Source organism: Treponema sp. OMZ 805, from assembly GCF_050937395.1.
In the GTDB taxonomy this organism is placed as follows: Bacteria; Spirochaetota; Spirochaetia; order Treponematales; family Treponemataceae; genus Treponema.
The window spans coordinates 114,142-171,812 of record NZ_JACCLP010000003.1 but is presented as its reverse complement, the minus strand read 5'-3'; the positions used below and the strand labels follow the sequence as shown (position 1 = coordinate 171,812).

Here is a 57,671-nt window from a genome sequence, read left to right as displayed (position 1 = left end):
TGCAGTATCGCTGCCTGCAAGCATGGTGAGCGCTTTCCACAGCGCGGGTTCCGCATCGGTTCCGCCATTAAATGACATACGCAAAAAACGTACCAGTTTTTGCAGGTAGTTGCCTCCGTCTGCATTTGTCAATTCCATATCCTCATTCGGTTTTACTTCCAGTGTTTCAATATCCGTGGAAAACGAGATGATATAGCAAAGCCGTTCCTGTTCTACGGCAATCTTTGCCAGTGCAAATGCTATTGTTTTTGCAATATTCTCCGGAGTGCCGTGCATAGAGCCGCTTGTGTCAACGCAGATGATAATCGGCCCCTTGGGTTCTTGCTTTTCCATCGTTACCTCTTCTTGCTCGATACTTTCTTTTAATTCCTCTTGCTCATTTTGATACTCAAATGACAGGAGTTGTTTTTGCGCAAATTTCAGCTGAAAGAGTTTTTTTGCCGCAGGATTTTTCAACATAGCAAGTTCACAGGGAAGAACCGCTGCAATATCGTTTGAATACTTGAGTCCGTTTATCTCTCCGCGGTATGCAGGTTGCGGATGCCACTCTGTTGTTATGACGATTTTATCCCGCAGCTCTTTTTCAAACACCGCTTGTGTGCGGCTTTGCCTGCCGAGAAGGTCAGCGAGTTCTTGCAGCGATTCATCTTGTTCCAGAAGTTTGGCAAAGGTATCAAGAATTTCAAACCCGCTTGTTTCAAAGGGATGCTTCGATAAATCCCAGAGCCTTCCAAAATTTTTAGTGAACGGCGTAAGTAGTTTTTCAAGCCGCATAAAGTTTTGTATTTTTTTATACAGCTCTTCCAAAAACTGCTTACGCATAGCATCGATCCGTTCCTGCTCCCACTTTGTTTTGCGTTCTATGAGATTTTTTTCCATATCGGCAATAAAGTTTCTGCGCAGCGCTTCAAGTTTTTCCGGCGATTCCCATTGAAGCGTATTTTTTTCATTATTTTTCGTTTTCTGTATTACGGTTTCTGCATGGGTAGTATTTACTTGCTCATTTTTTCCGGGAGTGTTTTCTGCTTGCATATCGTCTACCCGTATACTTGCTCCTGAAGACGTTTGTGCTTCCTCTGTCGGAACTGTTTTCGCGGTATCGTCTGCTGCACTATCGGTGATGTGTTTTTGCTCGGCAAATGCTTTGCGGTAAAAATCAAAGTCCAGCGTACTTTCCTGAATAGTTTCACGTTTTGAATCGCTAACTGACGGAAGACGTTTATAGTGATACTGTATTTTTGACTTTTCCGCAGAAAGATCGGCTGCAATTTCTTCTGCAGCCTGCTTTTTCTGCTGTGTAACAAAGATTGCTTCATCGAAAAACGGATTTTCTTTTTCCAATGTGCCGTGTGCTTTTTGCAGCCATTCCAAAAGGTCGGTCTGAATATTTTCGGAAAGCCCTTCATGACTTTGCATATACTCTTGTACGTCTTGCGTATTTAGAATTTCGGAAAGTGTATGCTGTGCAAGCTGTGCAAACGTATTCTGCGGAAAAGCAATGGGGATGTCCTCCGGCTCAACAGGCTGTATGGCATCTTCGATCGCATCAACCAACTGCTTCCGTTCCAGAGTTGAACCAAATGCAGATTCAGGGGCAGCATTTTTTTCAAACTTTCGCTTTTTCTTCGATTGCTGCTTATAGCGTTGAATGTTTGCGTTTAAATTTTGTTTTATGTTACCGATGTTGGAAAATAGTGTACTACACAGGTTGGAAAATGCATTATCGCTTAAATCTTCCGTTTGGTGTGCGGTTCTATTCCGTGTTAGACGGAGCGGTTCCCACCAATAAGGTTTTGAAGAAAACCATACTTTTGTTAAACATTCCCGTAGCTGCTGCATTTTTATTTGCAGCCATGCACGCGCTTCTTCATTGATTGCTGTAACATCGGAAATACCGGAAGGGTATTTTTCACTCATTTCTTCAATAGGGCGCAATGCTTTCCTGCTATATTTCCTTGAGTTTCTATCTTTTCTCGTCATCAGTGCATCCTGTTTCTATTAAAGTTCTAATCTCTTCCATATTGTCAAATACAAATGAAACTATCTTTTGCAATTCCTTATCGGGAATATCTTCCGTTGCATGCGCAAGCCGGTTGCGGATTTTATGCAATTCCATAACCGGCTGCGGCGGCTGAAGCCCTTCTGCAAGCGTCTGTATTTTCAGCTCAAGCCATGCTTTCTGTTCATCGGAAAGCCGGTAGATATCGGGCATGCCGCCGGAATACTTTTGCTGCAATGCGGTAAGGGCTTCACGGGATGTATTCATATCACCCACTATATTTTGCTCCATTCACGGATAGTGCGGACTGCGTATACATGATCTTTGGTTGTATGGTCTTGCAAACCGTTCTCATCAAAAAGTTGATAGAAGGCTGCCGCTTCTCCGTTTTCGGATGCCGACCAGTATTCTTGCGGAGTAAGCATCGCCTCCTCAATACCAAGGGCTTCGAAGGACGTATTTAGTTTATCTCTATTTTCCCATATCGCATACAGTTGAGCTTTATCGGGAACTATCCAATTTGTTGTATAGTCTTTCGGTAAGGCATCGCCGTAATGAAGGGCATATTCTTTGAGTGCATTCCATGTCAATTTCTTTTCACTTATACCAAGGGCAAAGGTTTTATCGTTAGCAATGCACACAACTGCAATCACATTCTTTTTCTGTTCCTCTGTCATACTTTCAATTTCTTCCGAAGAAAAAGCGGTTCCGTCTTTGAGAATGACATCTCCTTCTGAAAAATCCGTATTGAGTGTTGCGTTGAAATACCTGTTATGCTGTTTAGCAAGTGTGATTTCCGCATCTTCAAATTGCCGGATTGCCTCATCCAGTTTTGCAGTAAGACTTTTATTATAGGATTGATTTGCAAATAAATTTGCCTTGAACGGTATCGCATCCGCTTCTTTTTTGTCTTTCAGTGCCTTAATTTCAGTATGGATTTCATCTACAATCGGCTTGTAATATGCTTTATCAAAATTCTTTTGTAACGTTTCCTGCGCTATATCGGAATATTCTTTTTGCTGTAGATATGTTTTGGCAGGAGTCATTTCGATTTGCATTGAATGAGTTTTGTCTGAATGTCCATTGTAATTTCTCCACCAATCAGTCCAAGTTACCGTATCATTAACAATACTACATTCACTAAAAGAAAAGTTATAATTGGGCCCCAGTTTCTCGCCCTTCGAATCAAACAACATTCCTTTTCGATCGTTGTAATTTTGCCATTTAAAATCGTCAATAGAAATGTAATAAGGTTTAACTGTCTGATCAGCAAAATATACCGCTGTCGGTTTTAATAGTTTATAAGCATTCGTATCATCTTTCATTTTGTAAGAAACAGGTTTTGCCGCAGTTTTTACCATGTCAAACCAATCTTTCTCAACTTTTGCTGTAAACGCTTCAATCTCGTCGTTAATGTCATCTATCGCAGTATCGCAATCCAGTCCGTTTTGTTGAATACACGTCTCTACAATTTGGCGTACTTTTTTCTGCTGTTTTTCGGTACCCCAGATGCAGTATTCAATCAGCTGACAGTCCATTAAATCTACTTCTGTACGGTCGTTCAAAAATGCGGATGTCTTTAAGATGCGCACTATTTTTTTCCAGCGGCGGTCGCCGATTGCAAATGATTCACCGGCAGCTTTTTCTTCTTCGCTCAATGTCTCATTCTGCGCCGTCAGTTCTTTACGGATTGCGGAAATAACCGCACGCGCTTCTTCTGAAAGCTGCACTGCGTCGATCTGTGTTTTCCAGCTCTCTAAGTCCTCGTTGGAAATCTGTAATTTTTTAATCTCATCGGAAAGCTCAAAGTCCGAAGATGTACCTTCTACCATATCAAAAAAGGAATCTTCGTTTTGAATAAAGCCGATAGGTAAACGAATAATGAACCGGTCGTACAAGGCTTCAAGACCGCGGTCTTTTGCCGGCAATTCGTTTGATGCGGCTAGTAATGCTTTTAGAGGCACGTCTTGTACTGTACTGCCGTTATGAAATTTCCGCTCGTTTATGATGGTAAGGAGTGTGTTGAGAATGGCAGGGCTTGCCTTCCAAATTTCATCGAGAAAGGCAATATCCGCTTCCGGCAGCATGTTTTCCGTAAGGCGGCGATATTCCTCTTTGCCGCTTTCACTTTCGCCGTTCAAGCCTTTCAGAGAAATATTACCGAACACATCTTCCGGCGTAGAAAATTGATTTAAGAGTGTTTCAAAATATTGAACGCTTCCATCGCCGTCTGTTTTAAATGCCTTGGCAATACGCCGTGCAAGCATACTCTTGGCACACCCGGGAGCACCCAAAAAGAAAATACTTTCCCCTGCAATTGCTGCTAAAAGTGCAAGGCGCAGCGCTTCATCTTTTTCGTATAGACCTTCGCTGAGCGTATTTTTAAGCGCTGATATCCTATCGTGATGTTTTATTGTTTCTGCCATCTGTGATTCCTCCTGTTTGGCATTTAATTGTGTGTGTTCGGTATCCGGAACCAACTGTACATACGTGGTGCCATGTTCGGTTTTCTCCATTTTTATCTGCGGTATCTGAGATAAAATTTCACTGAATTTACTGACATTGAATAAACCGCACATATCATTGACGGTGTCTTTAGTCCAGCCTAATTTTTGCATAATTACAGACGGATTCCTTTTACCATCAAAGTCTTTGAGTACGGCAATAATTTTTGCTATTACTTCGTCTTTTGTATAACTCATTGTGTTTCCAGCCTCCTATGGTTACTATAGTCATTTATTCTGCCGGTTGACAGACTTTTTGCAGTTTTTTAATAAAACTGCTTATCGTTCTACTTGCATCGGTTTTATCTTTGCCGAACTGTGCGGCAATATCTTCTTGCGTGGGGAAGCTTTTCGCTTCAAAAAACAGCCGGATGAGCGTGCGGCCGTGTTCCGTATCTGAAAAGTGTGCATTGCGCAAGACTACAGCTATTACGGTACTGTCTACTTTTGCCGCATCTAGTTCGCATAACACCCGATGGGTCAGCAATGCGGAAAGATACGGCTTTGTGCGGTCTTGCGATGCGGCAAATGCTGCATTAATGAGCCGGAGGCAGTGCTTAATATGGTCTTGTTCTATTAAAAAGGTATCTGCTGTTTTGTAACCGTTTTGGATGCATAGTGCCGCAGAATCAAACAGAGAATATCCATTGCCGTTTTCAAAATCGATATGTTCTGATTGTACAGCGGTCTGTAACTGCCATTGTATCAGCTCGGCTATTTCATTCGCCGGATAACCGGTTTGTTTTGCAAGCCATGCTTGTGTTTCAGCTCGTTCTATATCTTTCCCATAGTGTGCAGCAGCGGCGCACAGCCGATTCCATTTTCGCCGTTTGTTCTCCGGCAGCGGAATGATTTCAGAGTGAAAAGTATGCAATTTTATATTTGCGCGGTTTATTTCTTGTTTTAAAGAGTGTGCAAGATAGTTAATATAGTGTTCAGCAGTTCCTTCATAGCTGAGCACACTGCGGTTTACACATTCCATTATTTCAATCGCGGCATTTTCAATTTTTTCCGGATTGAATGTCTGTAAAGCCCAACGCCATACGGCATCTGCCAGCTTAGCCCGCAAGGTGCGAAACTCCGCGCAGGCGATATTCTTCTGTTGAACAAACGGAAACAGTTCCGTTGCAATCCTGATAATCTTTGCTTTCTGCTGCTTTTTGTCCATCATTCTCTCCGCTCATTTTATTTACAGTGCAAAAAAGGCATCCAAGGCTTTTAATGCTTCCGTTCCGTTTGGAGCTTCCATTGCCCCCATGAGATTATTTAAATAATAGAGCGGCGTAACATCATACAGTTCAGGATTTTCAGGATAGGCTATTCCGTCGGCATGTTTGATAAACTCAACTTTGCCGTATATGATTTTTTTTACATCCGCATCAAAAAACTTTTCCGCAAAATGAAAGGCACTCATTAAAACCATGGGTATTGTTTTTTGTCCGAATGTAATATCTGCATAGAGTTCAGCACCTTCTTCCATAAGCGGCAGCATTTTACGGAGCCTAGCTTCATGGTTTGCTTTTGATTCAACAAAATCCGTCGCAAGCTGCTCATATTCAATATGCGCACCGATAGCAGCATTAATCGAATTCAGTTCCTGCTGAAAAAGTTCGGCATTTTCTGTTGAATGATCTTTGCCTGTAATGGTTGTGAGGAGTACCGCTTTTACCTGATCTCCTTTCTGCAATTTTTCCGCAAGCACGGCATTGATAGGAAACACCACCTTACCGGTATAGCGGCAATCGGCATTTCCTGTTCCTGCATAACATTGGGTATCTGTAGTGTCATTCATTTTTTTCATAGGAATATCTACAAATATAATCTTTTTCATTGAAAACCTCACTTTGGGCACCTACAAAAAATTTAAGAATATTGATAGAAGATGCTCCATCATAACTATTAGCGTCAGAATGAGAAAGAGTTGACATATTATAACACGATTGTAGCATATTTTTGATTTGTGCGGAGTAATGGGTATGTAAAACCACCGCCTCTTTACATCCTATGATGTTCCTCATCTTCCCCACCGTCGCACTCTCTCTTTTCGTAGTTTTTACCTGCTTAAAAAAACAACTGGGTTCCTCTTATTTGGCAAACGAATAGCCGATTTTGACGCGGTTAAATTGCAGAAAGTATTGAACCCTGCTATACTATCATTATGAACATTACACGCAAACTGCCGATCGGCGTACAGAGTTTTAAGGTATTACGGACTGATCATTATCTCTATGTAGATAAAACTGACTATCTTTTCCGATTAGTACAAGGCGGTCGTGTTTATTTTCTCAGCCGTCCGCGCCGGTTTGGTAAGAGCCTTTTCCTTTCAACATTAGCAGCATATTTCCTTGGACAGAAAGAGCTGTTCAAGGGTTTATATCTTGAAAAAGCCGAAGAGGAGCAAGCGGTACAAGAAAACCGAGCTGCGTGGCTGGAATATCCGGTACTCTATCTGGATTTTAATACAAAAAATTATATAAATGAGCAGGCACTTGTAGATATTCTCAATCTCCATCTGAACGAATGGGAAGCCCTGTACGCTATACCAAAAACAGCAGAAGCACCGGAAGATCGGTTTAGATTGCTTATCGCAGCTCTTTTTAAGCAAACCGGCAAGCAGGTAGTAATCCTTGTAGACGAATACGATAAGCCCCTGTTGCAAACGATGGGGGGTAATGAAGCGCTGAATGAACAATACCGTAATGCGCTTAAAGCTTTTTACTCTGTCATAAAAACCTGCGATGAATATATCCGCTTTGCTTTTCTCACCGGCGTTACAAAGTTCAGCAAGATCAGTATTTTCAGTGATTTGAATAATTTGAAAGATATTAGCATACATGAAACGTATGCAGGTATTTGCGGCATTAGTCAAAAAGAGCTGGAAGCAAATTTTCAACACGAAATACAAGCGCTTGCAGAAAAGCAAAATCTTAACTATCCGCAGACGCTTGCTGCCTTAAAGCAATGGTATGACGGCTATCTCTTCCATCCGGCAGGGGAAGGAATGTATAATCCTTATAGTATTCTCAATGCCTTTGATGATAAAGAAATCAAAAGCTACTGGTTCAGTACGGGAACGCCGACGTTTTTGGTCAACTTCTTAAAAGAGGCGCACTACTTTATTCCCGACCTCGATGGAAATGTTGAGCTGGATGAAGATGGGCTACAAACGTATCGGGCTATTGCTCAAGATACGTTACCGATTTTATTTCAGGCAGGCTACCTCACTATCAAGGAATATATAAAAGATCTGAGGCTCTACCGGCTGGGCTTTCCGAATGATGAGGTTCGGTATGGCTTTTTGCATAACCTTTTACCTGCATATTCTGATGTACCGTTCGGCCAAACAGGGGTATGGGTTGGACGGTTTGTACAAGACATCCGCAAGGGTGATGTGAATAGTTTTATGGAGCGGATGCAGTCGATTATCGCCGGTATTCCGTATGATGATTTTAGAGAAGAAAACCTCACAATCAGAACCGCCATGGATGGCGGTGGTTCCATGCAGAAACAAGTTTGCCATGCAAACTTGCAGCTCACAAATGTACAAGGACGTACATTTGTGAGCAAGCTGCGGGAACAAAACTATCAAACAGCGGTGTACCTCATCTTTGCTCTGATGGGGCAGTTTGTACAGACAGAGGTGCATTGCGCAACAGGGCGCGCTGATTGCGTACTCAAAACAGCTGATACTGTTTACCTCTTCGAGTTTAAACTCTCCGGTAACGGCACGGCGGAAGATGCAATCGCGCAAATAAAAGAGAAAGACTATGCCGCAAAGTACATGGCGAGTGGGAAGAAAATAGTGCTCATTGGAAGTTCCTTTGATGAAAAGACGAGAACGATAAAAGACTGGAAAGTGGCTAATGAATAATTTGTAATAAGTGCCGCTCTTAGATTTAGATTATATTGAGCCGTAATACCAACGTTTATTTTCATCCGCTAAAATAGCGCGGCTGAAAAACACGTCAAGTTTGCTTTGTGCAAACTTGCGGATTATATGTGCGCTACCGCGCACAAATGCAACAGTCTCCAAAATTGATATTTTGTCCGACTGTTGCATTTTAAGGAACCTTTAGACAGCTCTTAATAATTATGATATAATTCAAAATATGAAAATCGCAGCGACTTATGATATTTTAACGAATTCAATTTTTCAGCATTTTGGAAAAACAGAGCATTTTAAGGTTTATACAATTGAAGCCGGAAAAGTAACGAAAACTGAAGTAATCGATAACGGCGGTTTCGGTCATCACGATTTGGCAACCTATCTTAAAAGCCTTGGAGTTGAAACGCTCATCTTAGGAAACCGCGGACAGGGTGCGATTGATGCGCTGAACAACGCCGGAATTCATCAGCTTGCCGGCCTTACCGGCTCTCCGGATGAAGCTGTTGCAGCATTTTTAGCAGGCACATTACAGGATAATCCGAACGCTCAATGCAATCATCATGGGGAACATCACCACTAATAGGATAGGACAGTACCTCTTTTTATAAAGTTGAGGCGTTCCGCATACTATGCTATAATCCCCGCTATGAATACCGAAAAAACGGCGGAACGGCTTCTTTCCGCACTGGAAAAAGCGATTAAAGGGAAGAGGGATGTTCTCCGTCTTTTTATTACCGCATATCTAACCGGCGGGCATGTTCTTTTAGAGGATGTGCCGGGCGTCGGAAAAACCACACTGGTAAAAACATTTGCAGCACTCATCGAAAAAGACGGGCAGTCGGCGCGGTTCAGGCGTATCCAATGCACCCCCGACCTTTTGCCCTACGACATCACCGGTGTGGAAGTCTTTAATGCAGGGCTGAATACCTTTGAATTTATGGAAGGCCCGGTATTCGCAGACATCCTGCTTGCTGATGAGCTGAACCGCACCCCGCCGAAGGTACAGTCCGCCTTGCTGGAAGCGATGGCTGAGCGGCAGGTAACCGCCGGTACGGTAACCCGTCCGTTAAGCCCTTACTTTTTTACGGCGGCTACGCAAAATCCTGTGGAAAGCTTAGGTACCTATCCGCTCCCCGCTGCTCAGCTTGACCGGTTCAGTATATGCCTGTCGATTGGCTACCCCGATGAAGAAGCGGAAACCGAATTGCTGCATGAACAAACGCACCTTCCCGCTGCAGAACCGGAGCCGGTTACGCCGGTTGTTTCCATACAGGATATCGCGGCCTCGCGGGAAGAACAGCGGCAGGTATTTGTGCATCCCGTACTCGAAAAGATAATCGCTCGAATCGGAAAAGAGACCCGTGCCCATCCTGCGTTTAAGCTCGGCACATCTCCCCGCGCCGGTTTGCATTTGCTGCACCTCGCCCGCACCTTTGCGCTTGTCAACGGACGCAATTGGGTTGAGGACGGAGATATCCGCACGCTTAGCTCCCTCGTCCTTGCGCACCGGTGTTTGATAAAAACCGGCGACGGCTCGGCTTCGGAACTCATTAGCGGTATTACCGAAGCGGTTATCCGCACTGCCGACAAACAAACGGATTGGACAAAACCGGCTGAGGCACAATAAGGCATGATGCGGATACGGATGACGAGGCACGGCGCAGTATACACCGCAATGGGCACGCTACTTTTAATAAGCGGCTTACTCCGCGGAGAGCTTTTGAGCGCAGTATGCGGCGGGTTACTCACGCTCTATACCGGTTTCGCTGCCGCTGCTGTAGCGGTTACCGCCCTGTGTTGGAAATCGGAAGAACCTGACCTTGCCCCTGAGAGCAGCGGCTTTACGGTTACTCCCGCGCGTTCAAAAACGGCACAGTCCGAATCTGCAAAGGCTTTTCCGCACTGTGTTCCCGGAACCGCAGCCTTTTATACCATTGAGTTTTCACTATCGCCTGAACCTACCGCAGAAACGGCCGCACATCTTTCCATCCCCTTGCAGGGAATACAAACAAAATATCATCCTGAAAACCTAACCCGCGGACGGTACTTTTATAAACGTCAGTATCTCAATATTCGGGACTTTGCCGGTTTTTTTGCCGCGGCATATACGCAGCCGCCTTGCCTGTCCGTGCCCTACATTGTAGTACAGTCGGTGATTCCGCCGCAAAAAGCGGTATTTCCCGACCTCCGTTCCCGCGCCGTAAACGATTTGCCCTCACAAGAGCGCACGCATGAACTCTATGAATCCCGTCCGTATTTTCCCGGCGACGATCCGCGGAAAATTCACTGGAAGCTCTATGCACACACCAATACGCTTTCCATAAAACTTGGTGCTTTTGAACCGCCGCCGGTTAAACGCTTAACGATATATATAGAAGAGCCGGTGTGCGTGAAAAAACAGGAACGGGCTTGGGTTGCCTCCATTTTTGACGCCTTTATCGGCCATCTTTCCGGCGTGATTATAGAGCTGCTCAATGTCGGTATCCAATGTTCTCTTCTATTATATGATTATTCCCGGCAATCCTTACAGCGGTACGAGATAACCGAGGAAGGAGCCGTCGCTGCTGCACAGATACAAAATCTGCTTGCCATACCGGCGCTCCGTGCTTCACCGGAAGCGCTTCCCGATGCAGCTGCGGTCTTTAAGGCAGCACCGGACGGCGGGGGACTATTATACTGCTATATGCCAACCGGAGGCGTCCCTCGAAATGCAACCGGTGTGTCGTTTCGCCCGTCGCGTACAGAAGGTATAACCGGCGGCGGAGAATACATCGCTGCTTCCCAAAATACTGCCGCTTACCGGAAAATCACCGCTTACAACCGGAGCGGCGTCGAAACGTTTTTTTGCCTTGCCGCGCCGCCGGTATCGGAAGACTTTATGCAGGCCGATGGGCTACGGCATCGTACTTTAAGCAAGACGTACATACACCGCCTGCTGTATTCCTCCGCCGCTTCCGCACGGCAGGATGCTTTTTATCGAAAGGTGCAGGAAGCTGCCGAACGGGAACTCCGTATCTTTACCGCAGGAAATTGCCATGCAGAACTACTCTAAACCTGCCGCCGTGCTCCGTATCTGTTCACTCCTGCTGCTTCTTTCGGTACCGTACCGCTATCTTGCCGGTATTCTGCCCGCAGCGGCGCTGCCGGTATGGGGGCTTTGCTGCACGGCGGTAATTCACTTTCTGCATAGAAAGAGAATTCGTGCGGAAGCGGCGGGGATTATCGGCTTTTCCGCCGCGCTGCTTATCCCTGCATGTGTCCTCGGCTTGCTCGCGTTGATACCGCAGCTTATTGCGGATACTCTCTTTTTGCGCATCAAGCTGATATTCGGCTTACTTGCGCTCACCGCCTTCATCAGCGTTACCTCAACAGCGCTGTTCATTTCTACCGAACGGTGGCGGCGCTATGAACCGCTTGTTGCTATTCTCGTGTTCTCCCTGCTGTTTTTTCCGCAGCAGCATTATCGTCTGACAGCCTTTTCCCATCCGATCTTTGCGGCGGGATTTGTCGGTGTTTTCATGCTGCTTCAAACAGCCTTGCTCTGTATTCCGTTTTTAAAACGCAGACGGTTCGCAGCGTTTGCATTCATCTTTATCGGCTTAACGGCGGTTTTGCTCGCGCTCCTCATCAAGACATTTAATAAAGGCTCTGTCGGTAATAACGGCGGACTGCTCGAACAAAAGCTTTTCGAGTTCGATTTTTCTCAGTTTTTGCAATTGCAGGATGAGGTAAAAATGAACACCAATCTGGTGATGGTGGTGCATGTTGATCAGGAATATGATTCACACTTGTTCCGCCGTATGTACCTGTCCGGCTGGAGTCCGCAAAAAGGTTTTTACGAAAAGTCGGCGCCCGGCGAACCGGAGCAGCCGCTGCGGATCACTGGGCAACCGGCGGAACTTCCGCATCAGTCTTTCCTGTGCCGCGAGCGGGTCAGTCAAGAAATATTTACCGTCAACCTCGATCCCGACTCCCTTGTCGCGCTCGATTATCCGCTGTCGGTAACGCCGTATACGGTTTGGGACACGGTGAGTTTTAAAGGCGCTTACAAGGCGAAAAGCGAGGTGCTGCACGGTGTGCCGCTCGACCTTATTACGGCGGAGCCTCCGTCGGGAAATCCGGCAGAGGGGCTGTCGGCGGAAGCCTTGCGTTTTTATACGTCCGTAGATTCCGGCACAAAGGCGCTGCTCTTTCCTATCGCGGAATCGGTTACCGCTCCCTTTGCGCTCTACTATGATAAGGTCTACGCCTTGCTCGACTATTTCCGCGAGGGCGAGTATCGATATTCGCTTCGTCCCGGGCAGGCTCCCGATGGCGATCAGCTCCGGTATTTTGTAACCGAATCGAAAAAAGGCTATTGCTCGTACTTCGCCTTTGCGTACTGCCTCATGCTCCGCAGCCTCGGCATTCCTGCGCGGCTTGCCGCCGGTTTTTTTCTACAGCCTGAATCGGGCATCCTCAATTATTATCCGGTGCGGGCGAATATGGCTCATGCGTGGGTAGAAGTCTTTTTCCCCTATCTCGGCTGGGTGGATATAGACCCGACCACTGAACAGCTTGCGGATGGTGAATCGCTCGATTTTTCTTTTCAGGCAGGTGGCGATCAATTTACGCAGCTCCTTGACGAAATCCTATTAAACCGCTCGGCGCTCCGTATCAGGCACGGCGGAACGCTTTCGGCCGCAGAAGCCCAAACCGTTGCTCAACGTGTTTCGCAGTTTTTCAAAATGCACCGCGGAATACTGCTCTGTATTGCTGTGCTCGTTGTGATTCTCTTGTACGGCGCCTTCCGCGCCTATCCGTATCTAATTATCAGGTGTTCACGAAATAACCGGAAAATCATTCTCACGCTGAAACGGCTGCATAAGCATCCGAGCGAGGCTTTTTATGCACTCACTCAAAAAGCAAAGTTTGCCCCCTCCTGTACCGACGAAGATGTTGCGATTGCAAAGCAACTCTACCGCTCGGAGAAAAAGCAGAGAAAAAACAGAGAAGCCAATCACAAGCAGAGGGACGGCAAATGAAAGCACAATACCGAAAATACCGCCCCACCGATAAACATCATAACGACCATGCATCACGGAACGGGCTGCTCCTCGTGCTGGTTTTGTTTCTATTACCATTGTACCTCTTCCCTGCATCAAGCACATCGAACGCTGATGAGCTGCTGCAAAAAGCGGACGCGGCGGTGCAAGCTGAAAACTGGGATACTGCTGCTGCGCTGCTCGAAGAAGGTATCGCGCGATACCCGACAAATGAACTCTTCCAACTCAAGCTCGGCGATATGTATTTTAGCAACGGACTGTACGAACCGGCATACCGCCGCTTTACCGAAGGCCTGCGTATCAATCGGTATAACATCAAACTCCTGTACGGCGCAGCGAGCGCAGCAGCGGCGTTGAATAAAGCAGAGGAGGCGCGCGGTCTCCTGCATGAATATCTTTCATATAATCCTACCGATATTTTCGGATGGTCAACGTACGGATGGCTTTGTTTTAAAACGCACCGAACCGATGAAGGGATTAAAGCGATGCTCGATGCCCGCAGCAGCTACGGCGACGACGGCTGTATTGCGAACGCGCTTGGAAATCTGTACGGCGAACTTTTCGACTATCGGAATGCGGCGCTCTATTATCGGAAAGGCATTGAACTCGCGCTGCAAAACGATTCGCTGTACTCGGCCTCGGTGTATTCCTACAACAAGGCGATATTGGAAACCGAATTTTATCATTTTGATCAAGCTGAAGAAGACGCCCGCAATGCCTCCGACTATTTTTCACGCTCATCAGGATATTTGATTCTCGGAGAGCTTGAAGAGCGGAAAAATAATTTTGACCGTGCGATTGCCTATTATGCGCAATCGACAAAAGATAATTATACGCCGCTGCCGCTGATCAATCTTGCAAAAATCTATCTGCGGATGGGGCATTGGGAGCAAGCGGAACGCTATATTACACAAATCGAGCGGGTTACCGACTATTCGTGGATTGCGAACTTCGGGATGAGTACCGCGCAGTTTTATACTGAGTTGTACGGCCTGTATCAGACGTTATATGAAAAAAAATATGCGGCGGAAAAGATGCGGCTACCTGAAAGCGCCAAGGATTTTTTTGTCCGGTCTAAAAATCTTACAAAGTATTCCGCTTTGATTCGATATTATCGCGCGGCTTTTAGTATACATAATTTGAAATTGGCAAAGGAGTACACGATAGCGGATACGGACGGCAATACGCACGGGTTGTATAAAAACAGCTTCTATTATCGGGCATTTCAATCGGTACCGTTTAAGGCGCGGCGGTATTTACGCCGTGCGGAGGTGCTGGAAACCTCGGTTATTCCGCAGGCGCGTCCGTCATACATTGCCGAAAAAGGTATCCTGCTCCGCGATGAACAACTGCTGCGGGAAGCGCTGGATGCCCTCGACCCCGTATGGGAGAAAGAACTGCGGGAACAAGCTGCCGCGGCGCTGATACTCTGCACGAGAAACACCGAACTGAAAACCGCGCTCTATCAAGAGCTGCTGCAAAGCAATCCCTCCTGCTTTCCCGAACATTGGATACGGCTGCCGGTTACGCTGACCTGTACCGGTGCAGACGAACGGCTCAGCAAACGAACCGAGAAACGCATCGCCGCCGCTTTAAACAAATCGTTATTTGCGGTTTCCAAACACGCGCCGTTTTCCATCACGGCAGTATGTACCGAAAGCAGCATCCGGCTCAGCCTTATCGGTCAAGACGGCAGTATCTATTTCCGCTATGAACATCCCGCTCCCGTTGCCGATAAACAGGAGGCAGCTGCCTGCGTCAACCGTTTTGCTGCGCGACTGTTTAGAGTTGCGGTAAGGTAGGAGATTTAGGTGCTATCGGGCGAGATAGTTGAAGCTCACACTAACGGACACCCGTTTTGCCGTGCCCAGCGTATTACCTCGTTCATTCGTTTTTGATACCCTTTTGCACCCTTACTTTGCAGCCACGATAAGTTATCAAAATCGATACGGAATGTTACCGACTTTTTAAGCGGTTTCCAATACTTAAAGTGTCCCCGCGCAAAATCTTCTTCAGTTAATTCCGGAATATCTGTTGTGTTAATTTGACTGTCGGGAACTGCACAAGCCTCACATTTGGTGATATATTCGTCTAAGTCTGTCATAATACATTTTCCTTTCCTGCGCTGTTGCAGGACGAGCTGAGATAATATGGATTCGACCGGTCTCCGTGTACACAACTTGCACAATGCTTAAACCGGATTTTTCCACATACCCAAAACCGTTATATCTATCTTGTCCGGCGTCGGAATGTTTTATGTCGTATATTTCATAAAAATAAGGGTCGTCAAAAATAGGCAAAATATCCCGAAACGGAATCCCATTGTTATTTGCATCCCTATGGTTCCTGATGTTCGCATTTTCTTTTTCAGACCACCACTCGAATCTGCCAAACTTAACAAGTTCACCTTTTAACATGGCCTACAGCCTCTCATCAATATATAGTGTATGTACGTAATTGTCAATAAATTTTGAAACCTTGAATTTTTCTCTTGACTTTTTTTTTGGGGGGGGGCCGGAGGCGGAAATACTGCATCAAGTATCGAGGGGATTACCTGGAAGTCAGAGACTACAGCTGCTACAATGACTTTACGGCTTAAAAGCGGGCATGTGAAAGCTACATTCACCACAGCAAGGCGAACCGTACCAGACAACGGTACCTATACGGTAAGCGGTGATACAATACAGTTTACAGGGTTCACATTAGCGACTTATCTCAACCGAGAATTTAAATACAAGGTTGAAAACGGTACCTTTGAAATGTGGACAGAGTGGCTTACCTATAAATTCAAAAAAGCATAAATATAAAATCCCTTTATGGTAAGAATAAAGGCTTTTACGGCAAGAAATTAACACTTTCTTGCCGGTTATTATTTTTAAGGTGTTCTTAACACCAAAAAGGAGTTTTTAAGATGAAGAAAATTGCTATTATGTTTCTCTGTCTTGCGTTGGTTTCTGCACATGCGTTTGCAGAATTTGTGATGCTGCCGGGGGCGGGACTCAGTTATTATTCCGGTTCAACAGGAGAAAAGTCTTCTACGTAAGGTTGATAGTACCTCTGTAGGTCTGAGCGTGAATAAGGGCTTGGTATGGAATTCACGGATAATGCCGGGCTATACGTTTAAATTCGCAAAGGACAAAGCATACCTCCGTTTGGCAGGTGGTCCTGCCGTAGGCACCTTTGGCTATGAAGTGGAAACGGAAGTTAAAGTTGCGGATAAAAAGGTAAAAACGAAAACCGTACACACAGCCATGACAATAGGCTTGGCTTTCCATATAGGATTTGAATACTTTTTTACGAATTTAGTCGGTATTGGTATTTCGATTAACGAAATTCCGACGCTTTATTCAACTTCCGGTGTAGGAAGGGCTAATATCTTCAATGTAAAAGTATGTCCCTCGTTTAGACTTGGTGAGAAAAAACAAGCGGCTAAAAAATAAACGCTTGATTTTCGCTGTCTATAGCCCTGCCATTTACAGCAGGGCTGAACTATCGGGTTTGCTTACCGCAAACATCATGTATCACCACGTATCCCGATGGGAAATGCTTTTTCCTATCGGGATTTTTGTAATTTTATATTCGATCAAAAAAAAGGAGATTGAAAAATGAAAAAGAGAACGTTTTTAAGCCTTATATTTTTAGTTATTTTTTCAGCTATGTTTGCGAATAATCTAGAAATATTTAAGGTAGGTGATTACACCATACTTGCTATTTATGATGGACAAAATAATCGTGATGCTGTTTTTAAAAAGTTAAAATCTCAAGGTCGTTTGACTGATGATAAACCATCCCGGGAACAAATGGAATGGGTTAAACGTGCTTTAAATGTCTTTGAGACCACCAAAGGTGATGTATATACGATTGGTATTTCTCGTATGGAAGATCTCATTGATGGATATCAATATATTTGTGTCTGTGAATTTTCAACGGATACAAATTTTTCCTATTGGTTCTATCTACTACACGCCCCTCGGTCGTGGAAGTAATTTTAACTCTGCAATATGGAACATACTATAAAAATCGAAGATGCAATACACTTCGAAAAAATCAGAGAGGAAAACTTATGAAAAAGATTATCGTATGTATGTGTTTGGCGCTGTTCATCGGAACGACGTATGGGCAAGGAGTATTTGTATTTAAATATTATTATAATTATGAAAAAGGATGGACGGGGGGAAGCAGCAATAGCCTATCTATGTAATGATGCGAATGGTGCGTGGGAGATACTACAATCTGAGGGCGCGTACAATATGACAAGTCAGAACTTCCGTGAGAAGGGAGTTACTATCTGGCGTGTTGAAAAACTATCCGAGAGAGAATGGTGGTTGATTTGGTCAGCGCTTGGTGAATACAACACCGTTAATAAAGAAATTTATCAAATCGGTATAAAGAAAGGAAGAGGACTATTGTGTGTGTGGGGTAGAATCCAAAACAATGGGAAGTTCGTCAACTGGTTCGCTTATGGATATTAATCAATAAATAGTGCGAATGAAGGTTCTAAACAATATATTTTATAAGGGTATACAAAATGAATAAAAAACTTTTTTCTATCGCATTACTATCCATTATTTTGCTCAGCGGGATCGGCGTGATACCGGTATTGGCGCAGAGCGTCTCTCTCTCTTCGGATTTTGAGTACGACTTAAACGGAGACGGTACGGGAGTAGTTATTTTAAAGTACGTTGGAAAAGGCGGCGATATTGTCATCCCCGATAGCATTGAAGATTTCCCTGTCGTTTCGGTAGGATGCGGGTTTGATAACGAAAATGTCAAAACACCAATTACATCGGTTATCTTCCTCGACACGATCACCATAGCATATAACGATCGACAACCCCTGCACCTTGCGTCTCGGAGTTGTCGATTTGTCTGATACGTTTACTTTGATAAAAAAATCGGCTTACCAGCTTTCCTGTCTGATTACGTAGTCGGTGAAGGAATGATTCGCCAGTGCTTCTTTTACTTTTTCAAGATCGTCAGGTTGTATACCCGGAAGAACAACCCGTACCGATTTTTCAGTACGCTCGTATGCAGGGTCGAACCCTGCTTTTCTCAGCTGGACAACAAGTCTCAGTGCATTTTCTTCCCGTGCAAAAGCGCCCAGCTGAATTCGCCACAACACACCGGAAGTTCCCGGTAAATAAACAGGCGCCGGAGTTTGTTCCGGTTGTGCAGAAGCTGAACGGTTTGCAACACCTTTGACCGTTTCAGGCTTTGCTGTTTGTTGATCTACAGATACCGGTTGTCCTTGCGTTGTATTAGGCTGTACTGCTTGGGCTTGTGGTACTGTAGACGGCGTCGTTTGGGCTTCTACTGCTGTGCCGGAACCTTTAGCTGGTGTATCGGGAACTGCATCATTCTGAACAGGCACTGCTTCAGGTTGTGTTTCGGATGCAAAAGGTGTTTCTTTTTGTGCGGGAGCCGCCGGTGTGTCGCTATAAACATCAGTTGTTGCCATCAAGGCTGCATGATCAAGTGAATCAACCCGTTTAATCGAAACCCGTGTGATACCGCGGCTAATCATTCCCAATGATTTAGCAGCAGCTTTTGATAAATCTATCTCACGGTTTGGGACGAATGGGCCGCGGTCGTTTACGCGTACCACCACTTTTTTCCCGTTTTCAAGATTGGTTACTTCAAGAAAAGTTCCGAACGGCAGTGTTTTATGGGCTGCCGTATAGGCATTCATATCGAAAATTTCGCCGCTTGACGTCGGTCGGCCGTTAAAAGCTTCTCCGTAATAAGATGCATAAGTTTCTGCTGTGAGTAATTCTTCCGCTCCAAGGGGCAATAACAACAATACCCCCACCAGAGCTGACAGTACATGGTATTTTCTCATAAGATCCTCCCATAGCTTCATACAGACAATATCGGAAAACAAGAAAAAAAATTAAGTGCAAAAGGGGAAAGATGTTTTTAGGAGATCGATGGAGATACTATCTACTGATTCTGAAACTCTATGATACGGGATATTATAGAAACATTGTGCATAGATAAGGCATAAGATGAAAGAACCTGCCGGAGACGAGACTTGAACTCGTACGACCGTTACCAGTCAAGGGATTTTAAGTCCCTGGTGTCTACCAATTCCACCACTCCGGCAAAGATGATATACTATACCGGAAATTATAGAGGCGGTCAAGATTGTTTACAGACTCTCATTGCCATTTACGTCATATTTCTCAAAAAGCGGCGCACTTTCCACTTATACTGAAAGAGATGCAGGAAGAAGGCTATCCTTTTATAATGGATATAGGAACTGATGCCGGAGATTTTACGCCGCGGTATAATACCGTTGCAGATATATGGGATAAAAATAGCAGTATACCCGATTTTATTCATTTTTCTGCAGGACTGTGGCCGGGACGTGTCGCTATTGAACATAGGGCTGAATCGATGCAAAAGCTTGAAGCAGATGTTCAAGCCATTTTAAAAAGCGGGCAGCTGTATACGGCAGTCGGAGAATGCGGCATCGATCGGCATTGGAACCATGCCGGATCTACCGGTACGGGAACCGGCGATCTTGCAGGCGAAGAACAGCTTTTTAAAGAACAGCTTGCCCTTGCCAAACGGTACGGATTGGCTGTGATTATTCATTCACGCGACGGCTTTGAACCGACGCTCCGTTGTATCGACGAAGTAGGCTGGCACCGCGGTGTCATTCACTGTTTCTCTTATGGGAAGAAGGAAGCCGAAGCTTTTTTGGAACGGGGCTGGTATCTTTCATTTCCGGGCACCATCACATACACTGACAATGCCGAAACCTCTTCCGCAATAGCGGAACTGGTACGCATGGTTCCCGACGATAAACTACTATTGGAGACGGATGCTCCGTACCTCGCCCCTCAACCGGTTAGACGGGAGGTAAACACCCCGTTAAATATTCCGTATACCTATCAGGCGGCAAGCGAATATCGGCAGTGTTCGATAGAACACTTATGCGAAATTGTGCACCGGAACTGCCGCCGTCTTTTTTCGCTGCTGTGTAAAACCCCGGACATCCGTGTCCGTTCTGCATAGCCAGCGCTTTTGAAAATAGTGGTACCGGATACAAGGCGCAGATGCGTCGTCTATTTTCAAAAGTACAGTTGACAGGTTCGACAGCTTTTCTTACTATGGTAAGATATGAATAAACACATTACAGCAGACGAACTTCGTTCCAAGTATATTGCATTTTTTAAGAGTAAAGGCCATGTGGAAATTTCCGGTAAGTCGGTTATTCCCGAAAACGATCCCACCGTATTATTTACCACCGCAGGTATGCACCCCCTTGTTCCCTACCTGATGGGAGAACCGCACCCTGCGGGTACCCGTTTAACGGACTACCAAAAGTGTATCCGCACCGGAGACATCGACGCGGTAGGCGACGCTTCTCACCTCACCTTTTTTGAGATGTTGGGGAATTGGTCGCTCGGCGACTACTTTAAAAAGGAAGCAATCGGGTACAGCTTTGAATTTTTAACAAGCCCTCAATACCTTAACATTCCAGTCGATCTCCTTTCGGTAACGGTCTTTGCAGGGGATGATAAAGTTCCGCGCGACACCGAATCGGCGGAGATTTGGGAAAAGCATGGGATTCCTAAAGAAAGGATTCACTTTTTACCCCGCGAGGACAACTGGTGGGGGCCTGCAGGAGAAACAGGTCCTTGCGGTCCCGACACCGAAATGTTCATCGACACGGGAAAACCGGCGTGCAGCGCCGGATGCCGGCCGGGCTGCAGCTGCGGTAAATACGTCGAAATATGGAACGACGTCTTTATGCAGTACCGCAAAGAACAAGACGGTTCGTATCACACGCTGGAGCGGCACTGTGTCGATACCGGCATGGGGATTGAGCGTACCGTTGCTATGCTGCAAGGGAAAAAATCAGTCTACGAAACGGAGATCTTTACCCCGCTTATTGCCGCGGTCGAAAAGATAACCGGCTATCGGTATGGAAGCGATGCTGAAAAAGATGTATCAGTTCGTATTATCTGTGATCATATCCGTGCTGCTACCGTTATCTTGGGCGACCCGAAAGCCGTGCTGCCGTCCAATATCGGAGCAGGGTATGTTCTCCGCCGTATTATCAGACGGGCTGTCCGCCACGGCAGAAAACTCGGTATCGAAGGAACGTTTCTCGCAATTCCGGCAAAGGTTGTCATCGAGCAATACAAGGGCGCCTATCCCGAATTAAAAGAGAAAGAAGCGCTTATCACTGCCGAGCTTGAGGCGGAAGAAAAGCGCTTCCTCGAAACCCTCAAAAAAGGCGAAGCGGAATACGAAAAGATGAAGCCGAATCTGTTGAAGAATCCTAAAAAGGTTATTCCGGGGCGGCTTGCCTTTAAACTCTACGATACTTACGGGTTCCCCATTGAGCTTACTGAAGAACTCGCGCGGGAATCGGGGTTAACCGTTGACAAAGCGGAGTTTGAAGAAGCCTTTAAAAAGCATCAAGCGCTCTCCCGTGCAGGCAGCGAACAAATTTTTAAAGGCGGTCTAGCGGATCACTCCGAGCAAACGACGGCGTACCATACGGCAACGCATCTTTTGCATAAGGCGCTGCGAATGGTACTCGGCGATCATGTTGAACAAAAAGGTTCTAATATTACGGCAGAACGGCTCCGCTTCGACTTTTCCCATCCACAGCCGATGACAGCTGAGGAAAAAGCTGAGGTTGAGCGTATTGTCAACGAGCAGATTCAAGCGGATTTACCGGTTACTATGGAAATAATGTCGCTTGAGGAAGCAAAAAGATCCGGTGCGATGGCGCTCTTCGGTGAAAAATACGAAGATACCGTCAAAGTGTATTCCATTGGCAACTTCTCCAAAGAAGTATGCGGCGGTCCGCACGTAGAACACACCGGTGTATTGGGCAAGTTCGTAATCCAAAAAGAACAATCGTCATCGGCGGGAATCAGACGTATTCGTGCGGTACTTATAAAATAGGATGTACAAGGTCTGTAAGTAACTTATCGGTTGTTTGCTTGTTTATAAATATCAAAATCTGAAGAGGATATGATGAAAAAAACTGTAATCACATTGTTTATTGTATTAAGTTTATCTATAAGCGGCGTCTTTGCGCAAACCAATTTGCAGCCTATTGCAGAAGTAAAACTTACCGGACGGGCACCGATTACGCTTGGTCAGCTCAAAACTCGTGTTTCTGCCTTGGAAAAAGAAATCGGTCGGAAAATGACCTTAGAAGAGCGGCAGCAAACGCTGGACGGCCTTATCAATGAGCGTTTAATTGTTCAGGCTGCTGAAAAAGACGGGATAAAAATTACGGATTCGGAAGTAAATAATTACTTTACCGAATACGTATCCAATCAATTGGGGCAGCAGGTATCCGAAGCGGATTTTGCAAAACTGATTAAAGAAAAAACGAATATGTCGCTTGACGAATATATGAAGGCACAAAACGGCATGACTCTTGCGGAGTTTAAAAGTTTTTTGCGAACTCAGCTGACGGCGCAAGCGTATGTGATGCAGAAAAAACAAAAAGAGCTGCAATCGATTCCCAGTCCGAGCGACGATCAAATCCGCTCATATTATGAAGTAAACAAGCAATCCTTTGTGCAGCCCGATACGGTACAGCTTTTCCTTGTGGTAGCGCCGAAAGGTGACAAAGCAAACTCTGCAGAGAAAATGATAAAAGATGTTCAAAAAAAGCTGACAGCAAACCCAAAGGCTACTGCCGATATCCGTAAAAAATCGCAAGCAAAGAATTCAGGTTATCAGGCAGGAGAGATTTTTGTCAGTAAAACCGCATTGGCTGCAGAACAACTCGGTATTCCGATGGACGAGCTTCTCAAGATTTTTAACATGAAAGTAGGAGAAGTGTCTCCGATAACCGAAACAGGCGCTAATTACCAGTGTTTTGTTGTCTTAGAGAAAAAAGATGCGAAAATACTCGGTTTAAGTGATGTTGTAGAACCCGGTGGAAATGTCAGTCTCTATGAATATATCAAAAAGATGGTAATTATGCAGCGCCAAAATGAAGCGCTTAACAATGCGTTAGTTTCGGTAACCAATGATCTTCATAAACCGGAAAATTTTGTCATATTTAAAACCGGTGCTGATCTTGAAAAAGCGCTTTCGTGGTAAAAATGGCGATCGGAAGACGACGCGGAAGAATTCTCGCATTTCAAGCGCTATTCGCTTGGGACGCAGGTTCTCTTCCACCTGATGATTTATTGCCCTTTCCGTGGGTCGAACGTACCGGTAAAGAGGTACATGACGAAGATTTTTTATTTTCAAAGCTCCTTTTTTTAGGTACTGTTGAGCATATCAATGAAATCGATACCCTCATCACCAAGAACTTAGAAAACTGGGATTTTAATCGGCTTAAATTGGTTGACAAAGCAATTCTTCGGCTTGGTACCTATTCTCTTCTTTTCCAACAAGACACCGATCCTAGAATCATAATTAACGAAGCCGTTACAATCGCCCGCACGTATGGTACCGATGATTCCTTTAAGTTTGTAAACGCAGTACTTGACAGCGTCAAACGAGAATGTTTAGACTGCTCCTATGAAAAGGACAAAAACTAATCTCTTCCTTATAGGAAGTCTTTTACTCTGCCTTATTGTTACTGCATGTTCAAAAACAGATAAAAATGAGCTTTTCCAACAAAGACTGAATGCCATTGACAGTGTTGTTCAAGAAGGCAACACTCAAAAAGCGCTGAATAGCTTACGCGCATTGCGTAAAAAAGCACAGCTCCCCATTCAATATTTAAGCATTGCAAAGCGGGAATTACGCCTGCATAGTCCTGTTCAAGCCTTACAATCCATTCAGGCCGGCTTGAAAAAATATCCTGATGATTCGATGCTTAAAGCTGCCCTTACTCATACACTGATGCAGGAAGACCGGATAGAAGATGCTGCTGTTGCTGCTGAAACTTTGCAAGGTACTCCTTATGCCGGTATTGGAACGGAGGCGCTTATCCACGTGGATAAGGCAAAACAAACGTATCGGACACCGGTTCCTTTTTGGCAAGAGGGGTTTCGGCTTACGGGCGAACATATTTTTTTGGAGAATGCTGCCGTAATGCTTGCCCACCAAGGCGACATTGCACAGGCTGCAGCCCTGCGTTCACGGATTGGCAAAGAAGAAGCGCTTCGTTCCCCCTATTTTTGGTCGTGTTTGGCTTATGATATGGGGAATTTTCAGCCGGTACTGGACGATTTGGTTTATTCCCTTGCATATAGCGATATGGTTGGGCTTCCCGAAAACAACCCTAAAATTTTTGAATATGCTCGCCGTCATCTTTTGCTCGCTGCCGATGCAAGTGCAGGACTTGGTGATATGGAGCAGGCGCGCGGTTTTTGGCAAATGTATATCGACCGTTATGCGGATTCTTCAAGTGAAGTTTTTTATAACTTAGCGATGACCGCTCCTACCCAAGAAGAAAAAGCCGAAGTATTGATTGACTGTATTTCGCAAAATCCGGGATACTATCCGGCTGTTGCACAGTATGTCCGTGCCTGTTCCGCTATCAAGGCGGCTCATAATCAAAAAGATCCGTTGGATGAATATCTGCAAAGTAAGGATTTTTTCTCATTAGAGATGGAAAAAAACTTATTCGTGTCTTCTGCTTTTACCCTTTCTGCTGAAGAAGTGCTTGAGGGAGCAATGGCGACCGATAGTGAGGATATACGATTCCTGCTGGAAAAATTCCGATATCGCTATGTGCAGCCGCAAAACTATGCACAGGGAAACGGAGAAATGTGGAAAATTCTGGAAGCCCATCCTCATAATCCGTTGGTCAAGGCGTACGCACGGTGGTATTTTGCATCTTCGGGCGACTTTAACGCTTCTTTCGGAATCGATAAGGCTGATAATCATGACGAAGACGTATTCTACAACGGTATCCGTCGTGCAGTGCAGGGATATTCGACTGCGGCGTTAAAAAATTTTGCCGAGGTTGAAAATGATGCCCGCTATAAAATTCCTGCGACGGTTGATCAAGCCTATATCTATGATGCCCGCAATGAACCTGATATGGCGATTAAGTATTTCTCCCGCGCTGTGGAGCTTCTTTCCGATAATCACACAAAAAGCAAGATGCTCTACGAAGCTGCGCGGATATACGCTGAGCGTAATGGGATGCCGGAAGCAATCACACTGTTGAATCGGGCATTGAAACTTGATCCTGAAAATCATCGAGCTAATGTGTTGAAACAAAAACTGATTGCCGACGGCAGCGTTAATCGGAATGCCGGTTTAGATGCATTCTTACAAACGGGCACGGGTACCGATCAAACCGACAAGGATACTGATCAAGCCGGTACGAATCCCGAGCAAAATAGTACAGCTATTAATCGGCAGTAGCGGAAGCGACGGACTGAATCTTAAGCCGGAAAAATGAAAGAGGCAATATGAACGAGTGGTTTGAAAATGAAGCTTTTTGGGTACAGTATGCGCCTATCATGTTTGATGTTCCTCGTTGGCAGGAAGCGCCCGCTGTTGCCGAAGGAATTTTCAAACTAGCAGGGACAGGACGGCCGCCGCAGGAGTTAAAAATCTTTGATGCAGGGTGCGGGTTAGGCCGTATTGCCGTTGAACTTGCCGTCATCGGGGCGCAGGTTACCGGCGTCGATCTTATCAAGCCGTTTCTGGATGCGGCGGCGGAGGCTGCTGCTGCGGAAAATGTAACGATCGAATGGGTGCAAGCGGATTTACGGGAGTTTGTACGTCCCGCAGCCTTTGATATTGCAGTCAATATATATACAAGCTTCGGCTACTGCAAAACGATTGAAGAGGATGCGCTTATTATCAGTAATATTGCGCAGTCGTTAAAAAAAGGCGGCTGTTTCATTCTCGAAATGGTGGGACGGGAAATAGCCGTGCGGGATTTTACTGCCGGAGAATGGTTCGAGCGGGCAGGCTATACCGTGCTCACCGATTTTACGGTAGAAGGCGCATGGGAGGGCTTGCGCTCGCATTGGCAGCTCTACACAAAAGACGGACTCAAAGCCGACCACACTTTTGTACAGCGCCTCTATGCCGCAACCGAATTGCGGCAGCTGATGCTATCTGCCGGTTTTACTTCCGTCGAAATCTACGGCGACTTTGACCGCTCTCCCTATAATGAACACGCCCGAACCATGATACTGGTCGGGCGCAAATAAGTCATATACACTTCTTGTATGACGTATGTAATACAAGAAGCGTTATTTGTCAATAGAGAGCCTCTAAAACTCACGTTAGCGGTATGACAAATCTTTTCTTTACAGAGTAAGCCGATCGGGTTACAGTTTTACACGTGCCTGATGATTTCCCGGGGCTTTGAACCGTTTGCAGGGCCGACAATACCGCGGGCTTCCATCTCTTCGATAAGACGAGCTGCGCGATTGTATCCGATTTTCAGTTTCCGCTGTACATAAGAGGCGGAGGCTTTTCCTGCAAACGCAACGATTTCCAAGGCCTGATCGTAGAGCGGATCGTTATCGTCAGAGAACACGGCATTATCATAGGGTTCGTCATCATCATCAACAAAGATTTCTTCATCGATATATTCTGGTTCGCAGTATTCCTTTACGCAGGCGACAACACGTTCTACTTCCTGTTCGGAAACAAAAGCTCCCTGCATACGGGTTGGGAACGGACGAGCCGCACTTACATACAGCATATCGCCTTTTCCAAGCAGTTTTTCCGCGCCCATCTCGTCCAAGATGATTCGGCTATCGGTTTTTGACGCAACCATGAACGCAATTCTGCTCGGAATATTTGCCTTAATCAAACCGGTGATGACGTCGATAGACGGTCGTTGCGTTGCAAGCACCAAATGAATACCGACTGCGCGGCTCATTGCGCACAGGCGTGCGACCGTGGCTTCAAGTTCCTTACCTGACGTCGCCATAAGGTCTGCAAACTCATCGATGATGATGACAATATAAGGCAAGGTTTCCGTTGCAATCCGCTCCGATTTGATTTTCGCATTGAAGGTTTTAATGTCGCGCACGCCCATATTATCGAGCAAGGCATAGCGCCGTTCCATTTCGCAGAGCGCATATTGCAACGCTTGGAACGCCCGCTTCGGTTCGGTAATGACAGGCGTTAAAAGGTGAGCTATGTCGTTATAGAGCTTGAGTTCGACGATTTTCGGGTCGACTAAAATCAGCTTTACCTCGTCAGGGCGGCGGTTATAGAGAATCGACAGTATAATCGAATTAACGCAAACCGATTTACCCGAACCGGTCGCGCCTGCGATAAGTAGATGCGGAGTTTGTGCGAGGTCAAGCACTTGCGGATTTCCCGTTACGTCTTTTCCGAGAGCAACGGGGATGGCCATTTTTGCAGCTTCCGGCAAATCGGTTTCTATCAGCTCCCGAAAGCTGACAATCGAACGCTTCTTGTTGGGAACTTCGATACCGACTGCATGTTTGCCCGGAATCGGCGCGACAATACGGACGCTGGAGGCTGCAAGACGCAATGCGATATTATCCTGTAGATTGGTAATCTTGGACAACTTGATACCCGGTGAAGGCAGCATTTCAAACATCGTTACAACCGGCCCCTTACGGATACCGGTAATGGACACGTCGATTTTAAATTCGTTAAAGGTTGATTTCAGCATGAGCGCCGACCGCCGTGTCGCATCGTCCACAACCCAATATTCGCCGTCGGGATAATTCGTTAAAAGATCAAACGGGATGGCATATTTTTTGCGCGGCGGCGGGGGAGGCGCCGGTTTTGCTGGTATGATCGGTACTGTTTGTTCGATGGTTTTCAAAAATGCTTCATCGGCATTCGAGTCTAATTCTTCATCCGCTTCCGATTCGCCGCCGTCGCTATTCGGCTCCGGTTCTTCCTCAGTCTCCTGTTCCGCTTCGCCGTCGTCAGCCGTTTCTTCGTCCTGCGCGTCAAAGCTATCAATGGCGATATCCGCTTCGGCGCCGATATCGGTTTCCGCAACATCATCTCCAATCCGTGCATTCGCCATATCGATGGTACTATCGGATTCCTGCGTTTCGGTACCGATGTCCGCGGCCGTAGCTTCTTGTACCCCTGCAGTTTTGATGTCTGCATCCGTTACGGCAGTATTCTGTATATCTGCTGCTTCCGTTTTTTCCGAATCGATAACTTCCATGGTATCGAGTATGTCCGAACGCTCATTCGGCAGCGGCACGCCGTTTACAAAGACAAGCGGTATCTCCGGTTCTGCTTGAGGACTCGCTGCTGCTATCGTTTGATGTTCCGGAGTTGTTTCTTCCGGAATAATATCCATTTGAGGAACAGCCGTTGCGTCTTCTTCCGCTGTAGCCGTTTCATTTTTTAACGGAGTAGGGGCTTCGGAGCTTTCTGTCATAGCCGGTGCATTTTCAACCGACGGTGTAGGCGCTGTGTCTTCTTTCGGCAGCGGTGGATTGAGCTGCGTTTCGGAATGATCGGTCTGTTTAAGGCGTTCAACGGGAGCGGTGATTTCCTCCAAGCTGGCAAACAAGTTGTTGGGATCGGAGGGATCAAATACCGGACGGACAGCCTCTTTTTCCTGCATATCCATAACCGCCGATAACGGAGTTGACAGCGGAAGGGGCTGTACATCTTCCTCAACTTCTTCCAACAAAGGTATTTCTTCTATATTCGTATCCGTAGGCTCAATAGTATCTGCTGCCGGTGATTCAATGGGATGCTCCTCTACCGGAACGACAATAATGGTATCCTCTTCAGGTACATTGGGAACTCTATATACCGTATCCGTATCGGTCATATCTATCGATACCGGAGAAGTTGATAATTCGTCTTCCGCCTCTTCCGGCGGAATTGCGGCTTTGTCCGGGGCTTTTGCGGGCAAAACCGGTACTTCGACGCTATCGGTTGCGGTGCTCTCCAATGTTCCGTCTGACGTTTTCTCCGGCGGAACCGAAGATGCTGTAGAAGCAGCTGAGGCTTGCTCCGTTTCGGGCGAATCCGGCGCTTGCTCCACCTCTGGCGCCGCTGCTTCTACCGCCGGAGCTGGAAAGATAGGCTCTTCGCCGGTATCGCTGTCATTTGCTTCATCATTCTTAGGAACCTGCTCTTTCTCAGAGATATTGCGTACAAAGAAGTGTCGACCGGAGAGCTTTTCGCTGAGTGTCAACATCAAGAAAATTTCAAAACAAACGAGCAACAGTGCGCAAATCAATATTGAAATAGTTACAAATTGCCGAAGGGTCGGAATGGAAACCGATGGAGCAAAAACGGTGATGAGCCGTTCGCCGATGATTGCGGTAACAAAATAGAGCGGCACACCGAGCAGCACCGCTTTGGATTCACGCGACCAGCCGGGGATAAGCAGCAACACCGCCCCATATAAAAAGAGGAGCGGAATTAAAAAAGACGAGAATCCATAAACGGAAAAGACCCGTTGCCCCATCGCAAACAACGCATAGTTCGACGAAGCGAATCCGGTAATTGGTAGAAAAATACCAAGCGTTAATACAATACCCGCACAAAAGAACAGCACGCTCAAAATGAGCGCTAAAACTCTAAATCGACTATCTCTATTTCCCATCACTATTATTTCCCCTCCCTTCTGTGCGAAATTTTATTCAAAATTTTGCACATTTTTTTTCGGTAAGCGGGCAAACGCATCAGGCAGAATAGCTACAAATCGCAGAATAATGAGGCTGGGACTCCATTTGAACCGCGAAGCGGTGAAACTCTGGAGGAACAGCCTCATTATTCTGCGGGGTTATATACACCAAACAGTCTGATGCGTTTACCCGCTGTTCTATAATTGAAAGATTCCGACTGCACCGAATAATATAATCCCCGCAGGAATCAAATAGTAGGCGAATAAGCCGAGCTTTCCCCCTTTTATCAATTTGAGTAAAAAGGTCAATGAAAAAAAGCCTACGATAAAAGAGGTCAGCATCCCCGCAATCAGCGCTGCGATGCCGATTGAAGCACTTATGGTATCGGCTGATTTCAGCTCAAAGATAAACGCGGCGAGAATAGCCGGAATAGAAAGAAGAAACGAATACTCGCCGGCTTTTTCGCGGTCTACGCCGGTTAAGAGCGCCGCGGCGATGGTGGAACCGGAGCGGGAAATACCCGGCAGTACGCCGATACCCTGCGCCGCCCCGATAATCACCGCTTGCATCACGGACGGCACGGAAACGTTTTTTTTCGGGTGCAGTTTTGCCGAAAGCAAAAGCACAATGCCGGTAATAATAAAACAGACTGCGATAAACAGCATGTTTTTTGCCTGCACAATATCTTTCAGAACGATACCGATAACGCCGGTAACAACAGTAGAAATGAGCAGTGCACCGATTAGTTTAAGGTCTGCACTGTCTTCTATCGTATTTTTCCTGATAATAAACCGGCCGAGTACGGTTAAAAGCCGCCATATCTGTTTGTAAAATACGATACAAACTGCGCCGAGGGTCGCGATATGCAGCAGAATATCGAAAATGATGGGAACATCAGTATGTCCCAAAAAGTACTCGGCTACGGCGAGATGACCGGAGCTTGAAATGGGAAGAAATTCGGCAACGCCTTGGACGGCGCCGAGAAAAATTGCTTGTATAATCGTCATAACAGTTCCTTAAAAAAGAGCCGCACAATATCCTCCGGTTTTTCGGAATAATAGAGCGTCCCGTACACCGTTGCGGCGGACAGTAGTTTTCGCCCGTAATCCCGTGTTTCGGCGTATTCCAAACTTTCCAAAAAGAGATCTTCCGGCAGGCCTTGCGCTTTTTTTTGCCATCCGCGAACGCGCGATATTCCTGCATTGTATGCAAAGCAGGCAGGCATAATACGGTTATCGGATCGGCGGATCATTTCCGCAAGATAATAGGCGCCGAATCTGATATTTATTTCGGGATCGGTAAGGCTGTAATCTGCAACCTTTAACTTCTTTGCGATATCCGCAGCCGTAGCGGGCATCAGCTGTGTAAGACCGACCGCGCCTGCCCCTGATACAACCTGATGCTGAAAAAAGCTTTCGCTTCTTATTAACGCATATAACAGATATTCCGGCAGCCCATATTCTGCGGCGTATTTCGAGACAAGTTCACCCCACGGACGGGGATACAACAGCTCAAGCTGCTCCTTTGTTGCCGCATCTTCCTGATTTTTTAACGAGAAGCGGATCACCCGTATCGAATCGGCATAGCGGCCTTCACTAGCCAACGTGCGGGCGATTTGTAGTGCCTCTTCAGCGGAAATCGACGGATACACGGCAACAATGCGGGGATAGACCATATCGTATAAACCGAAATGAAGCAAGCCGTCGATATACGTCCGCGCCTCTTGGGGAGAAAATGTGCTTGTTTGCGCTTTGCCCGTGTCGGACTGAGTGTTTGCTTCATCGGCTTGCGCTTGGGCACCGGATTGTACCTGCGAGGTATTGGATTGTGTACGCCCACCGGACAGGAGTTCACTACGGAAGCGGAACGTCTCTTCCAACAGCTGAGCGCCGCCAAGCCGGTACGTTCCCAAAATACGGTAATACAGCGCATCGTGCGATTCACCGGCTGCTTCTTGCAGTAACCGTGCCGTTCTGTCCGGCGGGAGCTGTCCGGCGCAGGCAAGCGTGTAAGCAACGGCAGCCCGCTGCTCCGGCAACTTTGTTTTTGCCAATACGGTATGGAGCGTTTCTAAGTTTTTCCAGTCCTTTGCCGCAGTTAGCTGCGCCCGTAACGATTGTACCAAATCGGCGTACCATGCAGGGTTTTTCCAGCGGGCTGCCGTATCCGCCAGCGCTTTGAGGTAACGGGATAAGCCGAGCATTCGCATGGCATCCAAATAGTACCACGTTGCAGAATCAAAGTCGGAAGCGGAATCGGCCAGTTCAGCTGCCTGTAAGAAAAGTTTTACGGCTTGTTCACGTTGCGCAGCGCCGCCGATTTTCGTGCGGCAACGGGCTTCATAAAAGGAAGCGTAAAACAGGCACCGCTGCTCATCCGTACCGGACAGCTGCCCATCGGCGGCGGCGCTCCGTACCTGCGCTGCAAAATCTTCAAAAAATGCAGCGGCATCGGCGCTGTTTTCGGCGCCGTAAACGCCCGCCTTACCGATATCGGAAAGCAGTGCGGGAGAGGAGATGCCTGCAAACGTATGCGCTATGCCGAACGCTTCTTGTACGGAGTTCCATGCTCCCGTATAGCGTTTTGCAAAAACCGCTATACGGGCTTCGGCGAGCTTATATAAAAACGGCGGCAGCGCCTTACCGAGTTGAGGAAAGGCATCGACAAGCTCCACCGTCAGCGGGGCAGTAAGGTACAGTGTTTCCGGCGATTGTGTAATGCTGCCGTAAGCGCCTGTCTGCAAAAGGAGCCGAATTTCCAATAACGCTAACTGCTCTTTTTCAGCTCGTGCCGTATCTTCTTGCCCGAATGCAGCAGGTGTTCCGGCAAGTTCCCGCAAACGCTTTTGTACGGATTCTAAGCGTTCGGCAGCGGAGCCTGTTTCGTATAATGCTTCGCGACAGAGGCGGTTCAGCGGCGCCTCATAGTGCTTTTCCCCAAGCGCAAAGTAGAAACGGGCTGCTTGTTCGTATCCTGCTCGTTTAAGGTGTAATCCGACATAGTAGGCGCTGCCTCGTCCCATCATTTTGATGCTGCGGTAAGCTGCGTTATCAGCCTTTAGAAAAAAGGCGTAGTTTCCTGCTTTTAAATCTTTTAATAAAACAGCGCCTTTATCGGCTGCACAGGCCGCGACGGAAGTTACAAAGAGGAATAGAGAAAAGAGGGAAAGCCGGAACGGAAAAAGGGGCAAGCAAGAGTGCGGGAAACGCCCTTGCTTGCCGAATACTATCTTACTGCGGAGGAATTTCAATATAGGTTCCCGAAATGATTAAATCAGGATTTTTGAGTTTGTTATGCTTTGCAATCTTTGTATACAGCCATGGATTGCGGTAATACGTTTCGGATAAATCCCAGAGCGTATCGCCCCAACGGAGCTTATAGCGGATTGTTTTCTGCGCCAACACGGAAGCCGCAGGCTCTGTTTGCTGAACGGGCGGTTCTTGTTTTGCAGGTTCTTGAGGAGCCATGGCATCCTGTTGAACAGGCTGCGACGGCACCGGTTGTTCTATTGGAGCGGGTCCTGTCGGTTGAGGAGCAGGCGGTTCGGTTACCGATTTATCTGCAGGTAGCGAAGGCGCGGGCGCGGCAGATTCTTGCATCGGCGGTTTTTTCGACGGTATGACTGTCGTTGCCTCAGGCTGTACGACCATCGGGTGGTCATCTTCGGCAAGATTCTTTTTTGTCAGCAACAGAATACCGAGTACCAATGCGGCAATACCGAGTAGAATAAGTAAAATTAAAAGCCAAACCGGCATTCCGCGTTTCGGTTCATGTTCTTTTTCGCCGTCTTCATCAGTATAAAAAGCTGCGGCGGAAAACTCATCATGGGGTTCGGAATTGTCATCAGTATTTATGTTAGCTGTAGAAAGATCGATATCGGCATCAGCCGTTTCCGCACTTAAATCAAAATCGACATCATCAAATGCTTGATCTGCAAATGTTTCTAATGACACTCGCAGCGTTTGATGCGAACCGGAATCTTTATCAACAGCCTCGGCAGAAAGATTCTTATCTTCGTCAAGCACCAATTGTAATTCTATTGTCGGTTCTCCGGCGGCCTTTTCATGAATATCTTCAACAATCAGTGAACCGATATACAAAGGGTCAGAAGCGTCATCCTCTTTTTTGAATAAATTAATTTGCACACTTCGTTGATTATCGCGTACCGTAGTTAATTCAAGCGTTTCAGAGGCGGATGCATCGTCGTCCATAATGGGAAAAAACGTCCCATCCGCGAGTTTTATACCTATTTTAGCTGCCATTACACTGCTCCTTCTGTTAAAACCTTACTTTTATAATATCGGCGTATCTTAGTCAATACAAAAGGAAATTCCTGTTGAAATATACGGGTATCTCCTTCGTTGCTTCGAAAAAATTAATCCTCAACGTATCAAAGATACGCCTGCGGTTAATTTTTTCTCGCGCCTCGGATCTACCTCGCCTATTTCAAAAGGCTTACAGAAAGGTTTCTCTGCTTCTACAACTGTTGACAGGTGATAAGTTTAGCCCTATCATAATAATATATGATCAAAAGTAAAATCGAGATGTTCCCAATAAAGAAAGGAGTTTTTATGAAATTTGTGAACTCAACAGCTATATGCTGCATACTTGTAATTTCGCTTGTATCTTGTTCTAATGGTTTTGGAAATTTAACAAGAAAATTGAAAGATCAGCAGACCTCTCCGTCTATCGCAGTAACAAGTAAGGATGGGATGGACTATCTTGGTACTGTTAATAAAGTCTATTCCGCATCTCCTACAGGAAGATTTGTGACAGGGCAAGTAATTAAAAATTTTTATGGGCATACGGTAAAATTTGAAGGACATCTTGTCGAATACACCAGCATAAAGCAGGAGATCCTTGACTATGTAGAAAATCTCAAAAATAATAATGCCCTGATGCATCAATGCTATGAAAATATTATCTATGATTCGACAAAAAAATACGTCGAGTTTTCATCATATACGGACGTAAAAAGCAATAAAATTCTATGTTTTGAAATACGAGTGTTTTTTGGAAATTTTCTGGATACATATAATGAATCGTTTTGGTATGCAAAATCCGTTACCTTTAATTCCGGATTTACAAAAGATATTGATAACAATATTGCCGTCGATTTCGGAGAACCGCTTGGAAATCCGGAAGACGAAAATCTCTTGGATGAGAATACCTCTGAATCTCCCATTATTCCGGAGAAACAAGAAGACAAGATTAATTACGATTATATAAATGCAATTGGAAAGGTCTCAAAGATATATTCTGCACATAATGTTACTGCTCGATTTGCTACAGGGCAGGAGATAGACTATAACGGAAAAAAGGTCAGATTCCAAGGAAATCTGGTGGAATATCATTCCGTAAATGCAAAAATTTTGGATATTTTTACAAATATACAACCAAACGCGCTTCACCATCAAGGATATTCAAATTTTGTTTTTGAAAATTCAAAAATATATATAGAAGTTTGTTATTATGAAGATATGGTAACCGGCGAAATTTTAGAATATGAATTGCGTTATACAATTAATCCTGTATATGAAAAGATTAAAAAAGAAGAATGGCAAGGCGAGTGGTATGCAAAAAGTTTTAGTTTTACCGATTTGTCTACAATAAAGGAATAAGCCTGTTGAGATGATCCAGAGTACGTTGGATACGGTACAAATACAAGAAGAAAAACTGCATGACAATATCGTAATCGGCGTATGCCTCTCGTTATTGGGAGGCTTTTTGGACGCTTACTCTTATCTATTAAAAGGTAAGGTGTTTGCAAATGCGCAAACCGGTAATCTTGTGTTGCTGTTTATCTCTGCTGCAAATGGGGAACTCCATAAGTTTCTTAAATATATCATACCCATTGTTACGTTTGCGTTCGGTATTTTTATTTCAGAATTTCTCAAAAGCAAGCATTACGTTAAAAACTACACCCGAATGGTTACGGTATTGGTATTTGAAGTATTGGTTATTGCCGCAATCGGATTAATCGGCACGTATTTTCCGCATGACATTATCAATTCCGTTATTTCTTTTATTGCAGCGCTGCAAGTTGCCAATTTTGATAAGGTTGACGGCAATCCGATCGCTACCACGATGATCACCGGCAACTTAAAAAGCAGTATGATAAATCTTGCAAAGTATCGTGCTGTAAAAGACATCAAATATTTGCACTCTTTTTTTAAGTATCTCCTCATCATTGCAAGCTTCGGTATCGGCGTTTCGGTTGGATTTGTTACCATCCAACACTACGCGGAAAAATCGATTTTGCTATGCGAATTCTTTATTATCATCGCCTTTGTGATGTTGCAAAGAGAAGAGAAACTTGTATAGTGTGAAATTTTTGACTTTTCATCGTATCTTTGAAACTGTCTGGTTGCCGGTTTTGAAAAGTGTGTTAGGTAGACGGTAAAAAAATGCTCTGGTATACTAGCGCCTACTATGAAGGAGTTTTTTAATCCATACCGCATTATGTACGGGTTTGGAATCATTGCATTATGCGTTGCTTTAATAATGAATATTACAACCGTTATTCCTTTTGTTTCGTTTATTCCCCGGGTAAAGTGGTTTGAGATTGCCGTCAACGGTTTTTGTTTGATGCTTTGTCTTATATTGTTCATTTATCCTCATTATAAAAAACTTTCATATATTCTTTTTTTTCTTGAAGGAGGAATGACCACGCACATCGGTTTTATCGGCATCGGTACGCTGCTGTTTATAACAGGTATTATTTTCTGTTTTATTAATGGAGATTTTATCCTAAACAGAAAGAGAAAACTGATTATTCTTGGAATATATTGGATAATTATTGTGTGCGGGTTGTATCTGTCTTTCGGTTTAAAGCTCTTTTTATTTGAAATTGCAGTGAGTTTTTTCTATTTTGCCCTTTTTGCCTGTGTGTATGACAGACTTTCAGAAAAGTTATCCTATCTGCTCCTGCCGACAGAGGTTGTTGCCGCAAAAATTGAACTGCCGCCTAAGGGTTCTTCTTTAAAACTTTCACGTTATAACCTTTCAGAGCGGCAGCAGGCCTTTATCATCGGTTCAATAAAGGAGGGGAAAACATACGAAGTTCTTGCGGAACGCTATAACGTCAGTGTTTCTGTTGTCAAAAAAGACATGGCGGCCGCGTGCAAGCTATTCGGTGTTACCAACCGCGAAGCATTGCGTATTTTACTGCTACAATATAAGTGGTAACACCTCTGCTTCAATTTTACCGATACCCTCAGCCGTTGGGGGCAGTTTATTCAAGCTCTTGCATTGTTTTCTCCAACGTGAAAGCGGTTGATTTAATTGGTAATTGGTAGTTTTAATGTGTAAGTGGTAATGTATAATTGGTAATTATCCATTAGTTCAGCGCTTCGACCTCGGCTTGGGAAAGACCGGTTGCCTGCATTATTTTTTGTACGGAATCACCAAGCTGCTTTAAAATCCGCGCTGTTTCAAGTTTACCTTCTTGCCGCCCTGCATTAAATTGAACCTCTGAAATAGTTGCAATATCACTTTTTAATTTCATCCGTGATTCATAGAGTTTTCGTTCTTCGGGGCTTAAACTGAGAACGTCTATTTTCTCATTCAGCATCTGCAAGATGGGTGATGTCATCGCTAGCATAGTTCTTACCTCCTTATCATCTGTGTTTATAAACTGTAACCAGTTTATCAGTTTTTGCTGTTTCTCGGTAGAGCCTTTCTGTATTACGAATTGACTTGCCAACGAAAGATTTAAAAAATGGATTTCTAATAACTCAGTCAACTGCTGATAACTTTGCTGCTCTAAGATACGATAAGCAGAGTGTATCTGATTATTTAACTTGAATCCTTGCGAAACCAGATTGATCGTAATACACTTGGTAAGACTCGTATATGGTTCGCCTTCTTTAAAGTCTTCGCTATACATTTTTGCCCAATAAAATAGGGTTCTAGGAATAAACTCAAGAGACCACGAATTTTGGATTTCAATGTCAATAGTCGTCCCATTGTTTAAGCGAATCTTCACGTCCAAGATACCGGTTTTATCAGTTACCACATCTTTGGCAAGTTCCTTATCCAGCAATTCAAGACCTTCAATCATACCGGCAGGAATATCCAGTACGCATTCAAGGAAGTCTTGCAAACAAGCTTTATTTTCTTCCGATCCGAGTAATAGCTTAAAAAGATAATCGTTTCTGAGGGTCAGTGTCTGTGTATCGTTCATTGTTTACATCTCCATATTGTCTATATACGTCATAGGTGTAAAAATGGCTAAGGAAATGGAGAAAAATTACAAAAAAACCGCCCCCATGCCGAAGTTTCCTCCAACGTGAAAGCGGCCGTTTTAATGTGTAATGTGTAATTCATAATTATGAATTCTTAATTACAAATTATCCATTATCCATTGAATTAAACTCCTTCAAACTTTTTTCTTTGTTCGGCTTCGTCGGCGCCGGGAACATTCATTTTATTAAGTGCGTCAGCTGTAGTGTAGTTGCCGTAATACGCTTGCGGTACTTTTATGCTCTTTTCGCCGAGGGCTGTGCAGTTTTGGAATGTGTTCTCTAAAGAAACATTGACGGGATCATAATTGCACTTAAGCGTAACCGATGTAAGAGTTGTACAGCCGGAGAAGCATTCCTGCATATTCGTAATGCCTGAAGGGATGGTTGGAGCCTTCGTTAGAGCTGTACAGCCTGAGAAGCATTGTATCATATTCGTAATGCCTGAAGGAACCTCGGAAACGTACTGTAAGCTTGTACAGTTGCTAAAGCAGTTTTTCATCCTTGTAACGCTTTTAGGAATATTACGCACGCTCACAAGGCTTGTGCAGGCACGAAAGGATATATCGTTAAGACCTTCTACTTCCTTTGGTAACTCAAGTGCGACTTTTTTAGTCGGATGGGCTTTCAGTTTGTCACCGAGCTTGCACGAATCGTAGTTGCGCTCTTCTAAGTCCTCTTTGGTAAGACCGGTTACTTCGATGTAGTTTACGTCTGCGGCGGAAGAGTTGGTGCCTGCAAGGAAAGCACTAAGCTCTGCGTAGGCAACGCGTACGCCGAACTTTTTTTCCGTTGTTTTCATTTTATTGGCATGGTCCTTGTAGTTTTGCAGCTGCCCCGCCGGTACTTTTATGCCGCCGTCTTCGAGCGAAGCACAGTTTCGGAATAAATCGGAGAATGAACCGTCTCTGTAATTACATTTTAGTACAACAGACTTAATTTTACCGCAGCCTTCAAAGCAGTAGCTTATAAACTGAGCAGTTGCAGGAATTTCGGGTGCTTCTATAAGGCTGCCGCAGGACTGAAAGCTCCCCTGCATATTCGTAACGTTTGCCGGTAGTGCAGGTGCCTTTGTAAGACTGCCGCAGTTCTGAAAGCACTCGTTCATATTCGTAACCGTGTCCGGTATTGCCGAAGGTGCTTTTGTAAGACTGCCGCAGTTTTGAAAGCAGGCGATAATACCTGTAACGGTTGCAGGAATTTCGGGGGCTTCTACAAGGCTGGTGCAGTTCGCAAAGCAGCGGGCAATATTCGTAACGTTTGCCGGTAGTACCGGCGCTTCTGTAAGGCTGGTGCAACCCTCAAAGCAGCTTAGCATATCCGTAACGTTTGCCGGTATTGCAGGTACCTTTGTAAGACTGCCGCAGTTCATAAAGCACTGGCGCATATTCGTAACCGTGTCCGGTATTGCAGGTACCTCTTTAAGGTTGGTGCAGTCGTAAAAGCAGTTTTGCATATTCGTAACACCTTGCGGTATTGCCGGTGCTTTTACAAGACTTGAGCAGCGATTAAAGCACTGGGTAATATCCTGAACGCTTGGCGGTATTGCAGGGGCCTCTGTAAGGCTTGAGCACTCCGTAAAGCAATTGTTCATATTCGTAACGCCGTCCGGTATGTTACGCACTTGCACAAGATTTGTGCATTGTTGAAAGCAGCTGCTCATATCCGTAAGACCTTCTACAGTTTTGGGCAGTTTAAGTGCAACCTTTTTAGTCGGGTGGTCCTTTAGGATTTGTCCGAGCGGGCCCGGGTTGGGATATGTTCCTTTTAAGTGTTCCGCCTTAAGACCGGTTACTTCGATGTAATAGATGCCGTCTGATGCAGGGCTTGCGGTTGTTAGGCAGTTCTTTAAGTCATCGCCGTTTGTGCCATATCCTACTTTCTTGTATTTGGTAAAGCTCACTTTTACCGTCGTTGCCTCTGTGATTTTGACTTTTGCCGTTGTGCTTCCTTCCGTGCCGCCTTCTTGTAGTGCAGCGCTCGGCGTTACCGTCCACGTATCGACCATATAATCAGTGTTAGGCGTTGCGGTGAATGTTACGGTTTTATCCTTCTCCACGTTTATAGGGCTTGTCTCGGTTTCGGCTTCGCCTTCCGCCTTTGCCTTGAGCGTGCCGCCTGAGCCTTCTACGCTAAAGGCAGCGGCGTATGTAAGTACAAAGCTCACGCTGACTGTTGCAGGCTTGGTTACGGTGAGCTTGTACTCTGTGTTTGTGCCTGCTTCGGTGATGGGCTTGCCGTCGAGCATCCAGCTTTTCACCCTGTAGCCGTCGCTGGCTTTAGCGGTGAATGTTACCTGCTTGCCGTGTTCGACCTTATCGTTCGTGTTGATTACGGTACCGTCAACTTCCGCTTTCAGTGTGCCGCCGGTGCCGTCTATGCTAAAGGTTACGAGGTATTTCTTTAGCTTAAAGCTCACCTTTACTGTCGTTTCTTTGGTGATGTTTATCTTTGCCGTCAGGCTGCCGTTTGTGCCTGTTCCTGTTTCAAATGCATCGCCGGTTATGTTCCACTTATCGACTTCGTAGCCGTCGTTAGGTGTTGCGGTAAAGATAACCGTCTTATCTTTTTGAACCCCGCTGCCGTTTGTAATCTCTTTTCCGTCTACCGTTGCATTAAGCGTGCCGTTACTGCCGTCTACACCGAAGTTTACGGCGAACGTTCCGGGCGGAAGCGCTTCAAAGCTCACCTTTACGGTTACCGCTTTCTCAATTTTAAGCTGATAAGAATTGTTGGTGCCGTTCACGGCATTGCCGTCAAGCGTCCAGCCCTTTACCTTGTAACCCGTGTCAGGCGTTGCAGTAAAGGTTACGGTTTTGTTCGCTTCTACTTCGTTACCGCTCTTTATTTCCGTTTCACCTATCTTTGCGGTAAGGGTACCCCCCCCCCCCCCGTCTACACTAAAGGTTACCTTGTACTTGGGCGTTGTCGGCTTATTTCCGTTTGCATTGGGGCAGCCGGTAAAAAGCAGTACTAAAAATGCAGCTGTGATGAGCGCCGCGGCTCCTCTAAAGGTGTGTGCCTTTTTGTCGGTTCTCAATTTTGTCATATAAACCTCCTGTCTTTTTTAATGGGTAATTCATAATTATGAATTCTTAATTCTTAATTACAAATTACCCATTAATTTTTACTTCTCATCAAACCGAGACAATCCGCTTGATACTATTATTATTACTCGATATTATCATCATTGCAGATAAAAATGTGGGCTTTTTAAAAGAAAGAACCGCAGTTGCCGCAAAAGAACCATGGTTACTCAATGAAAATGGAAGATATCATTGTTATTGAAGGATTTGAAATCGTCTGTTTACCGGTTTTGAAAATTTAGGACAACGTTTTATGCAAAAGGATTGCGTATGATGTATGCTGAAAAAGAATATCTTCTAAAAAATAACCGCGTATGTATACTGCGGAGTGCAACTGTATCGGACGCAGCTGTAATGGTTGAATTTTTGCAGATAATCAATGAAGAAACCTATTTTATGTTGCGGTATCCGGAAGAGATTACACTTACCGAAGAGGAAGAAATAACAATCCTAAAAAACTGGGAAGATCAGCCGAATAAATTGCTGCTGCTCGCTTTGATAGACGGGGAGATTGCCGGTAACTGCGGCATTGCTCCTATTGCCGAACATCTTAAAACAAAGCACCGCGGGCGCTTGGGGATTTCCGTAAGAAAGAAGTATTGGAACATCGGTATCGGTAGTCTGCTTTTACGGGAGATACTATCCTTTGCAAAAAAAGATGGAATTGAGCAAGTTGAACTGGGCGTTTATTCCGACAATTTGCGGGCACAAAAGCTCTATGAGCGCTTCGGCTTTACCGAATGGGGACGGCTGCCCCATGCCTACAAGTTAAAAGACGGTAGTTATCGGGATGAAATCAACATGATGCTGCATCTTTAAAAGGATCAGCCAGTTTCTCTATTTCTTTGAATAGAATTTATGTCCGGTACATTAACCACCCTCAGGGCAACCGCATTATAAAATATTTTCAAAGGTTGCCTTCCTTCTGTGCGAAATTTCATAGGTATAAGGTGAGCGTCTACAATGACGCCGCTCACCTTAACCGTCAAGTTTTCTTTCGAAAACTTGCGTATTGCTGTGTGCGCTTTTCGCGCACGAATGCAACAGTTTCCAAAATTCATATTTTGTTCAACTGTTGCATTTTAAAGAAATAAAATTTCGCATATTTTTCCAGCAGACGGGTAAACGCATCAGGCTGAGTAGATAAGAATCGTAGAATAATATGGGTTGGGCGACCATTTGAGCCGTGTAGCGGCGAAACTCTGGTTGAACAGCCCATATTATTCTACGGGAATATCCCCAAAAATGCCTGATGCGTTTACCCTGTAACCACCCTGCATCATTCTTGCCAAACAGGGGCATATTGCATATACTCTTTCAATATTATATGTGAATTGTATGAAAGGCATTGTAAACGAATGTTTTAACATTTGCCTCAGCTCAGTCATATTAAAAAAGGATAGACTATGCCAAAGATCGATGTAAATGAACAGCTTTTTTTCAACTTGTTAGGAAAAAAATACGATTATTCCCCTGAATTTGAACATTTGTTAAGCTCTGCAAAAGCGGAACTTGACGAAGCACCGTCCGCAGCGGCGCCTCAAGATGAACGCATTATAAAAATTGAATTAAACGATACCAACCGCCCCGACCTGTGGTCAACAGCGGGGCTCGCACGCCTTTTGCGTATGCACACGGGAGGAGCTTCAAACAAAGCTCGGTATCAAGCATTTTTATCGACATTGAGTGAGCGGAAGGATTCCGGAAAACGGACAGTAACCGTAGACCCCGAATTACAGCATATCCGCCCCTTTATGACGGCGTTTGTCATTTCGGGTAAGCCCATCGACGATGCTATGCTGAAAGATATTATCCAAACACAGGAAAAACTGTGCTGGAACTTCGGTCGGAAGCGCCGTTCCGTGTCGATGGGGGTGTACCGCAGCGAGCTGATTAACTGGCCGGTACACTACCGCGCTGTTGACCCACACACAACCTCGTTTAGACCGCTCGGATTCGACACCGAAATGACGTGTGAGCGCATTATCACCGAACACCCGAAAGGCAAGGAATACGGCTGGATACTCAAAGATATGAAGAAGGTACCGCTCTTATCGGATTCAAAGGGCGGTGTGCTTTCAATGGCGCCGATTATCAACAGTGCGGAGATCGGCGCGGTACAGCCGGGGGATGCCGACCTGTTGGTTGAGCTGACCGGTACCGATATGCCCTCTCTGCTGCTTGCAACCAACATTGTTGCCTGCGATTTTTCCGATGCGGGATACACGATTTTACCGGTCAGCGTAGAATATCCGTATGACACGGGCTTCGGTAAGACGATTACTACGCCGCTTTACTTCCAAGAGCCGACAAAGACGACGGTTCATGCCGTCAATAAGCTCCTCGGAACGGAGCTTCCGGCACAGGACATTGTGGAAGCGTTAGAGCGTATGGACAACACCGTTACCGTCGAGGGGGATTGTCTGTCGCTGATGCCGCCTGCATACCGGAACGACTTTTTACACGAAGTTGATATTATCGAAGACGTGATGATGGGTAAAACAGTTGAGTTCTTTGAACCGGAAACGCCGCGGGAATTTACCATCGGGCGGCTCTCTCCGGTTACCCAGCTTAGCAGAAAGATTAAAAGTTTGATGGTCGGCTTCTGCTATCAAGAGATGATTTTTAACTATCTCGGCTCAAAGAAAGATTACATCGACCGCATGAATATAGACGGAGCGGCGGTAATCGAAATTGCAAACCCCATGTCGGAAAACTATCAGTTTGTCCGCCCGTCTATCATTCCGTCGCTCTTATCAGCAGAAACGGTTTCGGGTAATGCGGTCTATCCACACCGTATCTTTGAAACGGGAAAGATTGCCTACCTTGTTCCCGAAGAAAATACCGGCACGCGCACCCGCCAAAGCCTCGGCTTTCTGACCGTAAACCAAGACGCTAACTTTAACGAAGCCGCCAGCCTTGTCGCCGGTCTACTGTACTATCTGCAAATGGACTACAACGTATGCGAAACGCATGACCCGCGCTTTATAGAAGGGCGGCAAGCGGGGGTTCTTGCCGATGGAAAACAGATCGGTATTTTCGGCGAGCTGCACCCGCAAGTGTTGGAAAACTGGTCTGTTACCGTGCCGGCATTTGCGGGCGAACTCGATATTGAAAGTATCCTCGGGTATCTCTAAAAAATTTGAGGTTTTAGAGGTTTTCTCTTACACTTCCGAGCGCTGACCGATAAAGAAAAAACACATTCCGATAAAACAGAGCATGTATGCAAGCAATAACAGCAGCGGTGACAAGCTATAGGATATGTCGGTAAGTAGGGCAATGATGAGGCGGGCGCAATAGCGCGCCGTCTCCACAAATCCTGTTGCCAGTACAAAAAAGAGCGGAAACGCCAGCGCCCATGTGTGTTTGAATTTTTTGTGCGGCGGAACTCTGAAACGCCATGCCAGTACGAGCATATAAATCGAAATAATCAAAATAAGAAACACATCGATAATTCTTGCCAATAATTCCCTGTCATATATTTGTGCAGGGAAGCCGTATTGCGCTCCCCGTTGCCGAAATGCATAGAGCTGAGGGAGTGTCATGGATTTTTCACCTTCGTTGGCCGCTATAATCAGCTGAAAATCATTGTATGAAAACGGCAGCCGCAGAGATGTCTGCCGCTCAATAGGCATTGCTCCTTCCAGAACGATAGGTTTTAGCACTACTTTATCGCGCTGTTTATCCACAGCACGGAACAGCATACGGAGCATGGGCTCTCCTTCTGCACTCTCAATCGGAATAAGTTTGATGAAAGGAATCCGCGACCGATAAAGAATCTTACCGTCGGTGGTGTATTGTGTAAGTTCACAATTCCTTCCATATATTTCCTTAATATTGTTGTTGGTGATATAAGAAAGACCTTCTATTGTTATCTGTGCCGGTGCTCTCGTACCCGAGGCCGGAGCGGTAAAATGAATATTACGTACTGTTTCAAGGAGCGGCAGAGAGGCTGTTTCATCAATAAAGAAAACCTCTTCCAATACTTTTTTTCGGGTAATGTCTATAAAACGGTCTATATCGGGGTCTCTTTTGAGCGGATTGTTTTGCTCAAGCATACGCTGTGCATTTACAAATTGGTAATATGCTTTGATGTAGTTCCCCTGCTGGATCATCTCGTATCCGGCTTTTTTCGCTTGGTACAAGCGGATATCGAATTCGGCGGTAAGCTCAGCGATTCCTTTTTCAATTTGATTCCATGCCTGTGCTGCCAGCCGTAAAGCTTCTTCGCGATAAGGTGCATTTTCGGCACTCAGCTGATATGCTCTCATGGCATAATAGTGTGCGGTGTAAAAATCATATTTGTTCATAAACCGCTTACTGATGAATAGCGCCCCTTCCGCTGTTAAGTTTTCAGGCTCGACAGTTTCGGAAGATTGCTCGATTTTGTTGTTTTGCTTGCGCTCAGCATTGTATGATTCGTACGATATCTTCGCCTTATCAAAAAGCTGTAATGCTTCAGGATTGTTTTTCCAGATTCCTAACGCTGCCTTCGCCTTATCATACGCTTTTTCGGCATCTCCGTTGCGTAATGAAATATCAGTCTCTTTTATAAAATCGTAATAATCCTGTGTTTTAAGTTCACTGTAGCGCCGATAGTCCACCAGCAGCGGCGATATTATTTCTATCAGTATGATATAAATGGTAATGCACGAGAAAAGCATAATAAATGCTTTTTTTAAGTAACGAAGTAATATGTCGGAAAATCTCGGAACGGTATTTTGGCCGCATGTACCGAAAATAACAGCATATCCTATCAATATGGCGGAGACCAGCAAGCTCGGCATAATCCGTATAAATAAGATGCCTGTTTCCGCTAATTTCCGGCTTAGTAAAAACTGCGGTAGCACATCGATTTTTTTGAAAAAAAACACATATATGAGGCAGCATCCGAGTCCGATCACAAAGTGAATAAAAATGGACAGCCAACCTTTTAGCATCTCAGGCATTTTTATGCGGCGCTCCTTTTTGGGTCTTTGAAGATATCAGCAGCATTTTTAAACCGCCTATGGAATGGAACACTACGGCAACGATACACAAAACAAGCGAAATTCCGTATATGCCGTTTTCCGAATTTGCTATATGGAGATTAAAAAGCGCCGCTCGAAATCCTTCCAGCTGCATATACGGATATACGAGCAACAAGGCGCCGGAAAGGAGAAGCAAGAAAAGAAGGTTGAACAGATTCCATTGCGTTATGGTGCATACAAACCAAAATGAGCTGACGCAGAAAAAAAGTGTACTTACGAAGAAGAGATATGTTGCAAAATGTAACGTATAGGCAGCATAGATATCAGCAAAAAGACTGTCGCATCCTCGCCGTAATAAAGCCAGAAAGAACGGTTTGCTTGTAAAAGCAGCTAATGCTTCGTCGATAGGTGCCGTTGCTTTGTAGGCTGTTATTGCGTTCTCGATGACAGAAAACTGCGCATAACAGGCCGGTATGATAACCGTTACGGTAAATAGTAAACACATGAGGAATAAACTGAGCGCTACGCCCAGCTTTGCAGGGTGTCTCATTAAAAATGTGTACACCCCGATAATAGCTAACATCACCGCTAATGGAAGTACGTAACACGCCTTTTGCGCCATACAGAGAAGCAGGAGCCCCGCCGATTCTGATGCAAACGGGACGACCATTTCATAGCGCAAGGCAATCCCTCCAAAAAAGGCAAAGATAACAACCGCGCTTAAAAGGCTTAAGAAAAAAACGCCGGGAACCAGTAAAGCATTCTTCATAGGTATGCATAGAGTAACACGTTATAGATACAATCTCAAGAGTACCCTTTCAAATAAACAACCCGGATGCGTTGGTGCTAAACGATCTGATGCGTTTGCTCTGTCATTATCCTGCCGTTTTTGATGAACAGCGAGCGGGTGCAGTACCGTTCAACCTCATCTTTATTGTGCGAAACAAAGAGGACGGGGCAAGCGGCGCGTTCGAGCGTTGCTTTTAAATCTTCGTGGAGGGAATCTTTCAGTTCATTATCGAGGGCGGAGAACGGTTCGTCCAGCATAATCAGTGCGGGGGAGGCGGCGAGGAGACGCGCAAGGGCAACCCGCTGTTGCTGTCCGCCCGAAAGCTCTTTCGGATAGCGTCCTTCAAAGGGAGTAATGTGCAAAAGCTCCAGAAATTGGTCGGCAATTTCTTTTTTACGGTTCCGGTCTTTTATTCCGCAGCAAATGTTTTCCCGCACTGTCATATACGGAAAGAGTGCATACGACTGAAACATATAACCGGCATTCCGATCCCGCACCGGTACATTGATGTTCCGCTCGGAATCGAAAAGGACATGATCGTTTAAGACAATTCTGCCTGAATCGGGTGTGAAGATACCGGCAATGGATTTCAGCGTCATAGATTTGCCGCCGCCGGATTCTCCGAGTAAGCCGACAATTTCCCCCTGCGCGGCCGAAAGGCTCACATCAAGGGTAAAACCTTTCATTTTTTTTACAATCGATGCTTCAAGCTTCATACCCGTTTTTCCCTCGAAAACATATTCATGATGAAAAGCGCCGCGCATGAAACGGCGGTTATGACGCCGACCCATACCCACGCCGTGTGCATATCGCCGCCGGCGGTCGCAAAGTAAATAGCCATCGGGATGGTTTGAGTACGTCTAGGGATATTTCCGGCAACCAGCAGCGTCGCACCGAATTCGCCGAGCGAGCGGGCAAAGCTCAATGCAAGCCCTGCAAGAATGCCCGGCCATGCTTCAGGCAGCATAATGCGGATAAAGATAGAAAGCTCGCTCATGCCGAGGGTGCGCGCCGCCCACACGTGATCCTCATTTACCTGTTCCAACGCGCCCTTTGCTCCCTTGTACATCAGCGGGAACGAAACCACGATCGAGGCAATAACCGTTGCCTGCCAGGTAAATATGAGCGAAATTCCTGCTTTTGCGAGCAGCATACCGATCGGACTGTTCCGTCCGAATATGACGAGTAGGAAAAAGCCCAGTACCGTCGGCGGCAATACCATCGGCAAGGTAAAGAGTACATCGATAAGAACGAGTAATTTACCGCGGATATTCAAACAGAGCCGCGCCGCTGCCGTTCCCAGTATGAATACGAAAATACCGGAAAGGACAGCTGCGCGCAGCGAGATAAAAAGCGGCGCGTAGTCAAACATAGTGCAGGTAATCCTTGCGTATCAGTCCGGTTTCAGCCGAACTGATATAGACAATGAAAGTTACTTGGAAATAACGGTGAATCCGTAACGTGCAAAGACTTCTTTTGCCGCGTCGGAGAATAGGAAGTCTACAAACTTCTGCGCTTCGGCCGCATGAGCGCTTGCCTTTACAACACCGATCGGATAGATAACTTTTTTATGGCTGCCTTCGGGCGCGGTTGAACAGATGGTAACATCCTTGCTGATCTTCGCATCGGTTTCGTATACGACGCCTGCATCGACGTTGCCTGTTTCTACCCACGAAAGGACTTCGCGGACATCTTTTGCAAAGATAAGCTTGGAAGCAACCTTATCGGTAAGGCCGAGATTTTGAAAAATCTGTTCGGTATACTGCCCGACCGGTACGGATTTCGGTTCGCCGACGCCGATTTTCTTTACGGAGCTTTTGGCGAGGTCTTCAAAGAAATCAAGGGCGGCTGCGTTTTTGGGGGTAATCAGAACAACTTTATTTTCAAGGATGTTCTTTACACTTGAATCTATCATCATCCCCTTTTCCTTGAGCGCATTCATCTGCTTAATACCGGCGGAAAAGAAAACATCTGCGGGAGCGCCCTGTTCAATCTGCTGCTGCAAGGCTCCCGATGCACCGAAATTCATGGTAATGGTTACCTGCGGATTTTTTTCGGTGTACATGGCCGAAAGCTCCTGAATACAGTCCTTCAAACTGGCTGCTGCCGACAGCATAATTTCCGTCTTTTTGGCGGCACTAGTCTGATCTTTACTGCCTCCCGCGCAGAGCGGGGCAAGTATGATGCTGCCGATAAGCAGCGCTACAACGGTTTTCTTCATAAGATACTCCTTAGCGGAAACTTCCGAAAATGTTTGCGTTGGACAGTTTCCTTGATTATTATACTTCGGCTGGGGCGCAATCCTGCGTGCCGCCGGTAAGCATCAAAAGTGCGTGATCCAAAGCGGGTAGAATGCAGTAAAGATTTTCCTTTACCGCCTTGGGACTTCCGGGAAGGTTGATAATCAGTGTGCGTTTTCGTATACCTGCTATACCGCGAGAAAGCATTCCGTGCGGTGTTATTTTCATGCTTTCCACACGCATTGCTTCTGGGATACCGGGGACGGCGCGGTCGATAACCGCAGCGGTCGCTTCAGGGGTTACATCGCGGGGAGCGAGTCCGGTGCCGCCTGTTGTAACGATAAGGTCGGCGCTGCCTTCATCGGCTATGCGTACCATCGCCTTCCGCAGCGCTTCGTACTCGTCGGGGAGCATTACCGTAGCGGTAATCTCATATCCTTGACCGGTGAGTATTTCGGCTATTATAGGGCTGCTTACATCTTTACGCAAGCCCTGAAAGCACCGGTCGGACGCGCAGATAATAGCCGCTCTATACCGGGTAGGGCTACTGTTTTGGACGGTGCTGTCGGTTACGGGCATAAGCCGCCCTCTCCCAAGAGCGCAATATCTTCAACGGTAATGGGGTCGCGGGCAAGGATACGCGGCAACAGCCGATCGAAGACGGTGCGCTTGGCATACATCACACAGCCGGGCAGCCCCGCGATAGGAACATCGCCCGCGTATGCCAACAGCATCATTGCGCCGGGAAGGACGGGGGCACCGTAGCTGACGATACGCGCGCCGCTTGCGCGGATAGCGGCGGGGGTTTTATCGTCGGGGTCGACACTCATGCCCCCTGTGCAGAGTACCATCTGGGAACCTGCTTGTATGGCTTTTTGTATCTCCGCCGTAATAGTTTCCACGTCGTCTCCGGTGTTTACGGTTTTTAACGTTTCCACGCCGTACTCTGCCAGCTTTGCCTGCACGACCGGTGCAAAGGTATCTTTAATAACCCCTGTCAGAACTTCGTGCCCCGTTACCAAAATGGTACAGGTTTTGATGCTGTAAGGGATGACGGACATCAGCGGATTGGCGGCATCGGCAATCGCAGCCACCTCAGCCATTTTTTCTTTTTCGATAAGAAGCGGAATAACCCGCATTCCCGCCGCCGTCTGTCCTTTTTTAAGCGGCACATAATTGCGCTGCGTTGCAATCATCACCTTGCCGAGCTTGTTGATTGCAAAGAGCCGGTCGGTATCGATTTTAAGCATACCGTCAACCGTTGCCTTCAACTCAATCTTGCCTTCCTTGGGGGCGGTTTTTTCCAGATTTTTCCCCATCGCCGCTGCTGCCAGAACTTCAGCCCCTTCATCCTCATGCAGCAGGTTTTCACTCTTTTCCCAAACGAACAAGTGTTCCTTGCCCATCGAGCGAAGCACCGGAATGTCCTCCTCCGTAACAATATGTCCCTTTCTAAACCGAGCGTCCTTCGACACCCCTACGATAATCTGAGTCAGGTCGTGGCACAACACATGCCCGACCGCCTCGGAAAGCGGTATTTCTTTCACTACGATGCTCCTTTATTCGATCCTGATATTCTTTACGAATGCGGTAAAGTCTTGCTGTGCGTTGGTGAGCTGCTCCGTTGCGGTTGTGATGTCTGTTTTCAACTCGTCCAGTTCGGTTTCGAGCTTGAGCAGCTTGGTTAAGAACGCTCTACCCTGCTGACTTTCAGAACCGACCGCCTCAAGATTCCTACGTACACGGTCTTGTTCCTTTCCGATTTCCGTCTGACGATCCTGCAAAGTCTTTAGGGCTTTTTCCGCCGCGGAAACCTTTTCTTTCTCCGTTATAATAGACGCAAATGCCTTCCGTACTTTTTCGGGAATTTCGGCATTGGTCGTGTAGGAAATGAATGTATTTGAATTCATATCGAATATTTTTTGAGTTGATTGATAGGTGCGAGCTTCTTCTACTTTTAGCTCGGTACCGGTATTGCCTGCAGCTTTAAACTTAAACCGATATTTGTTTGCAGTCGTTTCCGCAAGAGCTTGTTTTGATGTCAGCTCAAACCCTGCGTTCTTTGCGTGTTCAACAATAACGGTTCTCTCTTTTTTATTGGCATTTCGTATCAAATAAATCGTGCTTTGGACTTGCCGGTACGACGTTGTCATCACTCCGTCAGCCATCTTTACGGTTTCAATCGTCCTTGTGGAATCGGCTCGCTTTGAACCGGTTACTTCAATATCGTCTCCGTAAGCGATCAGGCGTTTTTCAGCTTCGGGTAAAAACTCCAAAAGAGCATCGCCTGCATATTCACCCCCGTCAAGAACCGTAATGGGGCCGGCAGGAAGTTTTAAGCCTGATGTGTTTTCAATACTGATGCAGAACTTAGGATTAACACGCTCGTTGTATGGAATGGATGAAAATACCGAATACTTTTCCGCAGGAAGAGAGGCAAGAGTGAGCGGAATCATCATACTTTGCTGCCGCTCAAGCGTAACGGGTTTTGACGGCGTAAAGGCAAACATTTCTCCCGCATCACCTGCTTCGGTCTGATTTTCAAAATAGGCGGAATTGTTTTTTTCCTGTAAGTCATCATACTCCGCTTCATCATATTCTGCGGCGACATATCCATAAGCCTCTTTTTTCATCATCGCCGACCGTTTTTCCGCAAGCGGCATAGCTGCGGCATATTCGACCGCTCTATCAGCCGAATCAAAAGTTTCTGCTTCGGCGGCTTGTGCAATTGCAAGCGGCACTTCGGGGCGATACGTATAGTAGGGGGCATAGAGGTTTTGCGTAAAACCGACCGGCCTTCCCGTTGTGAGGGTAAGCGTAATATTCTTCCAGTCGAGGTCGGTTGAATTGTCGATAATCGCCCATGCCTGAAACGCCGCTTTATCGGTACCCATGTCGAGCCGATAACTTGCTTTCCATACCGGCGCTTCCATAACATAAGAAAGACCGATTTTCCGTTCACCTTGCGCATCGATTTTAATGTCCAGTTTTTTGCGGTTCTTTGCCGAAGCGTCGAGGATAAGCGCCAAAGCGGTGTTCAAATCTTCATTTCGTTTTTTATCGGTAAATGTGAAAGACTGAATGTCCGAAAAGGCGATAATATGAATGCCGTCTTTCGCTGCAAGCGAAATAAAGAAAGTATCCGTTTCTTTTGAGCTGTTTTTATCGACGCTTAAAATCTTTCCGATAATTTGATGAGGCGTAAACAGTTCCACTTCGGCGCCCTTTTGCGCTTTTAAAATATCGTAGAGTGTTGTAGCGGCGGAAAGGTCTATTTTTAAACTTTCCAGCGTTTTTCTCAGCGTGTCCTCGGACTGATAATTGACTGCTAAACTTTTTGCGCACGGATCCGTAACGACAAGAGACTTTAGCACATCGTTAATTTGAGCGGGCGAGAACAGAAGTTCTATATTCCCCGAACCGGAAACCGTCCCTTCATGTACATAGTGCGCAACGCCCGATGAGTACAGCGTTACCTTTTTAAGCGGAATATCGTCCGCACTAAAGTTTTTCGCAGGATCGGCTGCGGCGCCGACTATACAAGCAGCAGATAAAATCGTAAAAATCATATTCTTCATTAAAACTCCCTTATTCATATACTGATTATACTAGCCGATGGGGAAAAATGAAAGAGCGCGTTGCCATACCTCTTACAATTTATATAGATGGATAGGCCGTGTATTTTCAAAAGTCCTTGACATTTATTATTCAAAATAGTATAGTCGTTCCGTTCAATTGGATAAACGGCTGAATACTGTTTGTCCGGTATTCTTTAAGAGTTTTCCGGTGCCGTAAAGCCTTTTTAAGGCAGGTTTCCGCGTTAATGCTGTTGAAAGCATTAAGGGGCGTGCCCTATTACTCTGCAGGATGCCAAACCAGTCATCGGAATGGATTCTGATGATGATCAGGTGGATCCGAATAAGGCTTGTCGAATTGCTATGACAGGCTTGTGCAACACGTCTTTTGTAACGGTGTTTACTGTCTGATTGTCCTTCATTCTATTCTTTTCTGTATTTGGTATCCGATTTGTAACATTTTTTTTCATTTCAATATGGAAATGGTCTCGCTGTTTGATGGGCGGGGTTTTGTTAGTTGCCTATTGTCTGTTAGGAGGATTTACATGGCAAAGGAAAAGTTCGAGAGAACAAAAGTTCACATGAATGTTGGTACCATCGGTCACGTTGACCATGGTAAGACAACTCTTTCGGCAGCGATCACTACTCATTGTGCAAAGAAGTATGGTGATAAGCTTCTTAAATATGATGAGATTGATAATGCACCGGAGGAAAAGGCTCGCGGTATTACTATTAATACTCGTCACTTGGAGTATCAGTCCGACAAGCGCCACTATGCGCACATTGACTGTCCCGGACACGCTGACTATGTTAAGAACATGATCACCGGTGCCGCTCAGATGGACGGTGCAATTCTTGTTGTTTCGGCTCCGGACTCGGTTATGCCTCAGACCAAAGAGCATATCCTACTTGCTCGTCAGGTTGGTGTTCCTTCTATTATTGTTTTCCTTAATAAGGTTGACCTTGTTGACGATCCTGAGCTTATCGAATTGGTAGAGGAAGAAGTTCGCGAAACTCTCGAATCTTACGGCTTCCCCCGCGATACGCCGATTATCAAAGGTTCCGCATTTAAGGCGTTGGCTGACGGTGCTTCCGTTGAAGATACTGCTTGTATCGATGAGTTGCTGGAGACCATGGATAATTACTTCGCTGATCCTGTCCGCGATGATGCAAAGCCTTTCTTGATGCCGATTGAAGATATCTTCACGATTTCCGGACGTGGTACTGTTGTTACCGGACGTATCGAGCGTGGTGTTATCAACCTTAACGACGAAGTTGAAATTGTCGGTATTAAACCGACGAAGAAAACAGTTATTACCGGTATCGAAATGTTCAACAAGCTGCTTGATCAGGGTATGGCTGGTGATAACGTTGGTCTCTTGCTTCGTGGTGTTGATAAGAAAGAAGTTGAAAGAGGTCAGGTGTTGGCTAAGCCGGGTTCAATTCAGCCTCACACCAAGTTTGAAGCACAGATTTACGTTCTTTCGAAGGATGAAGGCGGTCGTCATAGCCCGTTCTTCTCAGGGTATCGTCCGCAGTTCTATTTCAGAACGACCGATATTACCGGAACCGTTACGCTGCCTGAGGGAGTTGATATGGTTAAGCCGGGTGATAATACTAAGATTATCGGTGAGCTGATCCATCCTATCGCTATGGATAAGGGGCTTAAGCTTGCTATTCGTGAAGGCGGCCGGACTATCGCCTCCGGACAGGTTACGGAGATTTTAGCGTAATAAAAAACAGGGCGGTCGGGTAGGCGCTATTCGGCCGCTTGTTTTTGTACGGAGGAAATATGGCTAAGGAAAAGATTCGCGTTAAGCTTCGCGGATTTGATGTTGAGTTGGTTGATCAAAGTTCTAAAGCAATTGTGCAAGCTGTGCAGAAGGTTGGGGCGAAGGTGTTGGGGCCTGTTCCGCTTCCTACGCGCATTAATAAATTTACCGTGCTTCGCTCTCCGCACGTAAATAAAAAGTCGCGTGAGCAGTTTGAAATGCGGACGCACAAACGATTGATCGATATTATTGAACCTTCTGCAGAAGTGATGAATGCTTTAATGGCATTGGAGCTTTCGGCAGGGGTTGATGTAGAAATTAAACAATAAAAGAACGGTAGACGGCATTTAATCAGGATGTGCGTACCGGAGAAGCGGGAGTTTCTCAAGGAGTTATGAGTTATGGTTGGTCTGATTGGTAAGAAAATCGGCATGACCCAGTTGTTTGATGACGAGGGGCGGCTGACACCTGTTACCGTTTTGCAAGTAGTACCGAATACGGTGGTCGCAGTAAAAGATGCGGATCATTTCGGTTATGAAGCGGTTGTGTTAGGAACGGGTGAATTAAAAGAAGGACGTGTTTCAAAGGTGTATGCAAATCAATTTGCAGAAGGTGTTGCGCCTGTTCGTCTTTTAAAAGAATTTAGAGGTTTTGATAAAGAAGTTACCGTTGGCGCAAAAATCGGCGTTGAGGTTTTGGAATCTGTCCGGTATCTTGATATTACCGCGATTTCAAAAGGAAAGGGCTTTCAGGGTGTTGTAAGGCGCTATGGTTTCGGCGGTGGACGTGCTTCTCACGGTTCAAAATTTCACCGTGAGCCCGGTTCGACAGGGCAGTGCACCAGCCCGGGGCGATCGTTTAAAAACGTTAAAATGCCCGGTCACATGGGTGCCGAACGAGTAACGGTACAGAATTTGCGGATTGAAAAAATAGATCCCGAATTGGGCGTCGTTATGGTACGTGGTTCCGTTCCCGGTAAAAAGGATGCGGTTGTGTTCCTTAAATCCGCTGTAAAACGGGAAAGATAACGGCAGGAGAAGAGAATGGAAAAGAAAGTCTATTCGATTGATGGTAAGGAATTGCGGACAATTGAACTTAACGATGCAGTGTTCGGCTTGCCTGTTAATGAAGATGTCATTTACTATGCCATTACAAATGAATTAGCAAATATGCGTGTCGGTACGGCGTGTACAAAAGGTCGTGCTGAGGTAAACGGTTCCAATGCAAAGCCGTATAAGCAGAAGGGTACGGGACGTGCCCGCCGTGGTGATAAAAAATCACCGCTTCTAATCGGCGGCGGTACGATTTTCGGTCCGAAGCCGCGTGATTACAGCTATGCAATTCCGAAAAAAGCAAAGCGGTTGGCGATGAAGTCTATTTTGAGCTTGAAAGCTCAGGATGAAGATCGTCTTGTTGTTATAGAAGATTTTACGGTTGAAACCGGTAAAACGAAAGATCTGGTGAAAATATTGCAGTCATTTGTTCAGGATGAGCGCACGGTGCTTGTTTTGAAAGATGATGATGCAATGTTGAAGCGTGCCGGAAGAAATATTCCTACGCTGTCGTTTTTAACGTATAACCGTTTGCGTGCGCACGATCTGTTTTATGGACGGAAAGTGCTGATGCTTGAGTCTGCTGCAAAAAATCTTTCGAGCTTTTATGCGGCTGAGGGGGCTGAGTAATGCAATATACTGATGTTATTATAGCGCCTGTGCTTACGGAAAAATCAAACGAGATGCGTGAGCAGCGTAAATATGTTTTTAAGGTGGATCCGCGCTCTACAAAGGTGCAGATTAAGGAAGCAGTACGGAAGCTTTTTAATGTGAAAGTGCTTAATTGTGCTGTTGTAAACGTCGACGGAAAAATGCGTCGAGTTCGCTATCGGGCAGGTAAAACTGCAAGCTGGAAAAAAGCTATTGTGACGCTTGCCGAAGGTGAATCGATTAAAGTTTTTGAAGGTGCATAACAGCACTTATCGCTGCTTTGAAGGGGAAGATAAATGGCTCTTAAATTATATAAGCCTATAACACCGGGTATGCGCGGTCGAATTGACTTGCTTCGGGATGAAATCACTGCGCAGAAACCTGAAAAAAGCCTTACAACCGGAAAAAAATCCAATGCAGGGCGGGATAGCCATGGGCGTATTTCCGTTCGGCATCAGGGCGGTGGACATAAGCGGAAGTATCGCGAGATTGATTTTAAACGCAATAAGTACGGTATTCCGGGTACGGTTCGAACTATCGAATATGATCCGAACCGTAGTGCAAATATCGCATTGATCTTTTACGCCGATGGCGAAAAACGATACATCCTTGCTCCTAAAGGTTTGAAGGTTGGACAAAAAATTATGAGCGGCGCAATGGCTGCGCTTGAGCTTGCGAATGCATTGCCGCTTGAATCCATACCGGTCGGTTTTACCGTCCATAATGTTGAGTTGACGCTGGGGAAGGGTGGACAAATGGCTCGTTCCGCTGGCGCTGCTGCGCTTATTGCTGCAAAAGAAGGTGATTATGTAACGTTGCGCCTTCCTTCAGGTGAGACCCGCTTAGTGCATAAAAAATGCTATGCAACAATCGGTGAAGTTGGAAATGCCGATCACATGAATATCAATTTAGGAAAGGCGGGGCGTGCTCGTTGGCGTGGTGTTCGTCCTTCCGTACGCGGTATGGCTATGAACCCTGTCGATCACCCGCTTGGTGGTGGTGAAGGACGCGGAAAAGGACGTAATCCCGTTACTCCGTGGGGACAGCCATGTAAGGGATATAAGACCCGTAAGAAGAAGAATACTTCGGATCGGTTTATTGTTTCACGGCGGAAGTAGGGAGTAGAGAATGTCAAGATCTGTTAAAAAAGGCCCTTTTGTAGAAAAAAGCCTGTACAAAAAGGTTGTTGAAATGAGCAAGACGGGAGATCAGAAAACGAAAAAGATGGTTAAGTCTTACTCCCGATGCTCCACGATTATACCTGAGATGGTTGGTTTTACTATTTCGGTATACAACGGTAAATCATGGATCCCTGTGTATATCACAGAGGAATTTGTTGGACACAAGCTTGGCGAG

Annotated in this window: 51 protein-coding genes and 1 tRNA gene (2 of these 52 only partly in view); 29 read left to right on the top strand and 23 right to left on the bottom strand. The window is 45.8% G+C overall.

The annotated features are described in order from the left end of the window. The 5 genes in view from HGH47_RS04185 to HGH47_RS04165 are tightly spaced (at most 34 nt apart) and all read right to left on the bottom strand, a layout consistent with a single transcriptional unit that may run on beyond the window. On the bottom strand, positions 1-1,980 hold the 5' portion of the coding sequence (locus tag HGH47_RS04185; RefSeq protein WP_432910548.1) for a VWA domain-containing protein. 249 nt of this gene lie to the left of the window's left edge; only the first 1,980 of its 2,229 coding nucleotides appear in the window; it begins with the start codon at positions 1,978-1,980; its stop codon lies off the left edge, out of view. Further along, positions 1,964-2,266: a hypothetical protein gene (locus HGH47_RS04180; RefSeq protein WP_432910545.1), complete on the bottom strand. Its 303-nt coding sequence runs from the start codon at positions 2,264-2,266 to the stop codon at positions 1,964-1,966. Before HGH47_RS04180 ends, HGH47_RS04185 begins: the two co-directional genes overlap by 17 nt. Positions 2,267-2,274: 8 nt before the next feature. Continuing rightward, positions 2,275-4,701, bottom strand: a complete 2,427-nt coding sequence (locus tag HGH47_RS04175; protein WP_432910542.1) for an AAA family ATPase — start codon at positions 4,699-4,701, stop codon at positions 2,275-2,277. A 34-nt stretch (positions 4,702-4,735) separates the two neighbouring features. After that, positions 4,736-5,674: a hypothetical protein gene (locus tag HGH47_RS04170; protein WP_432910540.1), complete on the bottom strand. Its 939-nt coding sequence runs from the start codon at positions 5,672-5,674 to the stop codon at positions 4,736-4,738. A gap of 18 nt (positions 5,675-5,692) precedes the next feature. Then, positions 5,693-6,334, bottom strand: coding sequence for a hypothetical protein (locus HGH47_RS04165; RefSeq protein ID WP_432910538.1), 642 nt, complete (start codon positions 6,332-6,334; stop codon positions 5,693-5,695). 327 nt (positions 6,335-6,661) lie between these two features. Here HGH47_RS04165 and HGH47_RS04160 point away from each other — a divergent pair, with 327 nt between their 5' ends. From HGH47_RS04160 to HGH47_RS04135, 6 genes are all read left to right on the top strand, one after another. Further along, the gene (locus HGH47_RS04160) at positions 6,662-8,374 is read left to right on the top strand and encodes an ATP-binding protein (RefSeq protein WP_212565647.1); all 1,713 of its coding nucleotides are present in this window, start codon (positions 6,662-6,664) and stop codon (positions 8,372-8,374) included. Between the two features lie 238 nt (positions 8,375-8,612). Next, positions 8,613-8,969, top strand: a complete 357-nt coding sequence (locus HGH47_RS04155; protein WP_206182551.1) for a NifB/NifX family molybdenum-iron cluster-binding protein — start codon at positions 8,613-8,615, stop codon at positions 8,967-8,969. A gap of 66 nt (positions 8,970-9,035) precedes the next feature. Next, positions 9,036-10,016: an AAA family ATPase gene (locus tag HGH47_RS04150; protein ID WP_212565646.1), complete on the top strand. Its 981-nt coding sequence runs from the start codon at positions 9,036-9,038 to the stop codon at positions 10,014-10,016. A 3-nt stretch (positions 10,017-10,019) separates the two neighbouring features. Continuing rightward, complete coding sequence (locus HGH47_RS04145; protein WP_432910534.1) at positions 10,020-11,441, top strand: DUF58 domain-containing protein; 1,422 nt, start codon at positions 10,020-10,022, stop codon at positions 11,439-11,441. After that, on the top strand, positions 11,425-13,413 hold the full coding sequence (locus tag HGH47_RS04140) for a transglutaminase domain-containing protein (protein WP_212565645.1): 1,989 nt from the start codon (positions 11,425-11,427) through the stop codon (positions 13,411-13,413). Before HGH47_RS04145 ends, HGH47_RS04140 begins: the two co-directional genes overlap by 17 nt. Further along, the gene (locus tag HGH47_RS04135; protein ID WP_432910532.1) at positions 13,410-15,236 is read left to right on the top strand and encodes a tetratricopeptide repeat protein; all 1,827 of its coding nucleotides are present in this window, start codon (positions 13,410-13,412) and stop codon (positions 15,234-15,236) included. The genes HGH47_RS04140 and HGH47_RS04135 overlap by 4 nt, the downstream gene beginning before the upstream one ends. Positions 15,237-15,271: 35 nt before the next feature. On the opposite strand, the gene HGH47_RS04130 is transcribed toward HGH47_RS04135, so the two are convergent. Both HGH47_RS04130 and HGH47_RS04125 read right to left on the bottom strand, forming a co-directional pair. Next, complete coding sequence (locus HGH47_RS04130; RefSeq protein ID WP_212565642.1) at positions 15,272-15,538, bottom strand: BrnA antitoxin family protein; 267 nt, start codon at positions 15,536-15,538, stop codon at positions 15,272-15,274. After that, entirely contained in the window at positions 15,504-15,851 is a 348-nt protein-coding gene (locus HGH47_RS04125; RefSeq protein ID WP_212565641.1) for a BrnT family toxin, read from the bottom strand. Before HGH47_RS04125 ends, HGH47_RS04130 begins: the two co-directional genes overlap by 35 nt. A 494-nt stretch (positions 15,852-16,345) precedes the next feature. Between HGH47_RS04125 and HGH47_RS04120 the strand changes: the two genes are divergently transcribed. The 5 genes from HGH47_RS04120 to HGH47_RS04100 all read left to right on the top strand — a co-directional run bounded on the left by HGH47_RS04120 (position 16,346) and on the right by HGH47_RS04100 (position 18,307). Continuing rightward, positions 16,346-16,477 carry a hypothetical protein gene (locus tag HGH47_RS04120; RefSeq protein WP_256481851.1) on the top strand — a complete coding sequence of 44 codons (132 nt, stop codon included), beginning with the start codon at positions 16,346-16,348 and terminating at the stop codon, positions 16,475-16,477. 28 nt (positions 16,478-16,505) lie between these two features. Continuing rightward, positions 16,506-16,874, top strand: coding sequence for a DUF2715 domain-containing protein (locus HGH47_RS04115; RefSeq protein WP_432910528.1), 369 nt, complete (start codon positions 16,506-16,508; stop codon positions 16,872-16,874). A gap of 165 nt (positions 16,875-17,039) precedes the next feature. Beyond that, the gene (locus tag HGH47_RS04110; protein WP_212565640.1) at positions 17,040-17,420 is read left to right on the top strand and encodes a hypothetical protein; all 381 of its coding nucleotides are present in this window, start codon (positions 17,040-17,042) and stop codon (positions 17,418-17,420) included. A 129-nt stretch (positions 17,421-17,549) separates the two neighbouring features. Continuing rightward, on the top strand, positions 17,550-17,906 hold the full coding sequence (locus HGH47_RS04105) for a hypothetical protein (RefSeq protein ID WP_212565639.1): 357 nt from the start codon (positions 17,550-17,552) through the stop codon (positions 17,904-17,906). A 56-nt stretch (positions 17,907-17,962) separates the two neighbouring features. Next, positions 17,963-18,307, top strand: coding sequence for a hypothetical protein (locus HGH47_RS04100; protein ID WP_212565638.1), 345 nt, complete (start codon positions 17,963-17,965; stop codon positions 18,305-18,307). Between the two features lie 27 nt (positions 18,308-18,334). Here the strand turns inward: HGH47_RS04100 and HGH47_RS04095 are convergent, their stop codons facing one another. Together HGH47_RS04095 and HGH47_RS04090 are read right to left on the bottom strand one after the other, a co-directional pair. Further along, the gene (locus tag HGH47_RS04095) at positions 18,335-19,273 is read right to left on the bottom strand and encodes a septal ring lytic transglycosylase RlpA family protein (protein ID WP_212565637.1); all 939 of its coding nucleotides are present in this window, start codon (positions 19,271-19,273) and stop codon (positions 18,335-18,337) included. Positions 19,274-19,450: 177 nt separating this feature from the next. Further along, a tRNA-Leu gene (locus tag HGH47_RS04090) sits at positions 19,451-19,536 on the bottom strand. Between the two features lie 42 nt (positions 19,537-19,578). On the opposite strand from HGH47_RS04090, the gene HGH47_RS04085 reads away from it, so the two are divergent. The 6 genes from HGH47_RS04085 (at position 19,579) to HGH47_RS04060 (ending at position 26,549) form a co-directional block, all read left to right on the top strand. Next, a complete protein-coding gene (locus HGH47_RS04085; RefSeq protein ID WP_212565636.1) occupies positions 19,579-20,454 on the top strand; it encodes a TatD family hydrolase in 876 nt (291 codons plus the stop codon). Positions 20,455-20,559: 105 nt separating this feature from the next. Beyond that, positions 20,560-22,362, top strand: coding sequence for an alanine--tRNA ligase (locus tag HGH47_RS04080; RefSeq protein WP_432910525.1), 1,803 nt, complete (start codon positions 20,560-20,562; stop codon positions 22,360-22,362). 72 nt (positions 22,363-22,434) lie between these two features. Continuing rightward, on the top strand, positions 22,435-23,520 hold the full coding sequence (locus HGH47_RS04075; RefSeq protein WP_212565635.1) for a peptidyl-prolyl cis-trans isomerase: 1,086 nt from the start codon (positions 22,435-22,437) through the stop codon (positions 23,518-23,520). A 2-nt stretch (positions 23,521-23,522) separates the two neighbouring features. Beyond that, positions 23,523-23,966 carry a transcription antitermination factor NusB gene (gene nusB, locus HGH47_RS04070; protein WP_212565634.1) on the top strand — a complete coding sequence of 148 codons (444 nt, stop codon included), beginning with the start codon at positions 23,523-23,525 and terminating at the stop codon, positions 23,964-23,966. Beyond that, positions 23,947-25,749: a tetratricopeptide repeat protein gene (locus tag HGH47_RS04065; RefSeq protein ID WP_230974494.1), complete on the top strand. Its 1,803-nt coding sequence runs from the start codon at positions 23,947-23,949 to the stop codon at positions 25,747-25,749. Before nusB ends, HGH47_RS04065 begins: the two co-directional genes overlap by 20 nt. Positions 25,750-25,796: 47 nt before the next feature. Beyond that, positions 25,797-26,549, top strand: coding sequence for a class I SAM-dependent methyltransferase (locus HGH47_RS04060; RefSeq protein ID WP_212565633.1), 753 nt, complete (start codon positions 25,797-25,799; stop codon positions 26,547-26,549). A gap of 128 nt (positions 26,550-26,677) precedes the next feature. On the opposite strand, the gene HGH47_RS04055 is transcribed toward HGH47_RS04060, so the two are convergent. The 4 genes from HGH47_RS04055 to HGH47_RS04040 all read right to left on the bottom strand — a co-directional run bounded on the left by HGH47_RS04055 (position 26,678) and on the right by HGH47_RS04040 (position 34,198). Then, the gene (locus HGH47_RS04055) at positions 26,678-29,914 is read right to left on the bottom strand and encodes a DNA translocase FtsK (RefSeq protein WP_432910519.1); all 3,237 of its coding nucleotides are present in this window, start codon (positions 29,912-29,914) and stop codon (positions 26,678-26,680) included. A gap of 219 nt (positions 29,915-30,133) precedes the next feature. Next, entirely contained in the window at positions 30,134-30,943 is an 810-nt protein-coding gene (locus tag HGH47_RS04050) for an undecaprenyl-diphosphate phosphatase (RefSeq protein ID WP_212565631.1), read from the bottom strand. After that, complete coding sequence (locus tag HGH47_RS04045; protein ID WP_212565630.1) at positions 30,940-33,186, bottom strand: flagellar assembly lytic transglycosylase; 2,247 nt, start codon at positions 33,184-33,186, stop codon at positions 30,940-30,942. Before HGH47_RS04045 ends, HGH47_RS04050 begins: the two co-directional genes overlap by 4 nt. Next, entirely contained in the window at positions 33,167-34,198 is a 1,032-nt protein-coding gene (locus tag HGH47_RS04040) for an Hsp70 family protein (protein WP_212565629.1), read from the bottom strand. Before HGH47_RS04040 ends, HGH47_RS04045 begins: the two co-directional genes overlap by 20 nt. Positions 34,199-34,507: 309 nt before the next feature. Between HGH47_RS04040 and HGH47_RS04035 the strand changes: the two genes are divergently transcribed. The 3 genes from HGH47_RS04035 (at position 34,508) to HGH47_RS04025 (ending at position 37,124) form a co-directional block, all read left to right on the top strand. After that, a complete protein-coding gene (locus HGH47_RS04035; RefSeq protein WP_212565628.1) occupies positions 34,508-35,557 on the top strand; it encodes a hypothetical protein in 1,050 nt (349 codons plus the stop codon). A 10-nt stretch (positions 35,558-35,567) separates the two neighbouring features. Continuing rightward, positions 35,568-36,260: a YoaK family protein gene (locus tag HGH47_RS04030; RefSeq protein ID WP_212565627.1), complete on the top strand. Its 693-nt coding sequence runs from the start codon at positions 35,568-35,570 to the stop codon at positions 36,258-36,260. A 180-nt stretch (positions 36,261-36,440) separates the two neighbouring features. Next, a complete protein-coding gene (locus HGH47_RS04025; RefSeq protein ID WP_230974493.1) occupies positions 36,441-37,124 on the top strand; it encodes a helix-turn-helix transcriptional regulator in 684 nt (227 codons plus the stop codon). Between the two features lie 151 nt (positions 37,125-37,275). Here the strand turns inward: HGH47_RS04025 and HGH47_RS04020 are convergent, their stop codons facing one another. Beyond that, positions 37,276-38,121: an Rpn family recombination-promoting nuclease/putative transposase gene (locus HGH47_RS04020; protein WP_432910513.1), complete on the bottom strand. Its 846-nt coding sequence runs from the start codon at positions 38,119-38,121 to the stop codon at positions 37,276-37,278. 185 nt (positions 38,122-38,306) lie between these two features. Next, positions 38,307-41,228, bottom strand: a complete 2,922-nt coding sequence (locus tag HGH47_RS04015) for a leucine-rich repeat protein (protein ID WP_432910510.1) — start codon at positions 41,226-41,228, stop codon at positions 38,307-38,309. Between the two features lie 307 nt (positions 41,229-41,535). Here HGH47_RS04015 and HGH47_RS04010 point away from each other — a divergent pair, with 307 nt between their 5' ends. Beyond that, positions 41,536-42,084 (top strand): N-acetyltransferase family protein, encoded by a 549-nt coding sequence (locus HGH47_RS04010; protein ID WP_432910508.1) that lies wholly within the window; start codon positions 41,536-41,538, stop codon positions 42,082-42,084. A gap of 587 nt (positions 42,085-42,671) precedes the next feature. Further along, positions 42,672-44,402: a phenylalanine--tRNA ligase subunit beta gene (gene pheT / locus HGH47_RS04005; RefSeq protein WP_432910505.1), complete on the top strand. Its 1,731-nt coding sequence runs from the start codon at positions 42,672-42,674 to the stop codon at positions 44,400-44,402. Positions 44,403-44,429: 27 nt separating this feature from the next. On the opposite strand, the gene HGH47_RS04000 is transcribed toward pheT, so the two are convergent. The 8 genes from HGH47_RS04000 to HGH47_RS03965 form a co-directional block, all read right to left on the bottom strand. Next, positions 44,430-46,214 carry a hypothetical protein gene (locus tag HGH47_RS04000; RefSeq protein ID WP_432910503.1) on the bottom strand — a complete coding sequence of 595 codons (1,785 nt, stop codon included), beginning with the start codon at positions 46,212-46,214 and terminating at the stop codon, positions 44,430-44,432. Continuing rightward, entirely contained in the window at positions 46,207-47,004 is a 798-nt protein-coding gene (locus HGH47_RS03995; RefSeq protein ID WP_212565619.1) for a hypothetical protein, read from the bottom strand. Before HGH47_RS03995 ends, HGH47_RS04000 begins: the two co-directional genes overlap by 8 nt. Positions 47,005-47,081: 77 nt before the next feature. Continuing rightward, positions 47,082-47,741, bottom strand: coding sequence for a sulfate/molybdate ABC transporter ATP-binding protein (locus tag HGH47_RS03990; RefSeq protein ID WP_212565618.1), 660 nt, complete (start codon positions 47,739-47,741; stop codon positions 47,082-47,084). Then, positions 47,738-48,397, bottom strand: coding sequence for a molybdate ABC transporter permease subunit (gene modB / locus HGH47_RS03985; protein ID WP_212565617.1), 660 nt, complete (start codon positions 48,395-48,397; stop codon positions 47,738-47,740). The genes HGH47_RS03990 and modB overlap by 4 nt, the downstream gene beginning before the upstream one ends. A gap of 60 nt (positions 48,398-48,457) precedes the next feature. Beyond that, positions 48,458-49,246, bottom strand: coding sequence for a molybdate ABC transporter substrate-binding protein (modA, locus tag HGH47_RS03980; protein WP_212565616.1), 789 nt, complete (start codon positions 49,244-49,246; stop codon positions 48,458-48,460). Between the two features lie 58 nt (positions 49,247-49,304). Continuing rightward, a complete protein-coding gene (locus HGH47_RS03975; protein ID WP_212565615.1) occupies positions 49,305-49,844 on the bottom strand; it encodes a MogA/MoaB family molybdenum cofactor biosynthesis protein in 540 nt (179 codons plus the stop codon). Further along, the gene (locus HGH47_RS03970) at positions 49,835-50,812 is read right to left on the bottom strand and encodes a molybdopterin-binding protein (protein ID WP_212565614.1); all 978 of its coding nucleotides are present in this window, start codon (positions 50,810-50,812) and stop codon (positions 49,835-49,837) included. The genes HGH47_RS03975 and HGH47_RS03970 overlap by 10 nt, the downstream gene beginning before the upstream one ends. Positions 50,813-50,824: 12 nt before the next feature. Beyond that, on the bottom strand, positions 50,825-52,843 hold the full coding sequence (locus HGH47_RS03965; protein WP_212565613.1) for a DUF4139 domain-containing protein: 2,019 nt from the start codon (positions 52,841-52,843) through the stop codon (positions 50,825-50,827). 542 nt (positions 52,844-53,385) lie between these two features. Between HGH47_RS03965 and tuf the strand changes: the two genes are divergently transcribed. From tuf to rpsS, 7 genes are all read left to right on the top strand, one after another. Beyond that, positions 53,386-54,573, top strand: a complete 1,188-nt coding sequence (gene tuf / locus HGH47_RS03960) for an elongation factor Tu (RefSeq protein ID WP_206182927.1) — start codon at positions 53,386-53,388, stop codon at positions 54,571-54,573. Positions 54,574-54,632: 59 nt separating this feature from the next. Continuing rightward, positions 54,633-54,941: a 30S ribosomal protein S10 gene (rpsJ, locus tag HGH47_RS03955; RefSeq protein ID WP_044014196.1), complete on the top strand. Its 309-nt coding sequence runs from the start codon at positions 54,633-54,635 to the stop codon at positions 54,939-54,941. A gap of 72 nt (positions 54,942-55,013) precedes the next feature. Continuing rightward, positions 55,014-55,640, top strand: coding sequence for a 50S ribosomal protein L3 (gene rplC / locus HGH47_RS03950; protein WP_016522597.1), 627 nt, complete (start codon positions 55,014-55,016; stop codon positions 55,638-55,640). A gap of 15 nt (positions 55,641-55,655) precedes the next feature. Continuing rightward, positions 55,656-56,294, top strand: a complete 639-nt coding sequence (rplD, locus tag HGH47_RS03945; RefSeq protein WP_206182519.1) for a 50S ribosomal protein L4 — start codon at positions 55,656-55,658, stop codon at positions 56,292-56,294. Beyond that, complete coding sequence (locus HGH47_RS03940) at positions 56,294-56,578, top strand: 50S ribosomal protein L23 (protein ID WP_006188372.1); 285 nt, start codon at positions 56,294-56,296, stop codon at positions 56,576-56,578. The genes rplD and HGH47_RS03940 overlap by 1 nt, the downstream gene beginning before the upstream one ends. Positions 56,579-56,611: 33 nt before the next feature. After that, the gene (rplB, locus tag HGH47_RS03935) at positions 56,612-57,433 is read left to right on the top strand and encodes a 50S ribosomal protein L2 (RefSeq protein ID WP_212565612.1); all 822 of its coding nucleotides are present in this window, start codon (positions 56,612-56,614) and stop codon (positions 57,431-57,433) included. 10 nt (positions 57,434-57,443) lie between these two features. Continuing rightward, positions 57,444-57,671: the 5' portion of a 30S ribosomal protein S19 gene (gene rpsS, locus HGH47_RS03930; protein ID WP_016522594.1), read on the top strand. 63 nt of this gene lie beyond the right edge of the window; 228 of the gene's 291 nt are visible here — the first part of the coding sequence; its start codon is at positions 57,444-57,446; the stop codon falls past the right edge of the window.

What these genes read in the sequence shown, in the direction of transcription:
- HGH47_RS04180 (WP_432910545.1), bottom strand. Translation starts at nt 2,266, where the DNA reads ATGAATACATCCCGTGAAGCCCTTACCGCATTGCAGCAAAAGTATTCC.
- HGH47_RS04175 (WP_432910542.1), bottom strand. Translation starts at nt 4,701, where the DNA reads ATGAGTTATACAAAAGACGAAGTAATAGCAAAAATTATTGCCGTACTC.
- HGH47_RS04170 (WP_432910540.1), bottom strand. Translation starts at nt 5,674, where the DNA reads ATGATGGACAAAAAGCAGCAGAAAGCAAAGATTATCAGGATTGCAACG.
- HGH47_RS04165 (WP_432910538.1), bottom strand. Translation starts at nt 6,334, where the DNA reads ATGAAAAAGATTATATTTGTAGATATTCCTATGAAAAAAATGAATGAC.
- HGH47_RS04160 (WP_212565647.1), top strand. Translation starts at nt 6,662, where the DNA reads ATGAACATTACACGCAAACTGCCGATCGGCGTACAGAGTTTTAAGGTA.
- HGH47_RS04155 (WP_206182551.1), top strand. Translation starts at nt 8,613, where the DNA reads ATGAAAATCGCAGCGACTTATGATATTTTAACGAATTCAATTTTTCAG.
- HGH47_RS04150 (WP_212565646.1), top strand. Translation starts at nt 9,036, where the DNA reads ATGAATACCGAAAAAACGGCGGAACGGCTTCTTTCCGCACTGGAAAAA.
- HGH47_RS04145 (WP_432910534.1), top strand. Translation starts at nt 10,020, where the DNA reads ATGATGCGGATACGGATGACGAGGCACGGCGCAGTATACACCGCAATG.
- HGH47_RS04140 (WP_212565645.1), top strand. Translation starts at nt 11,425, where the DNA reads ATGCAGAACTACTCTAAACCTGCCGCCGTGCTCCGTATCTGTTCACTC.
- HGH47_RS04135 (WP_432910532.1), top strand. Translation starts at nt 13,410, where the DNA reads ATGAAAGCACAATACCGAAAATACCGCCCCACCGATAAACATCATAAC.
- HGH47_RS04130 (WP_212565642.1), bottom strand. Translation starts at nt 15,538, where the DNA reads ATGACAGACTTAGACGAATATATCACCAAATGTGAGGCTTGTGCAGTT.
- HGH47_RS04125 (WP_212565641.1), bottom strand. Translation starts at nt 15,851, where the DNA reads ATGTTAAAAGGTGAACTTGTTAAGTTTGGCAGATTCGAGTGGTGGTCT.
- HGH47_RS04120 (WP_256481851.1), top strand. Translation starts at nt 16,346, where the DNA reads ATGAAGAAAATTGCTATTATGTTTCTCTGTCTTGCGTTGGTTTCTGCA.
- HGH47_RS04110 (WP_212565640.1), top strand. Translation starts at nt 17,040, where the DNA reads ATGAAAAAGAGAACGTTTTTAAGCCTTATATTTTTAGTTATTTTTTCA.
- HGH47_RS04105 (WP_212565639.1), top strand. Translation starts at nt 17,550, where the DNA reads ATGGGCAAGGAGTATTTGTATTTAAATATTATTATAATTATGAAAAAG.
- HGH47_RS04100 (WP_212565638.1), top strand. Translation starts at nt 17,963, where the DNA reads ATGAATAAAAAACTTTTTTCTATCGCATTACTATCCATTATTTTGCTC.
- HGH47_RS04095 (WP_212565637.1), bottom strand. Translation starts at nt 19,273, where the DNA reads ATGAGAAAATACCATGTACTGTCAGCTCTGGTGGGGGTATTGTTGTTA.
- HGH47_RS04080 (WP_432910525.1), top strand. Translation starts at nt 20,560, where the DNA reads ATGAATAAACACATTACAGCAGACGAACTTCGTTCCAAGTATATTGCA.
- HGH47_RS04075 (WP_212565635.1), top strand. Translation starts at nt 22,435, where the DNA reads ATGAAAAAAACTGTAATCACATTGTTTATTGTATTAAGTTTATCTATA.
- nusB (WP_212565634.1), top strand. Translation starts at nt 23,523, where the DNA reads ATGGCGATCGGAAGACGACGCGGAAGAATTCTCGCATTTCAAGCGCTA.
- HGH47_RS04065 (WP_230974494.1), top strand. Translation starts at nt 23,947, where the DNA reads ATGAAAAGGACAAAAACTAATCTCTTCCTTATAGGAAGTCTTTTACTC.
- HGH47_RS04060 (WP_212565633.1), top strand. Translation starts at nt 25,797, where the DNA reads ATGAACGAGTGGTTTGAAAATGAAGCTTTTTGGGTACAGTATGCGCCT.
- HGH47_RS04055 (WP_432910519.1), bottom strand. Translation starts at nt 29,914, where the DNA reads ATGGGAAATAGAGATAGTCGATTTAGAGTTTTAGCGCTCATTTTGAGC.
- HGH47_RS04050 (WP_212565631.1), bottom strand. Translation starts at nt 30,943, where the DNA reads ATGACGATTATACAAGCAATTTTTCTCGGCGCCGTCCAAGGCGTTGCC.
- HGH47_RS04040 (WP_212565629.1), bottom strand. Translation starts at nt 34,198, where the DNA reads ATGGCAGCTAAAATAGGTATAAAACTCGCGGATGGGACGTTTTTTCCC.
- HGH47_RS04035 (WP_212565628.1), top strand. Translation starts at nt 34,508, where the DNA reads ATGAAATTTGTGAACTCAACAGCTATATGCTGCATACTTGTAATTTCG.
- HGH47_RS04030 (WP_212565627.1), top strand. Translation starts at nt 35,568, where the DNA reads ATGATCCAGAGTACGTTGGATACGGTACAAATACAAGAAGAAAAACTG.
- HGH47_RS04025 (WP_230974493.1), top strand. Translation starts at nt 36,441, where the DNA reads ATGAATATTACAACCGTTATTCCTTTTGTTTCGTTTATTCCCCGGGTA.
- HGH47_RS04020 (WP_432910513.1), bottom strand. Translation starts at nt 38,121, where the DNA reads ATGAACGATACACAGACACTGACCCTCAGAAACGATTATCTTTTTAAG.
- HGH47_RS04015 (WP_432910510.1), bottom strand. Translation starts at nt 41,228, where the DNA reads ATGACAAAATTGAGAACCGACAAAAAGGCACACACCTTTAGAGGAGCC.
- HGH47_RS04010 (WP_432910508.1), top strand. Translation starts at nt 41,536, where the DNA reads ATGATGTATGCTGAAAAAGAATATCTTCTAAAAAATAACCGCGTATGT.
- pheT (WP_432910505.1), top strand. Translation starts at nt 42,672, where the DNA reads ATGCCAAAGATCGATGTAAATGAACAGCTTTTTTTCAACTTGTTAGGA.
- HGH47_RS04000 (WP_432910503.1), bottom strand. Translation starts at nt 46,214, where the DNA reads ATGCCTGAGATGCTAAAAGGTTGGCTGTCCATTTTTATTCACTTTGTG.
- HGH47_RS03995 (WP_212565619.1), bottom strand. Translation starts at nt 47,004, where the DNA reads ATGAAGAATGCTTTACTGGTTCCCGGCGTTTTTTTCTTAAGCCTTTTA.
- HGH47_RS03990 (WP_212565618.1), bottom strand. Translation starts at nt 47,741, where the DNA reads ATGAAGCTTGAAGCATCGATTGTAAAAAAAATGAAAGGTTTTACCCTT.
- modB (WP_212565617.1), bottom strand. Translation starts at nt 48,397, where the DNA reads ATGTTTGACTACGCGCCGCTTTTTATCTCGCTGCGCGCAGCTGTCCTT.
- modA (WP_212565616.1), bottom strand. Translation starts at nt 49,246, where the DNA reads ATGAAGAAAACCGTTGTAGCGCTGCTTATCGGCAGCATCATACTTGCC.
- HGH47_RS03975 (WP_212565615.1), bottom strand. Translation starts at nt 49,844, where the DNA reads ATGCCCGTAACCGACAGCACCGTCCAAAACAGTAGCCCTACCCGGTAT.
- HGH47_RS03965 (WP_212565613.1), bottom strand. Translation starts at nt 52,843, where the DNA reads ATGAAGAATATGATTTTTACGATTTTATCTGCTGCTTGTATAGTCGGC.
- tuf (WP_206182927.1), top strand. Translation starts at nt 53,386, where the DNA reads ATGGCAAAGGAAAAGTTCGAGAGAACAAAAGTTCACATGAATGTTGGT.
- rpsJ (WP_044014196.1), top strand. Translation starts at nt 54,633, where the DNA reads ATGGCTAAGGAAAAGATTCGCGTTAAGCTTCGCGGATTTGATGTTGAG.
- rplC (WP_016522597.1), top strand. Translation starts at nt 55,014, where the DNA reads ATGGTTGGTCTGATTGGTAAGAAAATCGGCATGACCCAGTTGTTTGAT.
- rplD (WP_206182519.1), top strand. Translation starts at nt 55,656, where the DNA reads ATGGAAAAGAAAGTCTATTCGATTGATGGTAAGGAATTGCGGACAATT.
- HGH47_RS03940 (WP_006188372.1), top strand. Translation starts at nt 56,294, where the DNA reads ATGCAATATACTGATGTTATTATAGCGCCTGTGCTTACGGAAAAATCA.
- rplB (WP_212565612.1), top strand. Translation starts at nt 56,612, where the DNA reads ATGGCTCTTAAATTATATAAGCCTATAACACCGGGTATGCGCGGTCGA.